Here is a 57,292-nt window from a genome sequence, read left to right as displayed (position 1 = left end):
GAAATGAATTGGATAGCTGAAAATTATGGTGTATTACATAATATATTGGCCGACTTATAAATAAAGAGGAGACTACATACATGAACAGAATCGGCATTATTGGAGCAATGCAAATTGAAATAGATTTACTTTTAGAAAAACTAGTTATACAAGAGGAACAGACAATAGCGGGAATGCCTTTTTATATTGGAGAATTCATGGGAATAGAAGTAATTATTACACGTTCTGGTGTAGGGAAAGTAAATGCAGCTGCATGCGCGCAAACATTAATTCATAAATTTGATGTAGACTCTATCATTAATACGGGCGTTGCTGGCGGATTACATTCAGATGTAAAAGTCGGCGATATAGTTATTTCAACGAATGTTACTCATCATGATGTAAGTAAAACTCAAATGAAAAACTTATTTCCGTTCCAAGAGGAATTTATTGCAAGTAAGGAATTGGTAAAGTTAGCACGTAAAGCTTGTATTAGTAGTAGTTTACAGATTGCAGTTCATGAAGGAAGAATTGTCAGCGGTGAATGTTTTGTTGAAGATTCAAAGTTAAAGGCGAAATTAATAGAAGAATACGCACCTCATTGTACAGAAATGGAAGGGGCAGCAATTGGACATGTTGCCTATATAAATGATATACCGTTTCTCATTATAAGATGTATTTCTGACAGCGCAGATGATGAAGCTCAAATTTCTTATGATGACTTCGCGAAAACTGCCGCGAATTATTGCTCAGAAATTATTATTGAGATGCTTAAAAATATATCTGGTAAAACCATAGTCCAAAAGGAGAGATAGGAATGTTACAAGCATTAATTTTTGATATGGATGGTACGTTATTTCAAACAGATAAAATTTTAGAATTATCATTAGATGATACTTTTGATCACTTAAGATCATTACAATTATGGGATACAGTAACACCAATTGATAAATATAGAGAAATTATGGGTGTGCCGTTACCGAAAGTTTGGGAAGCTTTATTACCAGACCATTCTATTGAAATAAGAGAACAAACAGATGCATATTTTTTAGATAGACTTATTGAAAACATAAAAAGCGGAAAAGGCGCTTTATATCCAAATGTAAAAGAAATATTTACATATATAAAAGAAAATAATTGTTCCATTTACATTGCTAGTAATGGTTTGAAAGAATATTTACGAGCAATCGTAACTTATTATGCTTTAGACAAGTGGGTGACTGAAACGTTTAGTATTGAACAAATACAATCGCTAAATAAAGGTGACTTAGTTAAAAGTATTATGAACAAATATGATATAAAAGAGGCAGCCGTAGTTGGTGACCGGCTATCTGATATAAATGCAGCGAAAGACAACGGTTTACTGGCAATTGGGTGCAGTTTTGATTTTGCGCAAGAAGATGAACTTGCTCAGGCTGATATAGTAATAGATGACTTAATGGGGTTGAAGGGGATATTATCTGAAGTGAAGAATACGCACACTATGAATTAAATAAAGTAACAACCATAAAAATGCTCAGAATAAATGATTCTCGAGCATTTTTATATATTTTCGTACTTAGGGGGAATGGACTTGAAAGATATACATATTCAACAAATAGAAAATTTAATGGAATATGAATTCAGTCATCTCGTTCAAGAGAGTGAAGAAGAAGGTTTTAATTTCCTTATAAGGATAATAAATGAATATAAAAACAAAATAAATGTATTCAATAAAACTGGAGAATGTTTATATGGTGTTTTCCGAGGTGATATGTTAATTGGAGTTGGAGGTTTAAATGAGGATCCGTACACAAAAGACAATAAGATTGGGCGGTTAAGGAGATTTTATATTTCAAAGGATTTTCGGCGTATAGGGTTAGGGAACTTATTATTAAACCAACTATTATGTCATGCGGAAAAGTATTTTGAAGTGATTGTATTACATGCGGACACGAAGCAAGGAGATGCGTTTTATACTGCAAATGGATTTGTAAAAGAGGGATTATATAAGGGATCTAGTCACTACAAAGTATTATCGAGGTGGCTACCAAAAGAATAGACGGACAGGTATTTTAGTTGGTAAATCGATATATCTTAAAAATCGCTGATATATGAAGTTGCGATCCTTATATTAAAAAACAACTTTTATAATTTCATTTACTAAATTGTTATTATAAAAAAGAGCACCTTAGCTTTTAAAATTCAGCTTATAAGGTGACTCCTTTTCAGTCAATTACGTTTTAACGTTCATTTGTTTCAATAATAATCCTGGTTTACCTTTTACATAATAAAAATGCGGATTATTTTCATCATCATAAAGCATAATATAAGGCTTTTCATTTAGTGGGAGCAGTATAAGTACTTCGTCTATTGTAGTGTGTAACCATTGATTAGTAATAGAAACCGGCTTAGATAATGGGATTTTTATCATATAGCCATCTTTTGGAACGACATTTAAGTTTTTAAATGGACCAGTAATTGCTTTAGCGTATTGAACTGCTTCTTTTTGGACTATTGGATCTAAAGATTGTTTTTGAATGACCATTTCTTTTTGACAATCAAACACTTCAATTTGTTGATTTGTATTTGCTAATGCATTTGTTGATAATAGAAATAAAAGAAGAGAAATGACCCCGATTTTTTTTATCATAATACAACACCTCACCATTACTATCCCCTCAAAAGCTTTAAATATTTTTCTGTCACATTCATGTAACAAAGATGTTGTATGATACAATTGGTTTTTGTTTAAAAGCAATGGAGGAAAAAATATGAAAGTTTTAATTGCAGATGACGAACAAGATATGTTAAGAATTTTAAAAGCTTATTTTGAAAAAGAAGGCTTCGAAGTTTTATTAGCAAAAGACGGAGAGGAAGCACTTCAAATATTTTATGATGAAAAAATTGATTTAGCTATTTTGGATTGGATGATGCCAAAACATAGTGGTATTACTGTCTGTCAGGAAATAAAAAAGAATTCAAGCGTAAAAGTATTAATGCTTACGGCGAAAAGTGAAAGCGAAGATGAATTAGCTGCGCTTCAAAGCGGGGCAGATGAGTACGTGAAAAAACCATTTCATCCAGGAGTACTAATTACGCGAGCGAAAAAACTTATTCAGCATGATGATATTATTCAAGTACAAGATGTAAAGATAAATTTCGCCAAAAATAAAGTATATAAAAATGATATAGAGTTAGAAATTACAAAAACAGAGCTCGAATTAATAAAATGCTTTTTAAATCATAAAGGAACGATTTTAACTCGTAAAAAATTGCTAGATATTGTATGGGGATTTGACTATTTTGGAGAAGAGAGAACGGTTGATACACATGTAAGAAGGCTGCGTAAAAAAATTGGAGAAAATATTATTAAGACGCATCGCGGGTTGGGCTATAGTTTGGAGGAACAAAGTGAATAAACTTGGGAAAAAGTTATTTTTAAGTATTTCTGCAACTGTTATTCTCATCTTTATGATTTCATTATTATTCATTAACAATCTCTTACCGAACTATACTATTTATAAAACACGTGAAAACTTAAATAAATTTACAACACAAATACAAAATACAACAGTGGAAAATATAGAGGATGTTATTCATACAATTGAAAGTGAAAATAACGTTACAATTGCGTATACCCCAATTAATCAGTCAGAAGATGCTATGAACGAAGCGTTACGCATGCAACTTACGAAAAAGAAAGTAACTTTAAATAAGCTTTGGATTACGAAAGACGAAGTTATGAAAGTGAAGACGGAAGGGCAATCGAATAAACTGTACGATCAAGGAAAGGTAAAAGCGAGTTTTTTTGCTAAATATATTGCGAAAGATGATACGATAATTTTAATTGGGACTTCCATTGCGAATTCAAATGAAATTATAAATACGTTAAATACATTTTACTTATACATCGTATGTTTCTCGCTCCTTCTTATTATTTTACTTGTGTGGATACTTTCAAAAATAATAACGACGCCACTGAAGGAGCTAAGTGATGTGGCTCAGGATATTTCACATTTGCAGTTTAAAAGAACGAAAGTGAAAACGAATGATGAAATAGGAGAGTTGGCCAATAGTATTAATATCATGAGTGAAAAACTACATGAAGCACATCAAGACTTAACTGATCGTAATGAACATTTAAAACGATTTATGGGTGATGTAACGCATGAATTAAAGACACCGATCGCATTAGTAAAAGCATACTCTATGGGGATTAAAGATGGATTAGATGATGGGACTTATGTAGATACAATTATTAAACAAACAGATCAAATATCAAACTTAATTGAAGAACTATTACGATTTTCTAAACTAGAAAGAGATATTTTACAAAAAGAAGAATTCCCCATTGAACCACTGGTCCAGAGTATATTAGATAAGCATCAGATTGACCTGGATTCGAAAGCAATTGACTTACAAGTAAACTGTAATACGGGTGATACAATCGTTTATGCAGATTTAAATAAAATGAGAATGGTATTTCAAAATTTAATTTCTAATGCAATAAAATATACAGCAAATCAAAGCATAATAATTACTTTAGAAGATAGAAATAAAAGTATATATTTTCAAATAAAAAATGGCATTCATACGGATAAAATTAAAGATATCGAGAAAATTTGGGAGCCTTTTTACGTACTAGAATCTTCTCGTAGTAAAGAAAAATCAGGTACAGGATTAGGACTAGCGATAGTGAAAAGTATTTTAGAAAGACATGGTTTTGAATATGGAGTTTCCTCTATAAATGGAGAAATTCAATTTTATATAAATGTGAAAAAGGACTAATGAAAATTTAGTCCTTTTTGCAGCTTTAGAGGTTAGCGATACAGGATGAATCACCAAAATTTTCGAAATTGATGTATTAAATGGAGAATTAGCAAATGTTCTACTTTCATTAAATTCACGTGAAGTTCACAGGGAAACGTTATATTTACATAGTTACATTTGAATTTAATGAAGTGAGGTATTCGGATTTGAAAAGAAAGAAATTAGTAATTGGTAGCATTTTAATGGGGATGACGTTATCTTTATCTGCATGTGGTTCATCAGATAATATTGTAACTACAAAATCAGGAAGCATTTCAGAAAGTGATTTTAACAAAAAATTAAAAGAAAACTATGGTAAACAGAATTTATCTGAAATGGTAGTAGAGAAAGTATTAAATGATAAATATAAAGTTACGGATGAAGAGGTAACGAAACAACTGAAAGAATTAAAAGACAAGATGGGCGATAATTTTAATACATATATGGAATCTAATGGTGTGAAAAATGAAGATCAGTTGAAAGAGAAATTAAAGCTTACTTTCGCTTTTGAAAAAGCTATTAAAGCAACCGTAACGGAAAAAGATATTAAAGATCACTATAAGCCAAAGCTTCAAGTTAGCCATATTTTAGTGAAAGATGAAAAGACAGCAAAAGAAATTAAAGAAAAATTAAATAGTGGCGAAGATTTCGCGGCATTGGCTAAACAATATTCAGAGGATCCAGGTTCTAAAGAAAAAGGTGGAGAACTATCTGAATTTGGACCAGGTATGATGGTGAAAGAATTTGAGGATGCTGCATATAAGTTAGAAGTTGGTCAATTGAGTGAACCTGTTAAATCTTCTTTCGGATATCATATTATTAAGTTAACGGATAAAAAAGAGCTTAAACCGTATGAGGAAGAGAAAGAGAATATTCGTAAAGAATTAGAACAGCAACGTATACAAGATCCTCAATTCCATCAACAAGTTACTAGAGATCTGCTTAAAAATGCAGATATAAAAGTATCTGATAAAGACTTGAAAGATACCTTTAAAGAGTTAGAAAAATAATAAATGGAATGTAAGACAATCGATAGAAATATCGGTTGTCTTTTTCTCTATTTTTCCGGCTATTTGCCGGGCAGTAAGACCCCAAAACTCAAAATTCAGCGGAAGCAAAGAAATTAGGTGGGGGCCCCGCTGCCCGTAAACGCCCGATTGGTGAGGGCTCACTTTATATAGAAGCTGGGAGTGGGAAAATACTTTCACACCTGCATTAAATTTTATTTAACAAGAAATCTTTGAGTTTCTCAACTATTATAACAAAATAAAACTGAATTTTCAGTTATTTTGTTATATAGTAAAAGAGAACGAATAAGGGGAGGGAACATTTTGAGTAAAAAGAAAATGGCAATTACACTGTCAGCAATGCTATCTGCAACAATTATACCTAGCTTTACTATGGATGTGCATGCAGAGAAGAAAGAAGAGACTAAAAATACGAAAATTGAATTAGAAAACGGGATGACAAAGCCGATTTATTCTCTCGATGAAGCTATTATCGAAAATTTATATGTAGAGACAGAAGTTGATAGTGATCGCGACGGTAAGAAAGACAGAGTATCGATAAAAGTTATGCGTCCAAAGACAGATTCGAATGTGAAGGTTCCTGTTATTTATGAAATGAGTCCATATCGATCTGGATTAAAAGATGTTCCTGTATATAATGTAGATGAAGAATTGTATGCGTATGAAGGAAAACCGTATGGAGCGGTTAATCTTGGTTCGTATGGGAACTATTACGTGCCAAGAGGTTATGCAGTTATTCTAGGCGAAAGTATCGGTACTGGAAAATCAGATGGATGCCCTACAACTGGAGATGAACAAGAAATACTCGGTACAAAGTCTGTTATTGATTGGGTAAACGGTCGCGCGAAAGCATTTACAGAACAGGGTGAGGAAGTTCAGGCAAATTGGTCTACAGGAAATGTAGGTATGACTGGAGTTTCTTATAATGGTACACTACCAAATGCTGTTGCGACTACTGGAGTTGAAGGTTTAAAAACAATTATTCCAATCGCAGCAATTAGTAGTTGGTATGATTATTATCGTGCAAATGGTGCAGTAATTGCGCCAGGCGGATATCAAGGAGAAGATACAGATAATATGGCAGAAGCAGTACTGACAAGGGAAAATCCTGAAGTTTGCGGACAAGTTATAAAAGAGTTAACGGCTGGACAAGACCGAAAAACAGGTAATTATAATGATTTTTGGGATAAACGCAATTATGTAAAAGATGCTAAAAATGTAAAAGCAAGCGTATTTGTTGTTCATGGTTTAAATGATTGGAATGTTAAGACGAAGCAGTTCGCGCAATGGTGGGATGCACTCGGAGAAAATAATGTTCCTCGTAAAATGTGGCTACACCAAGGTGGTCATGGTGGGACATCAAGTAATAACTGGCAGCAAACACAAAATAAATGGTTAGATTATTGGTTGTACGGAATTGAAAATGGAATTATGGATGAACCAATGGTTGATGTGCAAAGAGAAAATAAATCGTGGCAAAAGATAAAAAATTGGCCAGATCCAGCGGCTGTACCTTCAAAAATCCGTATGTATTTAAGTAATAAATCAGTCAATTTCCCACTAAGTATGGGATCGGCTAATAAAGTTTTCTCATTCTTAGATGATGCACAAATGAAATCAAATCAATTAGTAGCAAACCCAGAATTAGAAGTAGCCAATCGATTAGTATATACAATGCCTGTACTTCAAAAAGATACACGCATAAGTGGTACACCAAAGATTTCAATTACAGGAAATATTGATCGATCTGTATCAAATTTAACAGCATTACTTGTTGACTATGGAGGAACGAAGCCGGAAATCGTAACGAGGGGCTGGATGGATCCACAAAACTTGAATAATATAGAAGATTCAACAGCGATTCAACCGGGCAAAGATTATACATTTATATGGGACATGCAGCCAGATGATTATGTCTTTAAAGCTGGACATCAAATAGGGGTCGTTTTAATTGCTAGCGACTATGATTATACAATTAGACCGAAAGCGGGCACGAAACTTACAGTGAAATTAAGTGAAGTGACATTGCCGATTGTGAAATAAATATTTTTTCCAAAGAGCTTACTAAAGTAAGCTTTTTGTTTTATAGTCTGAATTTTTAATTTTATATTTCAAATTGGAAGGTTATGTAATACAATATCATTATATTCTATGGAAAGTGAGTGATATAATATGACAGTAAGCTCTTTCGAAATCTCATTAAAACTAGAGGTACGAGAAGATTAGTTGAATTGGAATCTTCCGTACGTAAAAACGGAGGAGAAAATAAATGTTTAGTTTTTATAGTACACTTTGTACGGAACTGTATGATTACACAAAACCAGTCGGTTATTCTTTAAATGGTGATATTGAGTATTACAAAGAACGTTTAAAAGATTGTAGAGGTAGAATTCTCGAAGCTGCAGTAGGTTCAGGGCGTGTCATCATTCCGCTTCTAGAGGCTGGTTTTAAAGTGGATGGGATAGATTATTCACCTGAAATGCTTGATTCTTGCCGTAAGCGGTGTAAAGAGAGAGGCTTACATCCTAATTTATATGAAGGAAGCTTGCAACAATTTTCACTTCCGCATAAATATGAGGCAATTATCATTCCTACTGGATCTTTTTGTTTAATTGAAAATCGTGTGGATTCTATAAACGCATTGAAATGTTTTTATGAACATCTTAATCCAGGCGGACGATTAATCGTAGATATTATGCTTCCGAATGACTGGAAGACTGGGGAAATTCATACATCGACTTTTTCTTTGCCGAGTGGAGACGGAATCACATTAGAAAATAAATCAATTGAAATAGATTGGCTGAACCAAGTTACTGTATCATATTTGAAATATGAAAAGTGGAGTAAAGGACAGCTAGTACAAACAGAGTTACAACGTTTTGCGCTGCGCTGGTATGGAATAGTAGAGTTTAAACTCCTTTTAGAAAGTATAGGTTTCTCTAACATTACTTGCTCTGCTGAATATGTTTATGAAAAAGAACCGTCAAATGCAAATCAAATGATTACTTTTGAAGCTCTGCGAAACGAAAAATAGAGAACTATCTATGGAAACAAGGCAGTCAATACAAAATCGACTGTCTTGTTTCCATTGTCCAAGCATTCTCCTACTAACTACATATACTATTTATGTTAAAATCAGTCACTATTTTAAACAGGACTGCTATTTTAATATATATAACTATTCAGGGAAGAGGGGAGAATAAATTTGGAAAACGAAGAACAAGGTAGAATTGAAAATCAAGTGTATTCAAATCGTGTAGTAAGATCAGAATTTGATTCGAATTGGGAAACTTGTATATCAAAGAGTGGTTATGTAATTTATATAGCAACAAGTAATAATGCTGAAGTAATAGTACTTCTTGCAGATGGTTCAAGTAAATTATTAATTTTCGAAAAAGGTGGTAAAGTAGTAGTAGGTGGCGGTGGAACAAGTCATTACAGTAAGCCACATATTGCAAGAAATATTTAAGGTAAAACATGTTAATTGAGAAGAAGCTGGAAGACGGTTAGTCATTCATATTTAGAGAATGACTAACGGTTTTTAAATGTAGTTTTTGAAGAATTATATAACTAATATAAAAAGCATTTCCTATTTCGGGAAATGCTTTTTATATGTTATAGTATAATAGTGTTTTAAAACAATGTTATTTTAATATATTTCAAATTTTGTTATGTATTATTTTTATATTAAATTAGCACCTAAAGTATTTTTTTATATAAGGAGTAGTAATTAGAGAAATGAAAAATATAGACTTTATACTAGAAAGTGATGAGGCATTAAAACCGTCTGAACGATTAGTACTATTATTATTAGAGAAGCATAGAATGTTATATACGAACGATCTATTGGCATTATCAAATTTATCATATAAAACATTAACAGATTCATTAACGGCGCTTGTTTTAAAATCGTATGTGTTAAAGGAAACAGGTAAGGGAAGAAGACAGAATTGCTATAGATTAGTATGATAAGGCAGCTGTTTTAGAGATTTTTACATATGTTTTTTAATCGTAAGGCGAAAATGTGTTTTGGGTTTTCAAACGAAAAACTTACTATAAGAGGGGCTAAGATAGTAGTATTTCATTTTTGTAAGTGTAATTATTTCGTCATTGAAAATACTAAAATAAAATAAACCGCATAAAACAGAAATAAAAAAACAATCCATTTTTAAAATGGATTGTTTTTTTATTGGAATAATATTATTTGATATGTTGAAAGTATGAATAGCAGAATAAATATTACCTGTTTTAGTTCATGCAACTGAACAAATATGATGAAAACTATGTGTATAGTTTTTTTAATTGCTTTTTTCAGTAACTCTAATGAAATCATAGTCTTTATTGTTTAAAGGTATTATTTTTAACATTATTGCTATTCAACATTTAGTACAAAAGTAATTTATAATATTATTATGTAAACTTAAGTTTTAAAAGGAAAATGTAATAATTAATAGAACATGTAGAAGGGGATGCTTAAATATTTTGAAGGATAGGAGATCATTATGGAGCATTTACAATCAATAGCACAAGCTGTTTTAAGTGGTCATAAGGAAAAAGTAGTGGAGTTTATAAAGGCGAGTCCAAGTATTGTTAACGAATGTAGTGAAGATGGATGGACACCACTTCATTTAGCAGCTTATTTTGGACAGAAAGAAATAGCGAGTTTTCTTTTAGAAAGCGGTGCAGATATACATAGTAGAGCGAAAAACGAAAATGAAAATACGCCTTTGCAAGCAGCAATTGCGAACAAGCAAAGTGAACTTGTTGCTTTCTTAATTGAAAAAGGATCAGATGTAAATATTATGCAAAGTGGTGGCTGGACAGGACTTCACGAAGCGGCATTATTAGGAAATGAAGAAATAATTATGTTACTCCTTAAAAATGGAGCTAATAAGATGATAAAGAAATATGATGGGAAAACAGCGTATGATATTGCATTAGAAAAAGGATATGATCATCTATTACATCATTTGAAACAGGAAGTGAACTTATGATGAATAAATGGAGTGTTGGTATATTTTTATTTAATGAAGTAGAAGTGTTAGACTTTGCAGGGCCATTTGAAGTTTTTTCTGTAACTGAGGTGAATGAAGAAAAACCATTTACTGTTTATACCGTTAGCGAGAATGGGGAAATGATTACAGCAAGGAACGGATTGAAGGTACAGCCAGATTATAGTATTGAAAATTTACCACCAGTGGATATTTTAATAATTCCGGGTGGGCTAGGTGCTAGAGAATATGAAATAAAAAATGAAATAGTAATAAAATGGATTGGCCAGCAAATGAAAGAAGTAAAGCTGATGACGTCAGTTTGTACAGGAGCGCTATTACTGGCGAAAGCAGGTTTATTGGCAGGTTTAAAAGCAACAACACATTGGGCTAGTATTGAAAAGTTTAAAAATGAGTTTCAAAATGTTGAAGTTATAGAAAATGTAAAGTTTGTAGATGAAGGACATATTATAACATCTGCCGGAATTTCAGCTGGAATTAATATGGCATTTCATATTGTGAAAAACTTGTTAGGTGTGCATGTTGCGGAGGACACAGCGAAGCGAATGGAGTATGATATTAGTTTGCCAAATTAAAAAGCCCGGATTGGGCTTTTTATATTGAATGAATATAGTTAAGCTCTTCATCACTCAAAATAGGGCGAACAGATGCATTTGCATTTTCTTGTGCTTGCGTTCCTGACTTCGCACCAGGAATTACAACACTTACTGCCGGATGAGAGAGTACATAGCGAAGTGCAAGTTGCCCGAGGGTCTGATTTTTATTTGAGAGCAACCTAAGTTTTTCTACGGTTTGTAAGTCTTCTTGAAACCAAGTTTCATTTGGCCATTCTTTGCGTAAATCTCCATCTGGAAAAATTGTTTTATTTGTGAATTTTCCAGTTAAAATGCCCATTTTTAATGGACCACGAATAATAGCTCCTAGATTTTTCTCTTGTAAGAATGGTAATATATCTTTTTCTGGTTTTCGATTTAATATATTGTAATCAAGTTGTACGATATCAATTTCGTTGTTTTTATTGAAATGATGAATGTATTGTAAATCATGAGTCGAAACACCGACTGCTCTTACTTTGCCATCACGTTTTAATATGTCAAATGCACGTAGAAATGCTTCTGTTTCTCTACGATTATGCCACCAAATATGACAAAAATAAAGATCAATATAATCTGTTTGAAGACGTTGTAAACTTGTTTCGAATACGGCGATGATTTTTTCGGGAGTATCATATACAGGAACTCCATTAGGATCGTAGTGGTGTCCGATTAAACCACCTTTCGTTGATAGGATAATATTATTACGATGTCCTTTAATCGCGGTAGCTACCAACTTTTCACTATGTCCTAAACCATACACATCCGCAGTATCAATAAAATTCACACCACACTCAATTGCTTTTTTTATAGCAGTTATAGATTGTTTATCGTTAACAGGTCCCCATTCATCACCACCGATTGCCCATGCCCCAAAACCTATTTCAGAAACAGTTATTCCAGTTTTACCTAATGTGCGGTAATGCATATTTCCCCTCCTTGTAAGCATGTTATAACATGGATATGTGGGGAAGGAATTTTGTGTGTAAAAAAACTCTTCTACAATAGTAGAAAAAGAATTACAGAAACTACTATTTTATAGCAGCATGTATAAAAAAAAACGGTGTAAATGTAGAAATGTCGTCGAATGCTATCTTTAATTGGTTAATTTATGGGATATTTTTGTGAAGGAGTTTATTTTATAAGAATAGAATTTAGTTTAGTAAGAAAACGTGCCGATGGTAGTGAAAAATATGGGTTAGGGGGATTTGAATGAGGAAACTCAAACGAGTAAATGTTCCTAATATACCAGAACAATCATCACAACCTAGTGACAAGCGTAAGATAAATAAAAAGAAGTTAAGGCGTCTTATTTTAATGGTCCTTTTTATTGCGGCAACTACTCTGTACGTTCAATATATTTTAACGAAACAACAAGAAGTAATTGATAAAAAGAAAGATACGATTACGGATCAAAAGAAACAATTAGTATCTTTAAAGAAAGATAAAGGTTCTTTAAAGACTAACATAGAAAATTTAACAGACGATGAAGAAGAAATTTTGAAGTTTGCGAGAAAAGAGTATCAATTTTCTAAGTCAAATGAAACTATATTTGTGATGCCAAAGTAATGAAAAAACAGTTAGCCATAGCTAACTGTTTTTTCATGTTTAAATGTCATGGTACAAGGAACAATCACATATTGTAAAAATGAAGAGTTTGAGATATTTTCACAATTATGGAATATACACCGAAATAAATATTGTTAAAATTCTGTTAATTGTATTATAATACAAGATAAGCGGATACATTTTTTAATCAACGTTGAGTTCATCGCTCATACGACTATTAAGAAACCCGTTATCCTCGTATAAGAAAGGAAGGTAGCTGTGTACGCTTCAAATACAATTTATGTCGTAGGGGATGCGAAAGCACCTCAAAATAATCCCATTACTGAAAAGTTTAAAAGCTATTTCGTAGCATTTGTTCTTGTTAAGGATACAGGGGAAATTGTAGATGCAGATTGCTCAGCGACAATTGCATTAACATCTCAATTTGTTAAATATTTATTTTTACATAAAAATATAAATGACCCAGCGTTAGTAATGGAAGTGAAGAACCGTTATTTCGGTTCTTCTCAAAAAGCGTTACTTGTAGCGCTAAAAGATGCACAGAAAAAATATAATCAGATTGCTGCTTTGTCTACTCAATCATAGACAAAATCCAGCCGTAAGAATCATTCTTATGGCTGGATTTTTTTATTCCACATTAAAGTCCTACATCAAAAGCAAAGTAGAGAGATAGGAGAGTAAATGCTCAATAGGTTTACCTAATAATCTGTGGGTAATAAATTTCCGGTGGATTAAGATTTCACTTCATTGGAGAACGAAAGGATGAACAAAATGAAAATTACAGACGTAAAAGTAAATCGTAGACGTATAAAACTTCATACACCGTTTAAAACCGCGCTTCGTACTGTAACAGAAATTGAAAGTATAGATGTTTATATTCATACAGACGAAGGAGTGATTGGTAAGGGGGCTGCAGCCGCAACGCCAGTTATTACGGGTGATTTCACCAGTGGAATGGAAGAAGCGATTTTAGGACCGATGCGTTCATGTTTAATTGGTCAAGATATCATTCAGTTTCAGCAGTTACTACAGCGCATTCAAATGAGTTGTATTGGAAATTCAAGTGCGAAAGCAGCGGTAGATATCGCTCTATATGATGTATATTGCCAATATCAAAATGTGCCGTTATATGCATTGTTAGGCGGGAAGAAAGAAATTTATACCGATATTACAGTGAGTGTGGATGAGCCTGTATTAATGGCAAAAGAAGCGAAGAAACATATAGAAAAAGGATTTCAAACATTAAAGATTAAAGTGGGTAAAGAGGCGCATTTAGATTTGGAACGTATTGAGGCAATTCGAAATGTGGTACCAAGAAATACGACATTACGTTTAGATGCGAATCAAGGTTGGAGTCCAAAAGAAGCGATCTCTATCATTCAAGAGATGGAAAATCGTAATTTAAATATAGAATTTATTGAACAACCAGTACACGCGAAAGATTGGGATGGGTTAAAGTATGTCAAAGATCGTGTGCAAACGCCAATTATGGCCGATGAAAGTATATTTTCAGCAAGTGATGCATTAAAGCTCGTTCAAGGAAGATACGCAGACTTAATTAATATTAAATTAATGAAATGTGGTGGCATACGTGAAGCATGGCGTATTGCAGATATCGCAGAAACGGCTGGTGTGAAGTGTATGGTGGGAAGCATGATGGAATCTTCACTTTCCGTTAGCGCTGTTGCACATTTAGCGGCAGCGCATCCTAATATACATTATTTTGATCTTGATGCACCGCTTTGGTTAATGGAAGAGCCAGAAGGAATGACTTATTCTGGATCAAAGGTAAACCTTCAATCAACAGTGAATAGTAAGTCTTAGGAGAAGAGACTAATAAACTATTTTTTTAAGGGGGATATATATGAAAAAAGCAGGAACTGCATTTTTAACAACTTTATTTATATTTTCATCGTTTACATCGGCAAATGCTGAAGAAAAGAAGGATAATAAAGCATTTATAGATGTATCTGCTGCAACGTTATGGACAGCACCTGATTCATTAAGGTCAATCGATACACCGAGTGCAACAAATCCAGTGGATCTTTGGAAATGGACGAAATCAATGACACTTGACGAGAAACTATGGTTAACAAATGCAAATAAATTAGAAACACAAGCGTTACTCGGTCAAGAAGTAACTGTTATTGATAAGAAAGGCGAGTGGGTGAAGGTATTAGTGCATGGACAGCCAACACCACGAAATGAAGAAGGTTATCCGGGCTGGATGCCTGAAAAGCAATTAACATATAATCAAGAATTTGCAGATAAAACAAATGAACCTTTTGTATTAATAACAAAGCCAACAGCGATTTTATATATAAATCCTTCTGAAAAACATAAATCACTTGAAGTCAGTTATAATACAAGACTGCCGCTATTAAGTGAAGACACAATTTCATACCGTGTATTGTTGCCAAATGGTCAGAAAGCATGGCTACGAAAAAATGATGGAACAGTTTACCGTTCTCAAACTGATATTCCAAAACCGACAGCTGATGATTTAATTAACACAGGGAAAATGTTTTTAGGTTTACCGTATATATGGGCTGGTACAAGTGGTTTTGGATTTGATTGCTCTGGCTTCACGCATACGATCTATAAATCGCACGGCATTACAATTCCGCGAGATTCTGGACCGCAATCAAGAGCAGGAATTGCAGTTGATAAAGAAAACTTACAAAAGGGAGATTTAATCTTCTTTGCACATGATCAAGGGAAAGGTAGTGTCCATCACGTTGCAATGTATATTGGTGATGGCAATATGATTCACTCACCAAGAGCTGAAAGGTCGGTAGAGATTATACCGCTAAATACACCAGGATATATAGAAGAATACGCTGGTGCACGTCGTTACTTACCTTAAAAATAGAGGGGGTTTTCAAATGAAAAAAATTGTTCGTTACTCATTAGTTAGTACTCTATTAGCTTCTTCATTTTTAGTTGGCTGCGCAAAAGAAAAAACTGCAACAAAGCCGAAAGATGAGAAGAAAGTATTGCAGTTACTAGAAATAGGTGAAATTCCGTCGTTAAATTCAGGAAAAGTAACAGATGCAGTCTCGTTTAACGTTTTAAATAACGTAATGGAAGGACTATTCCGTTTATCGAAAAATGATGAAGTAATTGAGGCAGGCGTACAAAAATATGAAGTGAGTAAAGATGGAAAGACATATACATTCCAATTGCGTGATGCGAAATGGTCTAACGGAGATCCAGTAACCGCTCATGATTACGTATACGCTTGGAAGCAATTGATTAATCCAGATACCGCTTCTCAATATGCATACATTGCGTACGATGTGAAAAACGCTGAGAAGATAAATAAAAAACAACTAGGTCTAGATGAATTAGGAGTAAAAGCGAAGGATGATAAAACATTCGTCGTAGAGCTAGAACATCCTGTACCGTATTTTACGAAATTATTAATTTTACCATCCTTCTATCCAATTAACGAAAAATATGCGAAAGAGCAAGGTGATAAATACGGATTAGAAGCAAATAAAGCGGTATATAATGGACCATTTACATTATCAGAGTGGAAGCATGAAGCTAGCTTTACAATGAAGAAAAACGATAAGTATTGGGATAAAAAAGAAGTGAAGTTAGATGAAGTAAACTATCAAATTGTAAAAGAAATTTCAACTGCGGTAAATTTATATGAAACAGATAAAGTTGATAGAGCTGTTATTTCTACAGAATTCGTAGATAAATATAAAAATAATAAAGAGCTAAAACAATACACAGATCCAGTTATGTACTTCTTCCGATTTAATGAAAATGTACCGATTCTTAAAAATAAAAATGCAAGGCTTGCGCTAAGTACAGTTTTTGATAAGAAAGGACTCGCAGATTCATTTTTAAATGATGGTTCGGTTGCTGCAAATTATTACGTACCAAAAGGATTCTTAAAAGGCCCAGATAAGAAAGATTTTAGAAGTACGGCTGGTGAGTTTAATAAGACGAATGTAAAACAGGCGAAGGAATATTGGGAGAAAGCAAAACAAGAGACAGGTACAAATGAAGTGACGTTAGAACTATTAAATTATGACTTAGAAAACTTTAAAAAAGTCGGAGAGTACATTAAAGAGCAGCTTGAGAAAAATTTACCTGGATTAAAAGTGAATGTGAAATTACAGCCACATACGCAAAAATTAGCACTTGAGAAGAAGAAAGAATATGAAATGTCGTTATCACGCTGGTTACCGGATTATCCAGATCCAATGACTTACTTAGAAGTATTCCTTTCTGGAAGCAGTGTTAATAATACAGAATATGCAAACCCAGAATATGATGCGTTAATTAAGAAGATTAAAACAGAATTAGGTAATGATGAAAAGGCTCGCTGGAAAGCAATGCAAGATGCTGAAAAAATGCTACTTGATGATGCAGTAATTGCGCCGGTATTCCAGCGTGGATTATCTTACTTACAAAAACCATATGTGAAAGATTTATATGTACATCAATTTGGTCCATCTACAAGTTTAAAATGGGCAGATGTACAAAAATAAAAGAATGGGGAAACAGACTTCACGTGTGTGATAGTCTGTTTTTTGTACAGTTCCGAATGAAATATAGACATTTCATATGTTTTTTCACGACTTAAAAATAAAATTATTACTAAAATTCCAGTGTGAAATTTATGTAGAATCTTGTATAATTAACGTGTTTCTATGGAAACATTTTCTGGCGCTATTTATATAGGGCTTAATAGAACAAGGAAGGAAATACATACATGTATATAATAGATAAATAGAATGGAACATGTATAGAGAAAAAGGAGAGAAAAGATGACGTGTCAAAAACAAGGGTTACAAGTTAATAACGATAGAAAGAGGGACAGAAGATGAAAATGAAGCATGCTTTTGGTCCTATAATTTTAGCGTGTGTGCTTTTTTTCATTATCATTCTAATCCCATCGAAAAGTTTGGTATCGCTTATTAGTGATAAGAAGGTAGAAGATGCGGCAACTTCTTTACAAAAAGAGAAATTACAAAGTGCTTTCTTACAGCAAAAAATGTTAGATAATTCACAGTATTTACCGATGTACGGTTCATCAGAATTTTTACGAATGGATGCATATCATCCGTCTAATTATTTCAAAGTAAATCCAGCTGGTTTTACACCGTTTTTAATTGGAACTGGCGGTACACAAAGTTTAGCTCATATTTTAAATATGACATCTACTATGGATGAATTAGAAGGTAAAAAAGTAGTCTTTGTTCTTTCACCACAATGGTTTACAAAGACTGGTGTTTCACAAGGGGATTTCACTAATAATTTCTCCAAACAACAAGCATATCATTTTATTTTTAATGATGAGATAAATCCAGAAATGAAGAAGCAAATCGCGAAACGGCTATTAGATTATAAAGTTGTTCAAGAAGATGATATATTAAAAAATTCATTAGAAGGTATTGTATATAATGATACGAAACATAACATAAAAGCAGGTTTAGTTAAACCACTTGCTTATATGTATCGAAATATTTTAGATCATAGAGATTTATTTAACTCTTTATTTAAAATCGAACCGATGAAAGAGAAAACCAATAGCGGGCTTCGTTCAATTTCTTGGGAAGACGCACGTAAACACGCAGAACAAGAAGGGAAAGCTGAGTCTACTACAAATACATTCGGAATTGAAAATCCGTATTATCATAAGAATAATCTGAAGAAAAAACTAAAAGGTTTAAAAAACTTTAGAGCAAATGAAACATATGATGAATCACCAGAATATGATGATTTACAAATTATTTTAGATTTATTTAAAGAGAAAAATGTCAAACCACTCTTTATTTCTGTACCTGTAAATGGGCCTTGGTATGATTATACTGGCTTCCCGAAAGAACGCCGTGAAGTGTATTATAATAAAGTTCGAGAACAGGTTGAGAAAGCAGGATATCCAGTAGTTGATTTCTCTGGTCATGAATATGATAAGTATTTCTTAAAAGATACGATTCATTTAGGCTGGAAAGGTTGGATTTATTTTGATGAAGCAGTGCAGAAATTTTATTCTGAGAAATAAAGTATAGAAATCGGAATGGCTATGAGCCGTTCCGATTTTTTAGTATAGAGGATTTTGGTGAGGACAATTTGGGAATGCATGTATATCTTGAACCTGTCTATAATCATAATGTTTCATTGCGAACTGGGCTTGATAAAGGTATTCATACACATATAATTGCCCATCATGCGCTGAACATAATACACCTGAAGTTCCTTGCCCATTTATGAAGGAAATACCGATAGGGCGTCCGATTAAGTATGGTATTTTTTGCTGCCAATGCATAGGGGAATCACTCCTTTTTGAGATAATATACGAAAGGAAGGATCGAATGGTTGCTTATCCATGTAAATGTAGATGGAAAGGTGTTATATAATTCCTGGAGATTAATTCATATATAAATAGAAAACCGCTATAATTCCGAATGAATTTATAGCGGTTTTTATTATATTCTTAAGCAAGATTTTTGCGCTTTTTTGTCCATTTTTTTATAACGAAGTATAAAAGTATAAGTACGACGCCACCAATTGCAAATGATTTCACATACGGACCAGCAATATCGTTTATATTCTCCCAGTTTTCGCCTAGTTTTTCACCTAGATAAATGAAAATGATGGACCAAGGGATGATTGCGAGTGCTGTTAATGTAGTGAAACGTAGTAAAGGCATTTTTGTAATACCAGCAGGAATTGAAATCGCATGACGCACTACTGGAATGAAGCGTGCTGTAAAAATGACGCCAGTTCCGTAACGATTAAACCAATCTTCTGCAGCATCTATTTGTTTTTTATGTATGAAAATATATTTTCCATAACGTTCTAATATAGGTCGTCCGCCGTATCGTCCAAGCCAATAAATAAAGATTTGGGCAATAACACCGCCAATTGTACCGAATACAACAGCACCTATAAATGAGATACTTCCATTGAATACTAAGTATCCTGCATAAGCAAGGACAATTTCACTTGGGATAATCTCAATCATAAGTCCAAGCATAATGCCCCAATAACCTAATCCTTCAAAAAACGTTAATACTGAATGAATAAAACTACTTAACATTGTTGCACCTTCTAGTTTATGAATTTTTGAGTATAAGAACCATTTATTTAATGACATAAAAGGTTCACTATATGTAGATTATACCTTATTTACATAGGGGATTGCTATTTCAATTCTTTTATGTCTCTTATAAGTATTATAGTAAAGGATATAAGCCGCGTTTTCATGAAGGGTTAATGAAAAGGTTATTAAAAATTTCTCATAAAAAAATAGAAGCATTTCTGCTCCTATTTTTTTAAGGCTTCACATCTAAGTTCTGTAAAAATAAAGTTGCTGTTACGTAACGTTTTGCTAACATTTGTACATATGCGGTATGTACAGAAAGGGTCGCAATAATAATAGCGTTACGAATTGCTTCGCGTTGTTCGTTATTAATTTGATCGAACTTGCTTGCGATTTTATCAGCTTTTTCTTTTACGATGTTTTCAATTGTATGAACGGTATCTGTTGCATTTAATTGTAAGCAATTCCCTTGATTGAGTTCTTCAAATAGAGAAGAGTATGCTACATATAAATGAACAGGATTGATTAAATCATCACTTCGATCGGCTGGGTCATTTACAATAAGGCGTAATAGCTTACGAATGGATTCAAAATCAAGTGCTGTTTTTAAATCTTCGACAATAAATAGTAAGGCTGCTTGTTCAATTGAATATTTTTTCCCTTTTTGAGGAGAGCCAATCATTTCTTTTATATCTCGTTTCACCCAGTTTTGCATAGCAGTTACAGAGAAACTTGTGTTTTCAATCTGATTGCCAAGCGCAACTATTTCATTTAAAGAAAAACCGACATCAGTATCGTCAATTTTAATCAGCTTTTCAAAAATAGGTGAAAGTGCGGTAGTAATAAAAGCTGTAACGCTTTGTCCGCTTTCAATATCTTTTTTATGTGACTTTGCCCAAGCTTCTTGTAAAATACCGAGAGGCTTTTTCGTATTCCATCCTCTTAGTGATAGAAGAAGGGTAGCCATTTCGTTTCGTGTGAGATGAAATGTTTCCATCTTTTCACCTCCAAAATAATAAAAAGTTCTTATGAACTTATAATATGTTTTGTTTCATTTAAAGTCAATTCTGTTTTGCTTAAATTTTCCTTTGTCACCAAACTGTCGGAAGTAAATAATACTTGCATATTTCGACAAAAGTTCATATAATAAGTTCATAAGAACCTTTAAAATGTTCTTAAAAACAAATCTATCATTCTGAATTTACTAGAAAGATAGATTTCACATATATCTATATAAAAGGAGAATGGATATAATATGTTGAAAAAACTTGTAGCAGTAATGACAGCATTTATGGTTATCTTTGGGGCTAGCAGCTTTATGTTCGTAGATCATGCGGCAGCGAAAAGTTACAAATCTGGTAAAAAATCATTTACACCAAGTTCAGGTCAAAAGTCAAAAGTTGATTTAAACAAAAAAGACTCAAATGTAAATTCTCAAAAAACGACTCCAGATTCAAAAACGAAAGCAACAAACACAGCACCAAAAAGTAATAAAGGAAGCTTTATGAAAGGTTTATTACTAGGTGGTCTTGGTGGTTTACTAATGGGTAGCTTATTTGCAAATATGGGAGCTCTTGGTTCTGTATTAGCGTTTATGGTAAATATGTTAGTAATGGCTGGTATCGTAATGTTAGCAGTTCGTGCATTTAAATACTTCAAAGACCAACGTAAAAAGAAGGCAGATGAAGTAGCATGGAAACAATAAAAATTTCTGAACAAGAATTAATAAATGCGCTTTGCGTATATATAGCTGAAAAAAGACAAGTGGGTCCAGAAGAAGTGTTAGTTGAACTCATGTATGACGATGACTACGGTTTCTCTGCGGAAGTAGAGGTAAATGGTCGCCAGCAAATTTTAATTCAAGCAAACTTAATCGAAGCATTACGCTTATTGCTTGACAGAGAATATAATGTCAATTCATTCGCAGCGAGATTACAACTTGAATTAGATGATGAAGAAGGTATTTACGCATTAGCGAGATTTAATAACTCAGATGAGTAGAGAAAAGAGCTGTTGAGAATAATCTCAGCAGCTCTTTTTAGTATGTGCATATGTAGAAGAATAATCACGCCAAATTTCATTCATCTTTCGTCTACCGATATCTACCATCGGATTAAACTGAATTGCAGCTTTTTGACGAACAGAGTGAACGTTTTGCATGGCGTGATATAATTGTTGGTCGACTATATCATGTTTTTCACCTGCATATTTAGCAATTGATAGACCTGCAACAGTTCCTTGCGCCATCGCAATTTTTCCGCTTTCAATGCCTGTAATATTGCCAGCTACAAATAAACCAGGAAGAGGGGTTTCCATTGTTTCGGAATGGAGAGGAACGTGTCCGCCTAATTCTGAAATGTAATGGAAGGGACAACCAGCTACAGCTGCAAGTTCGGCAAGTGGGTATAATCCCCCAGCAATACAAACAAAATCTGCTTCATATATTTTCTCGGATCCATTAATAACATTTCCTTTAGAGTCAATATTAGCAATACGTACACCTTCAACTTGATCTGTTCCGATAATTTCAAGAGCTGCTTTCCGAAGGTGAAGTGGCGTTCCGTTTATTTTCATTCCGCTGTTTGGATAGAATGTTAATCCAGCTTTTCGAATCCAATCATATTTCATAAAGTGGCTACCTATTCGTAAAATAGCAGAAGGAGCGAGATGTGCTGCATTTAAAAGAGAGTTTAAAACTTCTTCAGGTTCACCAGCTTTTTGACTTAACTCGCTTTTTTCAGGGAGTACAATATGATCTACTTTAATTCCCGCTAATTGCAATTCACTTAAAATGGCGAAAGACAAAATGTTAGCACCAATAATGATTCCTTTTTTTCCAACTTGCACGCGATGAACATTTGTCATAACTTGAGCTGCTCCAATTGACATCACTCCTGGAAGTGTCCAGCCTGGAAGGGGAATAGAATATTCCGCAGCACCAGTAGCAAGTAGTACGAACGGTGCTTCTAACGTACCGATATTAGTATGTACAAACCAATTGTTTTCATCTTTATCTAAATTATAGACCGAAACACCGCACCTGATATGTACTGAAAGTGATTCTGCTTCTTCATGAAGTCGCTTCGATTCTTCTATTCCGTTCCACCATTCCCCAGTAGGCTCTTGATGCAACTGCCCTAACAATCTCCCGCCCGGCTTCATAAATTCATCAATAACGAGCACTTTTAGTCCGAAACGAGCACAAGAGATAGAAGCAGATAATCCCGCTGGCCCTGCACCGATAATAATTACATCACTCATCGTTTTTTCACCATCTCTCTCACGATATTCGGATGCTGTTTCCCGCTTTCAACAACCATGTTTTCTTCTACAACAGTTAAGCATGCGCGTACATTTGTTTGATTATTTACTGTTACGCGGCATTCAGAACAGTGCCCAATATTACAATAAATACCTCGCGGTGTCCCACTATCTTCATGAACTCTTAATGTCCGTATTTCATTTGCTAACAGGGCAGCAGCTATCGTTTCATGTTCATATGCTTCGTATTGATGACCGTTAAATTGAAAAGTAATACGCTCACTACTTTGTAAAGTCCCTAAAATAGGGTGATGTGTAATTCTACTCATTTACTTTCACCTACCGATCCAAAAGTAACTGCACGTATTGGTGGTTGATATTTTAACGGTAGTTCATTAAGAGTTACGTCAGGATTCGCATTTTCAATCATTCGATCTATCATTATTCTGCATGTACGACCACCGCAAAATCCCATGCCAGCACGTGTTCTTAGTTTTAATTCTCTTGCCGAGCAGTTATATTCAGCAATTGTCGATTGAAGTTGTCCGTATGTAACCTCTTCACAACGACAAACGATTAAGTTGTTTTTATTTGTCATGTGTATTCCTCCTCTAGTTCGGTTTGCACAAATTATATATGCAAAAATCATGCCAATATAGAGGAAGGAGAGAGAGCTACCTGTAAACGCCTAATCGGTGCATACTGCTTCTTTATTGAAGTCCAAGTTTTTTTAAACGGTTATATAAAGTAGCCCTTGTTACGCCAAGTTGTTTTGCACATTCTAATTTATTCCCATTTAAAATTCGTAAAGCCCTTTCAATAACTTTTTTCTCATGCTCATCCATCTCTTCTTGTAAAGAAAGGATTGTATTATTGTTGCTGAGTAATAGGGAATGAGCTGTATGGTTGTCTAAAGTTTCAGTCGTATGAAATGGTAAATATTCTTGTTTTATAATTCCGTCTGTCGCAAATACCACAAGTCGTTCAACAACGTTTCGAAGTTCGCGAATATTACCTGGCCAATTGTAATGAAGCAGTTCATGCATAATGCTTGAAGGTAGGTCACGAATTGGTCGGTTATAGTTGATCGAAAAATCGTTTAAGAATGAGTATGTGAGTTCGATAATATCCTCTCGTCTTTCACGCAGCGGTGGAATATGCAGGCTAACTACATTTAAACGATAATATAAATCTTCTCGGAAAGTTCCTTTTCTCATTTCTTCTTGTAAATCCCGATTTGTAGCAGCGATAATGCGGAAATCAATATTAATTTCTTTTTCTCCGCCAACTCGGTAATACTTTCGTTCTTGTAGTACACGTAACAGTTTTACTTGCATATCGAGCGGCATTTCGCCAATCTCATCGAGGAATAAAGTACCGCCTTGTGCGAGTTCAATTTTACCTTTTTTCCCTTTACTATTAGCTCCAGAAAACGCCCCACGCTCGTAACCGAATAATTCACTTTCAAATAATGCTTCTGGAATTGCCCCGCAGTTAATCGAAATAAAAGGCGCCTTCGCTGCTTCACTTGCTTCATGAATTGCTTTCGCAAATACTTCTTTTCCAACTCCGCTTTCCCCAAGTATTAAAACAGTTGATTTCACCGAACAAACTTTTCTAGCTAATTGTATTGTTCTTTGTATAACAGGACTTTTTCCATTCATCGCAAGGAAAGGGTCAGATTCATCTTTATACTTTGCCACTTCTTGTTCTAAACGGTGCATTTCATGTGACATATTAAATAGTTTTTCATTTAAAGCGACTTGATTTGTAACATCTGTTTCTGAAACGACTGCTCCTATAATTTCATCATTACAATAAACTGGATTTGAATTAATTAATACGAATAAATCGGGACGAGGCTGATGGAACTGAGCGACTATGCTTTTTCCATCATGTAAAGATTGTAAAATTTCCAAGTCTTTATAATCAAAAAAACGAGTAATCGGTTGCCCAATAATTTCATTATGGTTGACTGAAAATATTTTTTCAGCACCATCTGTCCAAGTTCGAACGCATTCTTTACTATCAATGACTGTAACAGAAGAGTCAGTTGTTAGTATTACGGTGTCATAAAATGCCTGTAGTTCATTGTAGGACTTATAAAGAAATGGAATCATTTGCTGAGAAGTTATACAGCATATCGGCTCATCGTTTTCGTTAAGGATGATAACAGCTAATTCATAAGAAAAAGCGTCAATTAGTGCAGTGAATGAGTCATCTACATAAATAATGGCGCAATTATATTCTTCTGTAGTAGAAGGGAGATAATAAAACCTTTCGTTTACTTGCTTAATGTGATTAAGGCTACATGTATGATCGATTAAAATACTTTCCAAAAACTCTTGTATAGTCGGAAATGAAAATGCCATAATATCCTCCTGTTATGTATAAAAATTTTGACAGTGATAAAAAAATAATACACCTATTTACTATAAATTTGAATTATTTTTACAAATAAAAATATTGTTTATGGAAATTGTATATGTGCAGAATTGGCACGTCAATTGCATAAAAGAAAGTGAGAGGTTTAGGGAAAGGAGGAGTATATTGTGAGGCACTGCGACGTTTTAATTATAGGTGGTGGAATAATAGGGTGTTCTATCGCTTATTACACTTCAAAATACGGAAGAGACGTAACAATCATTGAAAAAGGAGAATTTGTCAGCGGGACGTCTTCACGGTGTGATGGGAATATTTTGGCCATTGATAAAGACCCAGGGTTTGATAGTCAAATGTCTTTAGTAAGTCAAAAATTAGTAACTGATTTAAGTGAAGAATTAGAGCATTCATTTGAATATAGGGCACCAGGAAGTATTCTCGTATGTGAGTCAGACGAAGAGATGGAGGCTGCACAGCAATGGGTAAATCGGCAAAAAAAAGCTGGATTACCGTTTCGAATGCTTGATAGGCAAGATATAAGAGAAGAGTCGCCTTTTTTTGCTGATGATTTATTAGGCGGTTTAGAATGTGCGACGGATTCAACTGTGAATCCATATCTCCTTGCTTTCTCGCTTCTGTCAGAGGCACAAAAGTTTGGCGCAAAAGCCTTTAAGCAGACCGAAGTAAAGAGTATGAAAATAGAGACGAATGGTTCATTTGTTGTAGAAACTACGAATGGTACTTTTACAGCAAAACAAGTTGTAAATGCAGCCGGTGTGTGGGCTCCTAAGATTGGTCAGATGTTGGATATAAATATACCAATTGAACCGAGAAAAGGGCATATTATAGTAGCATCAAGGCAACAACATGTAGGGTGCCGTAAAGTAATGGAATTCGGTTATTTAATTTCTAAATTTGGCGGAAAAAGAAAAGTAGATGTTTTAACTGAAAAATACGGGGTTGCGCTCGTATTTGAGCCTACTGAAAGTCAAAATTTCTTAATTGGAAGTAGTCGTGAATTTGTAGGGTTTCATACGAGAATAAACAATGAAGTCATTAAATGTATCGCAAATAGAGCGATTCGCTTTTATCCGAAAATGGCAGATATGATGGTAATTCGTTCTTACGCTGGTTTACGTCCGTGGACAGAAGATCATTTGCCGATTATTTCACGAGTGGAACATATTCCGAATTATTTCATTGCCGCTGGACATGAAGGGGATGGGATTAGTCTTGCAGCAGTTACTGGGAAAGTAATGGAAGAGTTATTAAATGAAAAAGAGACAATTATTCCTATTGAACCACTTCGTTTGAGTCGTTTTACAGAAAGGGTGTTAAACGGATGAGGTCACAAAGAGTCTTTACGACTATTGATACACATACGGGCGGGAATCCAACGAGGACATTAATTAGCGGACTTCCAAAGTTGATTGGAGAGACGATGGCAGAGAAGATGTTACATATGAAAAAGGAATATGATTGGATTCGAAAATTGTTAATGAATGAACCGCGTGGTCATGATGTAATGTCAGGGGCATTATTAACAGACCCATGTCATCCTGAGGCTGATATAGGTGTTATATACATAGAGACAGGTGGATACTTACCGATGTGCGGTCACGATACAATCGGTGTATGTACAGCGTTAGTTGAATCAGGTTTAATTCCAGTAGTTGAACCGATTACTTCTTTAAAACTAGATACCCCGGCTGGCTTAGTGGAAGTAGATATTGCTGTTCAAGATGGAAAAGCAAAAGAGGTATCTTTCTGTAACATACCAGCTTTTTTATTGAAAAATATTACTGTACAAGTTAAAGACATTGGAACTGTAGAGGCTGATATTGCGTATGGAGGGAATTTTTATGCCATTATTGATGCGAAGTCAGTAGGCCTAGAATTAGTACCAGAAAATGCATCTACAATCATCGATAAGGCGATTCATATAAGAAACACAATTAATGAGAAGTTTGAAATCATTCATCCAGAGTATTCGTTTATTAGAGGATTAACACATGTTGAATTTTATACAGATGCTACTCATGAATGTGCGCATGTGAAAAATACAGTTGTTGTACCACCAGGCGGAATAGATCGATCCCCATGCGGTACAGGAACATCTGCGAAGCTAGCTGTATTATACGCTCAGAAAGAAATCAAAATTGGTGAAGAGTTCATTCATGAGAGTATCGTTGGTTCTTTATTTAAAGGATATGTCATGAATACGACACATGTTGAAAATATTGAAGCTGTCATAACGAAAATTACGGGATCAGCTTGGCTTATGGGTATGCATAAATTTTTTTACAATGAAATGGATCCACTCAAAGAAGGATTTTTGCTAATTCCGCCGATGGAACATGAAACGGAGGATATAAAATGAACATTCAAAAAATGTATACAGCAGTAGACGTACATGTAAATGGCGAGGCATTTCGTGTAATGAAAGACGTACCATGCAAATACTACTACAGTTTGGAGCAATTAAATGAACAATTTTCAGGTGAATTAGCAGAAGAGATGAAGCTTTTATTAAATGAACCACGTGGTTTTATTGGTTTGAATGGGTGTATTGTTGTTCCATCTATCCATAATGAAGTGGATGCAGCTGTATTATTTTTTAATTATGAAGGTTCGATTCCGCTTCATTATGGGGGCATTGTTGCGGTAATAACGATGTTACTCGAAAGTGGGTATTTAAAAAAGAGAGAGTCCAATCAATACAAAATTGAAACGTTATCTGGAATATTTTTAGTTCATGCGTATGTAGAGAATGATGAAGTTATATCTGTTTCGTTTGAAAGCAAACTTTGCTATTTGATTGAGGAAAATTTACAGGTTGGTAATGTAAGTTATTCTCTCATACAAGCAGATAAAGTATATGCAGTTGTAGAAAAAGGTGCGTATTCGCCAGAAATTCGTGTTGAAAACATTTCAGAATTGAAAAGATGGGGAGAAGCTACACTGCAGGCTATACAAAAACAGTCGCTAATAAAAAGGCTTATTTTAGTAGATCCTTCGCAAAAAGAAAAGAACCATATAAAGTCGATTACATTTCATGAAGATAACTTTATCGTACGTTCGCCAGGTTTTGTTTCTACTATCGTTTCCTATGTTCATGCATTATTTAAAAATGATTATATGGCGGATAAACCTTTTAAAAATGAAAGTATATTTAATAGTTTTATAACTGTGGAAAAAGTGAAGAAGGAGGAACTAGGATACATTTTCCGTTTTGAAAGTAGAGGATTTATTACAGGGATGCAGACGTTTCTATTAGACCCTACGGATCCGTTTCCGGCAGGATTCTTATTAAAATAAAATGTGATAGGGAGAGATAAATATGCAAAAAATTAAAGGGGCATTTCCAGTATTAATAACACCGATGGATGAATTTCAGGAAATTAATTGGGATGGGGTAAAACAAAATGTAAATTACTTTATCGAACAAAAGGTTGCAGGTATTATCATTAATGGAAGTACAGGAGAGTTTGTAAGTTTATCAAAAGAAGAACGATTTAAAATGGTAGAAACTGTGTTGAAAGAAATTGATGGCCGTATTCCAGTCATTGTTGGAACTGCAGCAGAGACCACAAAAGAAACAATTGAATATACGAAACATGCAGAAGCGCACGGAGCGGATTGTGCATTAATTATAAACTCTTACTATTGTAAACCGAAGGAAGAGGAGATTTATTTTCATTTTAAAGAAATCTCAAACTCTGTAAATATACCAATTATGCTATACAATAACCCATTTACTTCTGGTGTCGATATGAGTACAGAGCTAATGCTCCGTATTGGAAAAGAGTGTGAAAATGTTTCACATATTAAAGAATCTAGCGGAGATATTCGAAAAGCGAGAGATTTAGTAAGACAAAGTGAAGGGGCTTTCCAAGTCTTCTGTGGTTCTGAAGATTTAGTTATGGAATCATATTTAGTTGGTGCTTCGGGATGGGTTTCAGTAGCAGGAAATATCGTTCCCGGTCTCGTTACAAAAATGTATGAGCATTTTCAAAATGGTGAATTAGAAAAGGCGTGGGAAATAAACGATGCTATTTTACCACTTTGCGAGTTTCTTGAAGGATCAGGGAAATATGTTCAAATCGTTAAACGTTCCATGGAATTACATGGGCAAGCGGGAGGACCTTCTCGCTATCCAAGACTAGGATTAACTGTTGACGAAGATCAAAAGCTTCAAACGATTTTATCAAATATTGCAGCTCATGCAGCTGTTTAAATAAGGAGGAGAACATAATGTTAAAGACAAATATTGAGCTGAAACCAAAAGTGGAAGCGTTTTTAAATGAAGAAATTAAAATGTTTATTAATGGCGAATTTGTTTCTGCTATTGGCGGAAAGACGTTTGAAACATACAATCCAGCAACAGAAGATGTTCTAGCAGTCGTATGTGAAGCGCAAGAAGAGGATATTGATGCTGCAGTAAAAGCAGCAAGATCTGCATTTAAATCTGGTCCGTGGGCAGAAATGACTACTGCTGAAAGAGCGCATCTTATTTATAAGTTAGCAGATTTAATTGAAGAACATAGAGAAGAATTAGCGCAACTAGAAGCTTTAGATAATGGAAAGCCATATCAAGTAGCACTTGATGATGATATTTCAGCGACTGTAGAAAATTATCGTTATTACGCAGGATGGGCTACAAAAATTATTGGGCAAACAATCCCAATTTCAAAAGATTACTTAAATTACACGAGACATGAACCTGTAGGTGTTGTAGGTCAGATTATTCCGTGGAACTTTCCGCTCGTTATGTCTTCTTGGAAAATGGGAGCTGCACTGGCGACAGGTTGTACGATCGTATTAAAACCAGCAGAGCAAACACCTTTATCCTTACTATATACAGCAAAACTCTTTAAAGAGGCTGGATTTCCAAACGGTGTTGTAAACTTTGTACCAGGCTTTGGTCCTGAAGCAGGAGCAGCAATTGTAAATCATCATGACATTGATAAAGTTGCTTTTACAGGATCTACTGTTACAGGAAAGTATATTATGCGTCAGTCTGCAGAAATGATTAAGCATGTAACGTTAGAGCTTGGCGGCAAATCACCAAATATCATTTTAGAAGATGCGGACTTGGAAGAATCAATTAATGGTGCATTCCAAGGTATTATGTATAATCACGGTCAAAATTGTAGCGCAGGATCACGTGTATTTGTTCATCGTAAACATTATGAAACTGTAGTAGATGCACTTGTGAAAATGGCGAACAACGTAAAACTTGGAGCAGGTATGGAGAAAGGAACGGAAATGGGTCCACTCGTATCTAAGAAACAACAAGAGCGTGTGTTACATTACATTGAGCAAGGGAAGAAAGAAGGTGCTACAGTTGCGGCTGGTGGCGAACGTGCGCTTGAAAAAGGTTATTTCGTTAAACCAACTGTATTCACAGATGTTACAGACGATATGACAATCGTTAAGGAAGAAATATTTGGACCAGTTGTTGTTGTACTTCCATTTGATTCGACAGAAGAAGTAATTGAACGAGCGAACAACTCATCTTATGGCCTTGCTGCGGGTGTATGGACGCAAAATATCAAAACGGGTCATCAAGTGGCAAATAAATTAAAAGCAGGAACAGTGTGGATTAATGATTATAACTTAGAAAATGCAGCTGCACCATTTGGTGGATACAAACAATCTGGTATTGGCCGCGAATTAGGTTCATATGCGCTTGATAATTATACAGAAGTGAAAAGTGTTTGGGTAAATATAAAGTAATAGGGTGTTTTACTGACAAAAATTGAGGGATGAAATAATGAAAGATGCGGACAACTAGAAAGTTTGATAATAGTTGTCCGTTTTCTTATATACAAAATTGCTTTTCCAAAGAATGATAAGGGGGATTTGGATGGAGAATTTAGTAGAATGGTTAGTAGGGCAAGTGTGGAGTATCGGTTTAGTTGTTTTTGCATTAGGGGCAGGCGTATATTTCACGATTGCAACACGTTTTTTGCAAATTCGTTATTTTAAAGAGATGATTAAACTATTATTTGAAGGAAAGAGTTCAGAGACGGGAATATCATCTTTTCAGGCATTTTGTTTAGCCTTATCAGGAAGAGTTGGAATTGGTAATATCGCAGGGGTAGCGACAGCGATCGCTTTCGGCGGGCCTGGAGCTGTATTTTGGATGTGGGTAATGGCTTTGTTAGGGGCAGCGAGTGCGTTTGTTGAATCAACATTATCTCAAGTATACAAAAGTAAAGTAGGGAATGAATATCGCGGCGGTACTCCATATTTCATTGAGAAAGGTTTAAAAATGAAATGGTTTGCAGTCATTGTAGCGGTAGTTGTAACACTTTCATATGGCATGTTATTACCAGGTATTCAATCTAGTAGTATCGCAGTTGGATTCGAAAACTCTAATGGTATTAACAAATATATAACTGGTATATTTTTAGTCGTGTTACTAGCGGCAATTATTTTTGGTGGTGTAAAGAGAATTGCTGGCGTTTCTCAAATGCTTGTTCCATTTATGGCAATTGGTTATGTAATTGTTACATGTATCATATTAATTGCGAATGTAACGGAGATTCCAAGTATGTTTGCTTTAATTTTCTCTAGCGCATTTGGTGTAAATGAAATGTTTGGTGGAATTGTTGGTGCAGCTATTGCATGGGGTGTAAAACGTGCTGTATTTTCAAACGTTGCTGGTGTCGGAGAAGCGACGTATAGTTCGGCTGCTGCTGAAGTATCGCATCCTGCAAAACAAGGATTAGTTCAAGCGTTTTCCGTATATATCGATACAATTGTTGTATGTACAGCGACAGCTCTTATGATATTAATTACAGGTATGTATAATGTTATACCTGAAGGGAAAAGCGCTATTGTAAAAAACATAGGAAATGTGGAAGCAGGTCCAATTTATACGCAACAAGCAGTTGAAACTGTGATGACAGGGTTTGGTCCAATATTTATTTCAATTGCAATTTTCTTTTTTGCATTTACAACGTTACTCGCTTATTACTATATCGCTGAAACTACACTTACTTATTTAGATCGTCAATTGAAGTATGGCTGGTTAAAACCAGTTTTAAAATTTGGATTTTTAATTATGGTTTACATCGGTAGTGTTGAATCAGCGTCGCTTTTATGGAATCTCGGAGATTTAGGAATCGGTAGTATGGCATGGTTAAACTTAATCGCGATTCTATTATTAAGTAAAATCGCATTAAAAGTGTTAAAAGACTATGAAACGCAGAAAAAAGAAGGGAAAGATCCAGTATTTAATCCTAAAAATGTGGGGATTGAAGGATTAACATTTTGGGAAGAAAGAAGTAAAGAGGTTGAAAGAAAAAGTTCTAGAGAAAAAGTTATTGTAGATGATAATTTAAAATTATAACGTAAATTAACTGAAAATTCTTAATTTAAAAGAAGGTATATTGCCTCCATTTCATCGCATACTACAATAGGTATGGATAATATGACTGGAGGGAATAAGATGGAACATGAGCAAGATAGTTCGATAAATGATATTCTACATCATTATAAAGAAGGTATAGGTAGTTTTACAAATCAAATTCCTGAAATCGCTGAGACATATAATGCGTTCACGCAAGCTTGTTTTCAAGAGGGTGCTTTAACAAAAAGAGAAAAACAACTTATTGCATTAGGAATTAGTTTAGCAACGCAAGATGAGTATTGTACAATTTATCATACAAAAGGTTGTCTTGATCAAGGATGTTCGGATAAAGAGATTCTGGAAGCATGTGGTGTTTCAGCAGCATTTGCTGGCGGAGCTGCGATGAGTCAAGCGGTAACTTTAGTGCAAGAGTGTTTAACAGAACTGAAAAATCAAAAGCATTGAATAAAAAACGTTTTAAACTTTATGTTTAAAACGTTTTTTATGTGAAATTAAATTTGAGTATAAAAATTATCTAGGATGGGTTCAATTTTTATCGTTTTCAATTTGTATTCAATTTAATGTTCTATATCTTCATAAATAGATTTTCCTACATCAGGAAGAATTGTGTATATACTCTTACCGATTAAAGCTTCTAATTCTTTCTTAATCGCATAAAACCCTTTCCAATGTAAAGATGTATGAGATGTTGTACCATGACGCAAACCAACGGAAATTAATCTTCTTTCCAGCGTAGTAAAGCCATCTGCGTCAGCAAGAGCGTCACAAAGAGTAATTACTTTATTATATAAGTCGTAGTTACTATGTTCATTCAATATTGCAACTAACCGGCTTTTCATATGGTCAGGAACGAGACTCCATTCCGCTGCGATATCTATATGTTCATTTTTACAGGGAAATGAGTGTGTCACACAAATAATGGCGTTTCCTGTATATCCTAAATCATTCATATACATATAACCATCATAGGAATGAATGACCGATTTGGTAAAACCTTTGTATCTTCCGATATCATGCAAAAGGGCAGCGTTATATGCTATGTCAGAATCTAGCTTGTACCCTTTTTTTATAAGTTCTATAATTATGTTTTCAGTTGCATGAGCAACATGTAGTGAATGTTCAAACCAAGGGCCCGGGTTTTGTTCATATGCCCATTCGAGTAATTCTTTTGCGTACGTTCTATCTAATATATATTTCATATCGTTATCCTTTCAAAAAAAATCATATCTTAATATAAATTCATCTTATTATTTCATTATTCCTTCTTTAAAAATTGTTACAATGAAACAAAAGGGGGAAAAGTAATGCGAAATTTAGTAATTGAAGAAATTAAGAAACTAGAAAATGATATGGAAGAACTTTCGAAACTTTTGAAAATGGTTGTAAATGATGGGGCATCAATTGGTTTTTTGCCTCCACTGGAACAAAAAGACGCAACAAAGTATTGGCAAACAGTATTAGCGCCAGAAGTGATATTGTATGTGGCTAAAATAAACAACGAAGTAGCAGGGAGTATTCAATTACAATTAGTTACAAAGCCTAACGGAATTCATAGAGCCGAGATTTGTAAATTAATGACTCATCCAAACTTTAGACGTAACGGTATTGGACGATCGCTTATGCAAAAAGCAGAGGAACGAGCAAAGCAAGAAAACAGGTCTCTTTTAGTATTAGATACTAGAGAAGGAGATCCTTCCAATAAATTGTATAAATCACTAGACTACCAAGAAGTTGGAACAATACCAGGGTATGCAATTTCTCCGAATGGAAAGTTAGATGCTACGGTTATTTATTATAAAAACATTTAAGGTATAATCAAACGGGGAGAGTGCTTAATTATTAGTAAGTGAATAATAAACGACTATTTTTAACACAGTCTATATTTTTCTGACGGTGTTAAAATAGTTAATTATAATCTAATTAACGCACTAAATGAATTTGAGAAAGTTTTTAGAGGGTTCTTTTAGTAATGATTCTCGTCTTATAATAAATGTAGAGAAGATGACTAGGCGACTATAGTTATTTTCGCTTTATTATTGGAAGGGGATGAAAGAATGAAAAAGAATAGTTTACAAAAGATGAAGAAAGTTATTTTAAGTGGTGGCGTATTACTTACGGGATTATTAACATTTGGATTTTCAGAAAAGGCTTCAGCTCATGGATATGTAGAATCACCAGCGAGCCGATCTTATTTATGTAAGCAAGGGGTAAATGTAAATTGTGGACCGATTCAATATGAACCACAAAGTGTAGAAGGGATAGGTGGATTTCCGCAACTCGGACCTTCTGATGGACAAATTGCAGGGGCTGGTCATTTTCCCGCTTTAGATGTTCAAACTGTAGATAGGTGGAAGAAAGTTACGTTAAATGGCGGAACGAATACATTCAAGTGGAAACTAACGGCTCCTCATAGTACAAAAGAGTGGAAATATTATATTACGAAAAAAGGTTGGAATCCAAATAAACCTTTAACGCGATCAGATTTAGATTTAGTGCCATTCTATGTGAAAAATGACGGTGGAGCTAGACCAGGGACAACAGTAACGCACGAAGCAAATGTACCAACTGACCGTAGTGGATACCATCTTATTTTAGCTGTTTGGGAAATTGCAGACACTGGAAATGCGTTTTATCAAGTTATAGATGTAAACCTTGTGAATAATGGCTTAGCTTCAAATTTCGCTTTTAACAACGTAGTGCAAACTCCTACACTATTTTAATTGAAACATATATTTCGATCATCTAATTCATTTTAGATGATTTTTTTTATGAAAATGATGAAAAATATAGAAGAAAGTGCAATTATTTATAAAAAAATATGTTTTAAATATTGTCATATTTGCTTCTTTAAGATATCCTTTTCATGAAGAGGTGGAAAACATGGAAAAAGTACTAGTTTTCGGGCATAAAAACCCAGATACAGATGCAATTTGTTCTGCAATTGCTTATGCAGAATTGAAAAAAGAATTAGGAATGAATGCTGAGCCTGTACGTTTAGGCGAAATCAGCGGTGAAACTCAATTTGCGTTAGACTATTTTAAAGTAGAAGGACCGCGTTTTGTTGAGACAGTAGCAAGCGAAGTGGACAACGTTATTTTAGTTGACCATAACGAGCGTCAACAAAGTGCTAACGATATCGAATCAGTTCGTGTGTTAGAAGTTATTGACCATCACCGTATTGCTAACTTTGAAACAAGCGATCCTATATACTATCGTTGTGAGCCAGTTGGATGTACAGCTACAATCTTAAACAAAATGTACAAAGAAAATGGCGTTACAATTCGTAAAGAAGTTGCAGGTTTAATGTTATCTGCAATTATTTCAGATTCTTTACTATTCAAATCTCCAACTTGCACAGAACAAGACGTAGCAGCTGCTCGTGAATTAGCGGAAATCGCTGGTGTAGATGCTGATAGCTACGGCTTAGAAATGTTAAAAGCTGGTGCTGACTTAAGCGGAAAAACAATGGAGCAATTAATCTCTCTTGACGCTAAAGAATTCCAAATGGGTAATGCGAAAGTTGAAATCGCACAAGTAAACGCTGTTGATACAAACGACGTTCTTGTACACCAAGCGGAACTTGAAAAAGTAATCTCTGCAGTAGTAGAAGAGAAAGGTTTAGACCTATTCTTATTCGTTGTAACTGATATCTTAACTAACGATTCTGTCGGTCTTGCGATCGGTAAAGCAGCAAACGTTGTTGAGAAAGCATACAACGTATCACTAGAAAACAACACAGCTACTTTAAAAGGTGTTGTATCTCGTAAAAAACAAATCGTACCAGTATTAACAGAAGCATTCCAAGCTTAATTTTATTGAGTACACAAAAACAGCAAGGACAAGTAGTCAGATTGGCTACTTGTCCTTTTTTATCTCTAAAAAACAGAAAATTAAAAACGGGAGGTTTGTGTATGTTGAATGATTTGGAGAGTAAATTACAGTCACTTTTAGAGCGAAATATTACGTCGGTTTCAGAATTAGAGAGCTGGCTTTCGGAGGAGCTGCGTTTAAACGCAGAAATAGAAGAAGAGTTAACGATCAATTTAATCGCTATGTATAGAGATACAAAAGATAGTAATATACGTGATATACATATGTATAACCAAAATGAAATTCAGCCACTTTTAAAAAGATACAATGCAAAATTTGACCAGAAATTTAGAGATTGTCCGTTTTCTGATTTATTAGATGAGCAGAAATATGGATTTATGAAAAAAGCAAGATTTGTGAAGAGTGAAATGTTTAATGAAAAGAACATAGCGCTTTCCGTTAAAGAGCAAGAACTTATTACGAAATATAGAGAAATAATGTCTAACATATCTATTAATTGGGAAGGCGAGCAAAAGACGTATGCATACGTAAAAGCAAGGATAGATAACCCAAATAGAGCTATTCGTGAAAAAGCTTGGTACGCTTTATGCGAAGCAAGAAGTATAGTAAAAATAGAAATAGATTGTATTATGAAGGAACTCGTACAATTGCGGAATCAGATGGCTTTAAATGCAGGGTTTAATAATTATAGTGAGTATGCCTTTAAACAAAAAAATAGAGATTACAGTATTGAAGATTGTTATAAGTTTCATGAGTCGATAGAAAAGTGTGTTGTACCAATTTGGAAACAGTTGGGAAGTCTTTTTAAAAAGAATCTTGATGTAAAAACGTATCGTCCTTGGGATCTTGCTCCTTGTAATTTGCAAAAATCTTCATTTGAAAATTACATTGATTTATTGGATGGGGTTGAAGAAATGTTTCGGAAGACAGATTCATGTTTTCATGAGGAATTTACTCATATAAGGGAAGCGGGATTAATTGACGTACAAGAACGGAAAAATAAAGCCTCAGGAGCTGCTTGCTTTACCTTACCTCATAGTAAAGACGTTTTTATTTATTCTAATTTTAGTCCTTCATTTTATGCAATTCATGCATTAATACATGAATTGGGGCATGCATTACATTTTTATAAACAATTTAACAATGAAAGTAGTATGCAGGAAAGATATCTGCGCGAAGAAGTGGCTGAGCTTTATTCACTCAGTCTTGAGTTATTAGTAATGGATAAGTTGAATGTTTTTTATAAGCAAGAGGATGAATATAAAGAAGTGCAGCGCGTACAATTATATCGTGCTCTGTCTTTATTAATGTCGTCAATTGCAGGAGATATATTCCAGCATTGGCTTTATGCAAATCCAAACCATACACCAGAAGAGCGTGATAAGAAATATGCCGAACTATGCAAAAGGTATCAATATTCATCAGTCGACATTGCAGGATTAGAAGGTGAAATCGGTGCAAGCTGGATAGAGTCATTTCACTATGTTCAGTTTCCTTTTTATAAAATTGAATACGCAATTGCACAAATAGGAGCGATGCAACTGTTTCAAATATATCGAGAGGACCCAGAAAAAGCGATTGCTTTCTTTAAAGAGGGAGCGAGTGCAGATTGGAATTTATCTATACAGGAAATATATAAAAATACAGGTGTTGCGTTTGACTTTTCGGAAGAAAGGATACAAAGTACTGCAAGGGCTATTTTAGATTTGATTAACGAATTAAAATAAGGATAGCGTTAGCTATCCTTATTATTGTTTATTCGTAAGATTTTTTCTTGTTTATATAAAATGTGATTATCGCAGTAATGAAGAAAATAGGTATCGCATACACTTGCCCAACAAATAACTTCCAGCCGACATAATTGTAGCCTTCAGATGCTGGGATGATAACGGAAATAACGCAAACGATAAAATAGACTAATAGTGCAGGGATAATATTTTTCATTTTTACGAACCTCCTTTTTAATTTTTATCCTTACATCATAATATTACAATTTATTTTTATTATTTTGAAGAAAAAAGAAAAATTTTTATGGTATTATAATATTTGCATTGAGAGTGATCCATAGTACTTATATGGTAAAATGTGTAATTGAAACTTTCAGAATTATTATATAGTATTTCGAGAGAAAAATGTACAAAATAATGGATTTTATTTATTGAAGTAAAGGGAGTAGAAATATATATGAAAAGGCTATGTATAATTCCATGTGGAAAAAAGAAAATTTGGGATAAGCATTCAAACTACGGACCGATGGAAGCAAAAGATGTATATATTAGTCCGTTCGGAAAAGCATGTCAGGCGTACGCATCCATGTTTTTTGAAAACTGGGTTATATTATCAGCGAAACATGGATTTTTAAGGCCAAATGATATTGTATTAAAAAACTATGATCTTGCATTTGATTCAAAAAGCGATGAGGTAATAAGTATAGAGAAATTACAAAAACAGATGGTAGATAAAAGTTTACTACAGTTTGACGAAATCGTCTTACTAGCAGGGAAGAAGCATAAAAAAGTAGTGACAAAGTTATATCCAGAAGAAATGATTACATATCCGCTAGAGGGGTGTAAAGGAATTGGGTATATGTTGCAGAGGTTAAAAGAGGCAGTGAAGGAGGAGGCGGAAATATAGGTATAGTTTCGGTCACCATAATCTTAAACTTTATTTAGGGAACTAAAACGTAAAATAGAGTTTTTAAGTATCGCCAAAAAGGTGATGCTTTTTTGTTCGTGTTACCATTCAAGTTAATACAATTTAGAGAATAAAGAATCCGATTTGTGAAGTGACATCTCTTTTTTAATCGAAAACGAATTGCCTTCACTTTTAGAAAATGTATGACGTATTGGTGCAGTTAAGATTGTAAGTGGGAATAGCAATGAGACAAGTTTTGAATAGGATATTAAGAAAGGAGATGTTGATGAATAATGGCCAGATATAGTTTGCACGGAGGACACAATAGTATTGTTCAAGGTGCTAATTTTGGGAATCGGAGAGAACACGTTCTGGATAGGCAAGTTAAAGATGCTGTGGCGGCTAAGTTAAGAGCCTTGGGACACACGGTTTATGATGATACGGACGAGGTAGGGACAACTCAATCACAAAATTTAAATAATATTATTCGTAAAAGCAATTCCCATGCTGTGGATTTAGTTATTTCTTTTCATCTTAATGCGAGCAATGGAAATGGACAGGGTGTTGAGGTTCTGTATTATGATCAGAAAGACTTGGCGGCTAAAATCTCAGCTCAACTAGCAAAAGATATTGGATGGCGTGATCGAGGTGCGAAACAGCGTACAGATTTAGCGGTATTAAATGGGACGAAAGCACCTGCTATTCTTATAGAATTAGGATTTATTGACAATGAATCCGACATGGCAAAATGGAATGTTGATAAAATCGCTAATTCTATTGTATTTGCTCTTACAGGACAAACTGGAGGAGGTGCAGTGGATTTGCTCAAAGTAAAAACTGGCGGTGTAGCATTTAGTAATTTACAAGCTTTGGCTCAAGCGATGGTTGATGCGGGTATTGATGGACAAATTGTCGTTCAGAAAGATGGCATTGGTTATGCTATAACGAATGGTTACCCGGCTGGAAATATCGATAAATTTACAGCTTGGTTAGATTCACGTAAGTGGTACTATGAGTATGTGAGATAAGACTAATTATTATATAATCTTCTAACTCTACTTATGATATGGAGAAAATAGACTAATATACAAGCCTTTGTATACTTTCAAACATAGAATATGATGAATTCTATTTAGGAGGAAGTATATTCATGAGGAATACTTGTCATTGTGGGCATTCCCGAAATTGTAATAAATTTTGGGATGATTTAATGTTTGGTAGATGTAGATGTAGATGTAAATGCAGAGATTTTCACGAATGTTGTTGCAAAGAGAAACCGAAATGTGAGTGTGAAAAATGTCATTGTAAAACAAAACCGAAATGCCATTGTAGGGATGAAGAGGAAGGGGATTAATAATAAAAAAGAGTACGATACGTACTCTTTTTTTGGGGGGAATTATAATCCATCTTGAATAGATTTCTTTACAATTACCCATGTGTCTTTCTTTTTAACCGTTATAGCTACATTAGTTCCATTAGATTCCTTATAAAAGATATATCCATTGTTTGAGTTTACATATGTTACTGGTTCGCCTATGCAATCTCGCGAGCAGGATTTGTTGACCAGTTCAATTAGGGATAGTTCGCTTGGATCGGTTTTACTTGCTTCTATAACAGCATCAAGGCTTGTTTTTCGATAACCTTGCAAGTTTATATGAAAAAGCTGCTCTATTTCTCCTGTAATGCTAGTGTTCATTACTTCTACTGAATTCTTTTTTTCTTGAAGAAATCCTTTTTCATAAAGTAATTTTGTATAGCCAATCCATGCTATTAACACTAGCATGAAAAACATACCCGTCAGTTTAAGTATTCGAAGTCGTTTGCTTATAATTGTTTCTGAGTATTTCATTCAGTCTAATCCTCCAATGTTTTTAATTTAAAATATGCTTGGATACATACTTTTAGAAGAGGATGAAAGTTAATGAGTTTTCAATAAAAAAGAAAACATCTAGAGTTAGATGCTTTCTTTTTTTTGTATTTTTCGCTATCTGTTCGTTACTTGTTTCATAAGTGGTCTTATTTCTTTAACTGGTGGTTTCTTATCATAGGCATCAACGTAAGAAAAGTAGTAGTTTAAGTTTCTTAGAAGACCTTTTCCTATTTTTGCACTTAAGAAAGGAAATACTTGTCCGGTATAATCATCGAGAGATTTACAGTAATATTTTTCATCTAAATATATACTGTATTTACATGTTAGTTCTACTAAAGGATTCCCTTCATCATCAAATACTTCTTTAGAATCAATAATATCTATTAGTGCAAATTTTTCATTTAAGTAAACTTTCTTTTTTTTCTCGTGTTTATTTGTAAGTATAAAAACGAGACCAATCGCGTTAATCAAACTATTTCCTCCTATAAAAAACGGATATTAATAAAATATATCGATATAAGCTAAATGTAAAGAGGAGAGGTGAAATATCATGGAGAGAAAACTAAATAAGCCGATTTATGTTTGGAAATCGACTTATTTTTATTAAGTATTACTTAGTAGTAATACCTACTCTGATTAAAGTTTTACTTTATTGAAATACTTGCGGGAATTGTTTTACGATTGCGTTTGTTATCATGTCGGCCATTTCTAATGCTTCTTTTTCAATTTTATCGTAAAGTTTTACTCCTGCTTCATAATCTTTATTTAGGAATGCCAGTGCTTCTGCCTTAGTTAGTGCTAAATGTTCATAAAACATTTTTCTAAATTCTTCTTTATCTATATATGGGTTGATACTGTTAAGAAATTGAGTAATTTCATCACCATTAGCGTACCATTTTTTCTCTATAGCGGCCGCTGCATTTTGATCACCAGCTTTTGCGGCTTTAACAAGATCCGCTGCAATTACTAAGTGATCTTTAATTAATGCACTATATTTTTTCACTGCATCCTCACCGTAAAATGGTTCAAGTGATAGACCCATATGTGTTGCGTTTTGTAGAAGCCGTCCAACAGTAACGTTAACATCTGGTAAATTAAATACAATACTTATAATAGCCAATCTCGTCCAAGCGACGTGTTGTTCCCATAAAGAACGCATATACCCTTTTAAAAAATTCTCGTTTTTACTAATTCGGTAGTTACGTACGGATAAATCATAGTTTACATAAGGATTATGGTAGGGGGAGTAATACGATTGCCAATAAGAATACATAAATAGTAACACTCCTTTGAACATGTATAACTCAAAGTATGATAAATATTTATTTTTAGTTACGTGTCCTAGATTATTTTTAGGGAATTTGAAATGGAGAAATTCAACGAATGATGTTGTGGTATATATGAATAAAATGAATATAAAGTAAAAGAGAGTCTGCAAGGGAAGTTGCAGACCCTCAAAAGGGTATTGCCGAGATGTCGGACTCGACTACGTAATGTTATCATAAAATTCTTTTGAAAAAACCTGGTAAATGTGTCCAAATGAAATTGGTACCGTCATAAAGTCAAAGGGACCTGCTTCCCGCGGCAGGCCCCATTAACTAGATAATGTCGATGAGCAAAAACTCATCTGGAGTACTTTTATAGTAACAAGTAAAATGTGTTTTGTGTATTGAGAAAGAAGAATTGCATAATTATATGTGAACAATTTAAATCCCAACGATTTATGATTATCATTAATTGTTGGGATTTAAATATAGTTATAAAATGGAGAAAAGCCTTGGAAGTGGGATTGAAGTGCACAGAAGTATGTAATCATGAAAAAGACTTGCTAATATAAGCAGGTCAATTTAAGGGGTTTATCCAACAGATTATTATATATGGTAACAACTGAATTGTAGTAAGTCTATACGTTTAATATTGAGAAAACTTCTGTGAATGATACATTTTTTGCGCATATATTAACGTCTAAAAAGTTGAGAAAGAAAATGTAAAAGCTTTTTATAAGAGAATAATGGCTGGTACTTATAGTATGATTCATATTTCCACGCATCATTATTAGAGAATTGGAGTTGTGTTGTTTTCTTTTTTGTTGTGATGGAACTCATATTACGATGTTTCATATAGAAACCTCCTGAATTTATATGTATACGATTAGTAGTATTCAAGAAAGGGAAATAAAATGAATATTTAAATTGAAACTCTTCCTTCATGTGTACTGGATTTACGTTATAAATGTTGTAAAACATATAAAACACGGATGCTAATTCATATTAAATATAGAATAATGAAAAAACAATAAGCATTTATTCATCCCTTTCAAGTCGTATAAGTGATTGATATAATAGAAGTAGATGAAAGATAAAGAAAAGCAGGTGACTCTTTTTTGTTTACTAAAGCACAAGAACTTTTAGCGTCCTACTTTGGTTATTCTTCGTTTCGAAGAGGACAAGATGAAACAATTAAAAATGTACTAGATGGGAAAGATACAGTTTGTATTATGCCAACAGGTGGCGGTAAGTCGATTTGTTATCAAATTCCGGCATTAGTATTTGAAGGAACGACGTTGGTTATATCCCCTTTAATATCACTTATGAAGGATCAAGTAGATACATTGGTACAGAATGGCATTTCAGCTACATATATTAATAGTTCTATTTCTATTGCTGAAGCAAATCAGCGAATTCAATTAGCGAAACAAGGACATTACAAGTTACTTTATGTGGCGCCTGAGCGTCTTGATTCGATGGAGTTTGTTGACCAACTTATCGATATGAAAATCCCTATGATTGCGATTGATGAAGCACACTGTATTTCACAGTGGGGACATGATTTCCGTCCAAGTTATTTACATATACATCGCATTTTAGATTATCTTCCAGAAAAACCGCTCGTATTAGCATTAACAGCAACAGCAACACCGCAAGTACGTGAAGATATTTGTAACACACTTGAAATTAATCAAGAAAATACAATTATGACAACGTTTGAGCGAGAGAACTTATCGTTTTCTGTTATTAAAGGACAAGATCGAAATACATATTTGGCGGATTATATTCGTCAAAATCAAAAGGAATCTGGGATTATATATGCAGCTACTAGAAAAGTAGTCGATCAGTTATATGAAGATTTAATGAAGGCAGGAGTTTCTGTATCAAAATATCATGCTGGTATGAGTGATAGTGATCGAAATGAGCAACAAGAACTCTTTTTACGAGATGAAGTAAGTGTAATGGTAGCAACATCTGCATTCGGGATGGGTATTGATAAATCGAATATTCGTTACGTAATTCATTATCAGCTTCCAAAAAATATGGAAAGTTACTATCAAGAAGCGGGACGTGCTGGTCGTGATGGATTAGATAGTACATGTATATTGTTATATTCTTCTCAAGATGTACAAGTACAGCGGTTTTTAATTGATCAATCAACTGGAGAATCACGTTTTTCAAATGAACTTGAAAAATTGCAAAATATGACCGATTACTGTCATACTGAACAATGTTTACAATCATTCATTTTGCAATACTTTGGAGAAGAACCGAAAGAAGATTGTGGACGCTGTGGTAATTGTACAGACAATCGCGAGAGCATCGATGTGACAAGGGAATCACAAATGGTTTTATCATGCATGATTAGAACGAACCAACGCTTTGGAAAGCAAATGATAGCGCAAGTATTAACGGGGTCGAAAAATAAGAAAGTTATTGAATTTAATTTTCATACTTTACCAACGTATGGGCTTTTATCGAACCGTAGTGTAAAAGAGGTCAGTGAGTTTATTGAGTTTTTAATTTCAGATGAGTTAATTGCAGTTGAACATGGCACTTATCCGACGTTAAAAGTAACAGAAAAAGGGAAAGAAGTATTACTTGGTAAAGAGAATGTTTTACGAAAAGAACGAGTAGAGACAAGACAAATTGTTCAAGACCATCCTTTATTTGAAGTGCTTCGTGAAGTACGTAAAGAAATTGCACAAGGAGAAGGTGTACCTCCGTTCGTTATTTTCTCTGACCAAACATTGAAAGATATGTGCGTGAAAATGCCGCAAAGTGATTCCGAATTGTTGACGGTAAAAGGTATCGGAGAACACAAACTTGTGAAATATGGCTCGCACTTCTTACAAGCAGTTCAGCATTTTATTGAAGAAAATCCAAATTATGCTGAAACGATTAAGACAGAAGTAGTTTCAGAGCGTAAAAAGTCAGGAAAAGCGTCCGCAAATTCTCATTTAGAAACGTATGAAATGTATAAACAAGGTATTGATTTGAATGAGATTGCAAAAGAACGCAACTTATCAAGACAAACAATCGAAAACCATTTAATTCGCTGCTACGAGGATGGAATGGAAGTAGAGTGGCAAAGTTTTGTTCCATCAGAGTATGAATCTCTTATTGAAACTGCCGTTCAAAATGCAGAGGGTGGTCTGAAATCTATTAAAGAACAGCTTCCGAATGAAGTGAGTTACTTTATGATTCGTGCTTATTTACAAATAAGAAAGTAGAGACATATAAAGGGGATAAGAATTTATGTATCATGTTTTCGTTTATGGCACGTTAAGAAGAGGACAAACGAATGCTCATTATATGCTAGGTGCAACATGCATTGCAGACAGAGCTTGGACATATGGAAAATTATTTGATACGAACGAAGGATATCCGGCCATGACTTATTCGATTGAAGAAAAGGTGTATGGAGAAGTTTATGTAGTAAATGATGAGATATTGTGTAAGTTAGATGAACTAGAAGAATATACAGGTAATGCGGAGACTGATTTATATGATCGAATCACGCAAACAGTATATGTTGCTGATAGGGAAATTGAGGCATATGTGTATATCGCTCAAGATAAAAAGATGATATTGAAAGTTATTGATTCTGGTGACTGGATGGAGTATCAAAAAGAAAAATAAGAGTAGCTAAAGAGTAGATAGTGGAATAATCCATTATCTATTTTTTATACTTTCACTTTCAAAATTCTTATTATTTTGATAAATTGTAAGTGTAGGGAAATCAAAAGGAGGATTTTTCATGGGGATTAGAAATTTAGTTTCTCACCTGTAACAGAAAAATAATTTGCAGGAGGAGAATAATAATGAACGAATTAAATGTAAAAGAATTTTATAAAAAACAATTTGAACTAATGAGCTATGATATAAATAATGAAAATTGGTTACAGGAAGTTGCTAAAGAAGTGCAAGAACAAGTTGGATATCCAATTCAGACGATGTTAGAACTAGGAGCTGGAAATGGCGGATTTGCAAGGGCGATGTCTAATTTGAATGTAAAAATGACTACTGTTGAGCTTGTACCGGAGTTAGCTATGTTTGCAAAAGAACATTCTACTAATGACATTGAGGTTCATTGCGCCGATTTTTATAAAATTAACTTTAAAGAAAAGTTTGATGTTGTTATTTATTTAGACGGATTTGGTGTAGGAACAGATGAGGAACAATTATTTTTATTAAAGCGTATAAATAACTGGTTGAAAGATGATGGATGTGCACTTATTGATATTTATCAACCGTTATATTGGGAAAAAGCCAATGGACAAGAAATGCCGATAGGTTCTGCAATACGAAAGTATGAATATGATAGTGAAAATGCAAGAATGCTAGACCATTGGTGGGAAATAGATTCTTCAAATGATATCGTGACACAATCTTTACGCTGCTATGCTGTAGATGAGATTAGTAATTTATGTGCCGAGGCTCATTTAAGTATAGTTGGGATTTTCCCAGGAGGAGCGTATGATTTTGAAGCTGGGAAATATGAAGAGCAATCATCTTTAAATGAATGTTTATCATATCGAGTAAAAGTGAAAAAGAGTAGGGATTAAATCCTTACTCTTTTTACTTTTATTGTGTGAATAATTGTCGTTCTCTTTTTATTCTTATAGTTCTTAGTACGATTCCAATTCCGAGAAATAAAACAGTAGCAGCGACCCCGCTAATAGGATTTAACCAAAAATCACTACTGTTTGTAAGAGTAATAATCCCTGTTATTGTGACTAAAACAGTAGGAACAGCATCCTCGATCGCATGCATGATAACGCATGGCCAGACGGATTTTGTAAGTCTATATATTTCAACATACATAATTGACCAACAAACCATAAGGATACAGCCAGATAAAAGCATATTTAATCTTGAGATAGATTCAAAATATTCATTTGGCAAAAAGACTATATAATATGCAGCATGCCAAAGTGCCCAAATTAAACCAGAAATAATATAAATGTACCAATCGTTTAGATTTAGTTCAATCAACTTTGGAGTTAAATAACCACGCCAAGAAAACTCTTCAAAAATATTTTTAATAAAGTTACCAATAGTAGACATGACTATGAGTGACAATAACGTGGATATATCAAAACTAGCAATATGAGCTACTCCAAAAATGAGCGATATGCTTATCGTTATTACTGTAACGAATGGATAAATAAGTAGTGCAGTGAAATACCATATAAAGTTTCCTTTCAAATTTGGCTTGATGCCAAAATCATTCCAATCTCGGCTAATAACTCTAAGTAAAATGCTTACGAGGAAAGGTAATATTAGCCATAACCCCATACCTAAAGTATTTCCTTCAGGTTGATTTGTTAGAAGAGAATCTAGAAATACCCCAATCCATCCACTGGCCAAAACAGTTAATACAAAAATAAGTAAATATAACTTTAGTGATTTCTTTTTCGCGAATTTCATTTGAATAGACTCCTTTACTTTTATTTAGCCTACTATTTGTGGGCAGTAAAACCCCCTTATAAAATTTTCACTTTATGTATCTTTGATTTTTACATTGTTTGTCAATATATAAATTAAATAGGTCACAAATAGAAAGAGGTATCTTTTGTATGCATCACTATACTATATGTGTAGTGATGTGATTTAGATGTTGTATATATCTTTAAAATTAGAAAGATAAAAAGTAAGTTTTTTCGGAAAATTTAATTGGAAACTATTGACTTTACGATTGAATTTTTAATACAATGGTATTTCGACTGAAAAATTAGAACGGACAGGAGGGAATCGTCGAAATGAGCAACATATTTGAAGATGAGTTACAAAAAATGAAGGATACTTTACATACGATGGATGAGCAATTGGATAAGCTTGAAAAAATCCCAGTTTATTATGGAGAAGATTTTAAAGAGCAAATTCTTGAAAGTATGAGAGAGTCTAATAGACAAAATTTACGTATTGGTGTGCAAGAGCCGTACTTTGGAAGGTTAGATTTTCAGGAAAATGGTAAAGAAGCAGTTATGCCGATTTATATTGGAAAAGTAGGGGTTTCGGATATGGACACGATGAAACCAATCATTATTGATTGGAGAGCACCTGTCGCAAGTATGTTTTATTCATTTACCGGTGGAGAAGAATTAGCATTTTATCAATCACCAGATGGGTTAGTAGAAGGTGATGTGTATTTAAAACGAAACATTTCCATTCGAAAAAGAGAACTTGAACGTGTTGTTGATACATATGTAAAAGGAAATGAAGATGTATCGCATGCCGATGATTTTCTTCTATATCGATTAGGTGAGAATAAAGATAATAAGCTAAAGGATATTGTTTCAACGATTCAATCGGAACAAAATGATATTATTCGTGCGGAAAGAAACTTGCCATTATTAATTCAAGGGGTTGCAGGGAGCGGAAAGACAACAATCGCTTTACATCGCCTTGCTTTTTTAATTTATGAATATCGTGAACAACTAGAAGCAGAAAGAATGATCGTATTTGCGCCGAATAGTCTGTTTTTAGACTATATTTCGAGTGTACTTCCTGAATTAGGTGTAGGGAATATTAGTCAAACAACGTTTCCAGATTGGGCATTACGTACGTTAGAGGGTTCAGTGAAACTAAAGCAGACAGAAGAAAAATTGAAAGAAGCCTTTTCAATTAATCGCGATGAAAGAAAGCTTATGATCGGTAAATTAAAAGGTACGCTAGAATTTAAGGCGTTTATAGAAGAAAGAATGACTCAATTTGAAAATGATTTAGTGCCAACAAAAGATTTTGAGGCATGGGATAAAGCTGTTATTCCAGTGGAAGACGTTAAAAAATGGATGCAAGTGGAATATAAACATTATCCATTAAAGAAGAGAAGAGAACGTTTAGTCGGCCGTATGAAACGTTGGATTGAAATTGAACTTAAAAAGTATGGAGAAACAAACGAGAAAAAGTTACTAAAAAAAGAAGCAACAAAGAGATTGAACACCTATATGAATTTTTGGCCAAAAATGAGCCCACTTTCACTATACAGTTCAATGTTGAAAAGCAAAGAAATACTCGAAGTATTACCTGAAGAACTTGTTCAAGAAACAGAAAAGAGTTGTCGTAAAAAAGAAGTGTATGTAGAAGATTTACCAGCTTTAATATACATACATCATCGTATAACAGGGATTGAAATCGGACAGAAGTTTCATCACGTTGTTATTGATGAAGCGCAAGATTTTTCGCCTTTCCAAGTTTATGTATTAAAAGAAATTACATTAGGTAATTCTTTCACTATATTAGGTGATTTATCGCAAGCGATTTATGATTACCAAGGAATTGAAGATTGGAATGCTTTTAAGGAAGTATTCCAAGAAACCGGTTATTATGAATTGACAAGAAGTTATCGTTCTACAAAAGAAATTATTGAATTTGCAAATGAAATAATTAAAAATGCAGAAATCCCAGTAGGACTCGCAACACCAGTCTTCCGCAGTGGAGAAGATGTGAAAGTAATTCATGCAGAAAATCAATTTACTGAAATTGTGAAGACGGTAAAACATTTGCAAAATGCAGATGTGAAAACAATTGCGGTAATCGGAAGAACAGAAGATGAATGCCGTGATATATATGTGAAATTAACAAATGCAGGATTAACGGTCAACGTAATTGAAGCAAACCAAAGTAAATATGAAGGTGGTATATCAGTAGTACCTGTCTATTTAGCGAAAGGTTTAGAATTTGATGCGGTGCTTTTAATTGATGTGGATGAAGAACATTACAAAAACACAAAACATGATGCAAAATTACTATATGTCGGATGTACGAGATCACTTCATGACTTATGGATTTTCCATAGTGGGGAAGCGTCACCTTTAATTAAAGGATTAAAATAAAGTGGAACTATAATCAGTGGGGAGTTTTACTGCAAGCTAATGTGGGATAAATATAAAAAGAGGATTTTCTAGTACAGTATGAAGATCCTCTTTTTTATATTAAAATGGTAGACGAATTAATGACTTGAGCTGTTGTTTAAATGATATACGATGCTTTTTCTAATTCCTTAGTTTGTTCTTTTTCCCATGTACGAACAGCATCTACTGGAGTTTGTGTATGTTTTAACCAATCTAGAATAAGGTGTAGTTGTTCTTGTATTTGACCAATGTTTTGCTCCTTTATGTTCTTATTCTGAATTCTATTAATTAATTGAAGCATATAGGAAAGTTTTTCTATACATTCGCTTAAATCTCCGCAATAACCTGAAGGGAATTCATGTGTACCAAATTCTAAAGTATGGATGTAATTAGAAACTAGGTATATCATAGTTTCTTGTTCGGTATCACCACCTAATTCAATCGCTTTTCGAAGGAATTTTTCTAAATCGTCATCTTTATTGCTAGAGTCCATATAAATTCCTATCCATCTAAAAGGTCTTGAATCAAATGGGTTGTTTTCTGTCCATCTATATAGAATGTCTATTAGAAAACTATTTAGTGCGAAAGTTAAGACCTCATCTTTTTCGTTTAATGCATCTAAAATAGTAAACAGTGAAATGGCAAACTCTTCTTGATCTTTTGATTCCCATTTCTTTGCATTTGAAATAAATGTCTCTAAATGTTTATAAGCTAATTTTCGAAGTCCCGCTTCGCGATGCTGACAGTAACAAATAAAATCATGCCAATGCTCATTTGTATTCATATGTATAATAATAGTTTGTAATGTAGTGAGAGGTTTATCCATTATAAGTCCCCAATCTATTAAGAACGTGTTGAAAATTTAGTGTTATTATATCATTACATAAATTAAAAAGGGAGAGTTACTATGATTACAAAAGTAATTACGAAAAGTAATTGGGAAATCGCAAAAATAATTGGAAAAATTAATGAAGATTCCCTTATAGAAGAGGGATTTATTCATTGTTCATTAGTAGATCAAGCTTTAAGAGTTGCAGAAAAATATTTCAAGCATGAAGAAGATGTTTTATTACTTACAATTGATCCAGCCCTATTAAAAGCAGAAGTAAAATATGAACTTGCTTCAAACGGTCAAGAATATCCGCATGTTTACGGAGTAATTAATATTGAGGCGATTGTAGAGGTTGTTCCATTTTCTAAAGAAAACGGGGAATTTATATTACTTAAATCAGTTCGACTTTAGTAATAGGCGATGGAGTTCGCTATAATTGCTATATATAGCTAATGAATCCTATTGATAAACGAGATTTTTTGTTTATCAGTAGGATTTTTAATTTTATTCGAACAGACTTAAAAAGAGCACATTTGAATTGTGCTCTTTAAGAGAAAAGTGAATTAGGGTTTTTACTTCTAGATAATGTATGAGTGATTCATCATAATGTGACGATGAATCACAAAAGAGCAGTTAGAGTGGGAAGAATTTAAGATGGATTTTATTGGTCACGGGATCCAATCGATTGGTAATGAAGCAGTTCTAACAGGACTCATTATAGACTTTGAAGATGAAACGTAAAAAAAATTATTATGTTTATCTGAATGTTGAGGGAATACAAGAGTTTTATTTATCTAATTTTTAGAAAACATAGACTATAATATTAATAAATGGTATAATTTCCTTGTTATTGGAATTAAAATGAAAATATTAGAAGAAAAAGGATTGGGTTGGTTTTAATGGGGGATTCTGATCACAAAGAAACAAAGGCAATATTAAAGTTATGGTTTATTTATATACCACTTGCATTTGGAGAGTTTGTCTTTTCGAATATCATAGGTTATTTAAAAAAATAAAGATTTTGCATTTGAAAAACAATTAACCTAATTTAATTGTTTTTTTATTTTACTTTAATAAACCAAATAAAAATAGAGATTTTGAACAAGATGAAGTTTATGAAGGAAATAACGTTGATTAGGTGCTGAAAACAGTGTGAAATCAACAGTGCCTAAAGAATAAAACAGGAATCATTCAACCATGGTAATTTTCCGTTTTATTAGCTTCCTATAGTGATATGTTATGGTCACATCATATGTGTACGATACTTGTAACTTAATATAGCATTACTGGAATTTCAAAATTAGTAGTTAAGGTTGCTACCTTTTAGAGTGTTATAGATATATATAACTTAGCTAAAAAAGCACAAATCATATAATTTGCGCTTTTCATTATCTGTTTTTGGTAAAAAAAGCACAGTTTTTGTCACACTAATACTGTACGATACATAGTATAAAACACATACTGTATGACATATAGTAATGGAAATGAGGTGAGTGAATGGATACTTTATTAAACTCGTTAATTACTGAGTTAAGAAGAGGGACATTAACGTTAGCTGTTTTAAGTCAATTAAGAACGCCGCAGTACGGATATTCACTTGTCCAGTTATTGGAGCAATCAGGGATTACAATTGATCAAAGTACTTTATATCCGCTACTTCGCCGATTAGAAAAGCAGGAGTTAGTGACGAGTAGTTGGGATAAAACAGAGAGTAGACCTCGTAAGTATTATGTTTTAAGTGAATATGGATTAGAGATATTTTTACAATTGAAAAAGCAGTGGGTAAAGGATTCGAAAGAACTTTATAACTTATTAAAGGAGGAGGACGAAAATGAGTTTGATTGATATGTATGTCCATGAAGTTGCGAAGAGATTGCCTGAACAAAATCGTGAAGATATTACACTTGAACTACGGTCAACAATAGAGGATATGTTACCAGACGATTATAATGAGGAAGATGTGAAGAGTGTACTCGAAAAATTGGGAAGTCCAGTTTCATTGGCTAATGGTTATTTGGATAGACCGATGCATTTAATTGGACCACGTTATTTTGATGTATATACGACCTTGTTAAAAATGATTATACCAATCGCAGCAATCATTGCACTCATATCAATGGTTGCAGAAAATTTTATAGGATATAGTGGTGATCAAGCGGTATTAAATGTTATTTTACAATTGATAGGTAAAGGTATTGGGGAAATTTTTGAAGTGGGTCTTCATGTATTTTTCTGGTTGACACTTGTGTTTGCTATTTTAGAAAGAACTGATAAAGAAAAGGATCCACACCCATTAACAACAAGCTTAAAAAAATGGACACCAGATGACTTGAAAAATGTTTCGTATATCCCGAAGAAAAAGGCGATTTCAAAGTTTGAAGTTTTTGGAGGTTTAATGTGGACAGCAATATGGGCTACACTTTACTTTTATGCGAATCATCTTGTAGGCGTATATCATGGTACAGAAAACGGATTGAAGTTTGTCGCGCCAACGTTTAATCAAGATGTTTTGCTGCAGTACTGGCCAATCGTTGTAATTATGATCGTTTTTGAAATAGGTATATCCCTTTATAAATTAGTACAAGGAAAATGGACGCAAAGATTGGCGATTGGAAATGCTATTCTTCAAGTAGTCGGAACAATCATATTCATTGTAATTGTAGTAAATCCACATTTATTAAACGAAGGATTCATTACGTATTTGGCAAATGTATTTACTACTTCCCCAGAGGAGTTTAAAACGTGGCTCATTGGGGGAGGAATTTTCTTTTATATGTTATCTGCTGCAATAAATATATTTGATGGTTTCCGAAAAGCTAGTATTCGTATGTAGATAAAAAACGGAAATTTCGATAAAATAAAACTATTAAGAAAATAGTGAAATAAGATGAACATGATGAAAGGAAGAAAATAATGATAAGGGAAGCAACGAAAAGAGATTTAGCATACATTTTAGATATTTATAACGATGCGATACTTTATACAACAGCTGTATATGCGTATAAACCTGTAACCCTTGAAAATAGAATAGATTGGTATGAACAAAAAAAGGCTGAAGGGTATCCCATTTTCGTATATGAATTAGATAATAAAGTAGTAGGGTTTGCAACATTCGGCCCATTTAGAGCGTGGCCTGCTTATAAATATTCAGTTGAACATTCTGTGTATGTAGATAAGGCATATAGAAAAAATGGCATTGGGTCTTCATTAATGAAAGAATTAATCAAAATTGCGAAGGAAAGAGAGTATATGACCTTAATTGCTGGAATTGATGCAGAGAATGAAAAAAGTATTGCCTTGCATCAAAACTATGGATTTGCTCATGCAGGGACAATAAAAAAAGCTGGTTATAAGTTTAATAAATGGCTAGATTTAGCTTTTTATCAATTGGAGCTTAACGGGCCTGAAAATCCTATAGAAGAATAAATGTTTTTCGGTAGCAAGAAAAAATTCATGCTACCTTTTTCTTATTTTAATAGCTGATATGATCTGCTGAAAAGGTTTTTTATATTCGATATTGAATTTATTGGTATAATAGGAATGTTTAACGAATTTCCGTTTCTTTATGTTATTGGGGGAAAAGATTTACCTAGTCGACGTGAAAATAAAGAGGTAGATGAAGCTTTTGCAGTAGCTTTGAAATACATATACAAAGAATATAGTGAAAGCATGCTAGGAGTGAGCAATTGAAAAGAAACTTAAAGACTTCAACAATCATTATTTTAATTATAACGATTATTGCTCTTGAAGTTGGAATCGCACTATATGATCACAATTTATCATTAGATACAATTTACTTTGCAGCGATCCTTATTTGTATTGTATTGCTTTTTGGCACACGTGTTTCTGAAGAGAAAGAAAGTACATCGAAACGAGGACGAAGAAAAATAGCTGTAATATTTTGGCCATCTATTTTATTGTCTATCGCTTGTTTTGCAGTTATAAGTTACATAAGGGTAGGCTATGTCTCTGTACCAGGGATAATTGGCTTTTCATGCTTTGTTACATATGGTGGATTCGTATGTATTAGTATTTTAAAGAGAAAAAATAAAATGTAGCTTACTAAGATGAAAGGAAGCAATGTATATGAAACATATAGAGAGCGGTACACGTACTGAAGGAGAATATATTAAAAATAAAGTTATTCAATATAATATGTCCATCTTAACAGATGAGGCAAGACAGCCGATGGAAGAAGTAAGCCTCGTAGTAAAAAATGAAGAAGGAAAAATTTTTGGTGGTGTAACAGGTACGATGTATTTTTATCACCTTCATATCGACTTTTTATGGGTTGATGAATCAGTCCGTCATGACGGTTATGGCAGTCAACTGTTACATAAAATTGAAGGTATTGCGAAGGAAAAAGGGTGTAGATTAATATTGCTAGATTCATTTAGTTTCCAAGCACCAGAATTTTATAAAAAGCATGGTTACAGGGAGTATGGTGTCGTTGAAGATCACCCGAAAGGTCATAGTCAGCACTTTTTTGAAAAGAGATTATAAAGTGAAACTTTAATCAGTGGGGTCTTACTGCCCGTTAATGCGGGATAATAATATTATGTTTACTGGTTGATGGGAGAAAGAATATGTACACGTATAAATTGCAACAAGAACAACCAATCTGTGCAGAAAAAATAAAGAAGCTTTATGATTCTGTCGGTTGGTGGCCAGAAAGAAAAGAAGTCGATATTGAAAAAATGTTAAAGAATAGTATAGCCATTGGAGTATGGGAAGAAAATGAATTAGTTGGATTTGCTAGAGTCGTTTCTGATGGTGTTTTTCGAGCATACATTGAAGATGTTGTCGTACATGAGAGTGTAAGAAATAAAGGTATTGGAGAGAAGATGCTAACAATATTACTTCGAGAAATATCTCATATTGATATTGTTAGTCTATTTTGCGGAGAGAAGCTAATAAAGTTTTATGGTGAGCAACAATTTCAAACAACGAAGCAAATTGTGATGCATCGTAATCAAACAGGGAAAGAATAAGAGGTGCCAATTAAAATGAATGCAACAAGAGCGTACTGTTTATCGAAAAGAAAAGCGACAGAAGATTCTCCAGATGGTTGGAGTGCAACATGTATGAGGCTTAATAATAAAATATTTGCGATAGTAAATCATGAAGAAGGCGAAAAAGCTGCGATTACATTGAAGTGTGATCCAGAAGTCGCATTAAGAATAAGAGAAGATTATCCAGAAACAATTATTCCAGGGTATCATATGAATAAAAAACATTGGAATACCGTTTATATTCATAAGGATATAGAGCAGGAGCAAATAAATAAAATGATTGATTGGTCGTATGATTTAGTACTAGAATCATTTTCAAAGAAAAAGCAGCAGGAGTTAATGAATTAAAATGCATTAGGAGTGTGTGTAATGAAAGATTCGATTAAAGATACGTATGATAAATTAGCGAGTACATATAAAGAAAATCTAGATTTCGCAAATCCATATAACAGTTATTATGAAAGACCGGCGATGATGGAGCTTATTTCAAAGGAACTAGAAGGAAAAAAGATACTAGATGCTGGATGTGCAGCTGGATGGTATACTTCTCAATTCATAGGAAGAGGAGCAAATGTTACAGCAATTGACGTAAGTCCTGAAATGGTAAAAGCAGCAAAAGAATATATAGGAGAAGAAGCAACGTTCCTTTGTCATGATCTGCAAGAAACATTGCCATTTGAAGATAATACGTATGATGTGATTGTAAGTTCGTTAACTCTTCATTACTTAGAAAATTGGAATCAAGTATTTCAAGAATTTCGTCGCGTATTGAAGCCGGGTGGAGAACTTATATATTCTATCCATCATCCTTTTATGGATTTCACAAAGTTTCCATGTGAAAGTTATTTTGAAAAACAGCTATTAATAGATACTTGGGTTAAACCGAACATTACAATTGAAGTCGAATTTTTCAGAAGGTCACTA

63 protein-coding genes, 2 pseudogenes and 1 riboswitch (2 of these 66 only partly in view) are annotated in these 57,292 nt (G+C 33.8%); of the genes and pseudogenes, 49 read left to right on the top strand and 16 right to left on the bottom strand.

What is annotated here, in order from left to right; genetic code table 11:
* The 4 genes in view from IBT51_RS12620 to IBT51_RS12605 are tightly spaced (at most 33 nt apart) and all read left to right on the top strand, a layout consistent with a single transcriptional unit that may run on beyond the window.
* Positions 1-60, top strand: the 3' portion of a protein-coding gene (locus IBT51_RS12620) for a phosphotransferase (RefSeq protein ID WP_200458258.1). The gene continues 939 nt to the left of window position 1, outside the view; 60 of the gene's 999 nt are visible here — the last part of the coding sequence; the start codon falls outside the window, past its left edge; it ends in the stop codon at positions 58-60.
* A 20-nt stretch (positions 61-80) separates the two neighbouring features.
* Positions 81-794, top strand: coding sequence for a 5'-methylthioadenosine/adenosylhomocysteine nucleosidase (locus IBT51_RS12615; protein ID WP_078401875.1), 714 nt, complete (start codon positions 81-83; stop codon positions 792-794).
* A 2-nt stretch (positions 795-796) separates the two neighbouring features.
* On the top strand, positions 797-1,471 hold the full coding sequence (locus IBT51_RS12610; protein ID WP_200458259.1) for an HAD hydrolase-like protein: 675 nt from the start codon (positions 797-799) through the stop codon (positions 1,469-1,471).
* A gap of 33 nt (positions 1,472-1,504) precedes the next feature.
* On the top strand, positions 1,505-2,020 hold the full coding sequence (locus IBT51_RS12605) for a GNAT family N-acetyltransferase (protein ID WP_141548238.1): 516 nt from the start codon (positions 1,505-1,507) through the stop codon (positions 2,018-2,020).
* A gap of 174 nt (positions 2,021-2,194) precedes the next feature.
* On the opposite strand, the gene IBT51_RS12600 is transcribed toward IBT51_RS12605, so the two are convergent.
* Positions 2,195-2,611 (bottom strand): hypothetical protein, encoded by a 417-nt coding sequence (locus IBT51_RS12600; RefSeq protein WP_000591776.1) that lies wholly within the window; start codon positions 2,609-2,611, stop codon positions 2,195-2,197.
* Positions 2,612-2,732: 121 nt separating this feature from the next.
* Between IBT51_RS12600 and IBT51_RS12595 the strand changes: the two genes are divergently transcribed.
* The 9 genes from IBT51_RS12595 (at position 2,733) to IBT51_RS12555 (ending at position 11,385) form a co-directional block, all read left to right on the top strand.
* Positions 2,733-3,380: a response regulator transcription factor gene (locus tag IBT51_RS12595; RefSeq protein ID WP_000865979.1), complete on the top strand. Its 648-nt coding sequence runs from the start codon at positions 2,733-2,735 to the stop codon at positions 3,378-3,380.
* Complete coding sequence (locus IBT51_RS12590; RefSeq protein WP_088023855.1) at positions 3,373-4,749, top strand: sensor histidine kinase; 1,377 nt, start codon at positions 3,373-3,375, stop codon at positions 4,747-4,749. The genes IBT51_RS12595 and IBT51_RS12590 overlap by 8 nt, the downstream gene beginning before the upstream one ends.
* Before the next feature lie 188 nt (positions 4,750-4,937).
* Positions 4,938-5,780 carry a peptidylprolyl isomerase PrsA gene (locus tag IBT51_RS12585; protein ID WP_001987511.1) on the top strand — a complete coding sequence of 281 codons (843 nt, stop codon included), beginning with the start codon at positions 4,938-4,940 and terminating at the stop codon, positions 5,778-5,780.
* 321 nt (positions 5,781-6,101) lie between these two features.
* Positions 6,102-7,841, top strand: coding sequence for a Xaa-Pro dipeptidyl-peptidase (locus IBT51_RS12580; RefSeq protein WP_078401829.1), 1,740 nt, complete (start codon positions 6,102-6,104; stop codon positions 7,839-7,841).
* A 226-nt stretch (positions 7,842-8,067) separates the two neighbouring features.
* Positions 8,068-8,832: a class I SAM-dependent methyltransferase gene (locus IBT51_RS12575; protein WP_200458260.1), complete on the top strand. Its 765-nt coding sequence runs from the start codon at positions 8,068-8,070 to the stop codon at positions 8,830-8,832.
* Positions 8,833-9,003: 171 nt separating this feature from the next.
* A complete protein-coding gene (locus IBT51_RS12570; RefSeq protein WP_075720378.1) occupies positions 9,004-9,267 on the top strand; it encodes a hypothetical protein in 264 nt (87 codons plus the stop codon).
* A 269-nt stretch (positions 9,268-9,536) separates the two neighbouring features.
* Positions 9,537-9,767, top strand: a complete 231-nt coding sequence (locus tag IBT51_RS12565) for a hypothetical protein (protein ID WP_000789031.1) — start codon at positions 9,537-9,539, stop codon at positions 9,765-9,767.
* A gap of 533 nt (positions 9,768-10,300) precedes the next feature.
* Positions 10,301-10,792: an ankyrin repeat domain-containing protein gene (locus IBT51_RS12560; RefSeq protein ID WP_000400688.1), complete on the top strand. Its 492-nt coding sequence runs from the start codon at positions 10,301-10,303 to the stop codon at positions 10,790-10,792.
* On the top strand, positions 10,789-11,385 hold the full coding sequence (locus IBT51_RS12555) for a DJ-1/PfpI family protein (RefSeq protein ID WP_000981420.1): 597 nt from the start codon (positions 10,789-10,791) through the stop codon (positions 11,383-11,385). Before IBT51_RS12560 ends, IBT51_RS12555 begins: the two co-directional genes overlap by 4 nt.
* A gap of 19 nt (positions 11,386-11,404) precedes the next feature.
* Here IBT51_RS12555 and IBT51_RS12550 read toward each other — a convergent pair whose 3' ends face one another.
* Positions 11,405-12,331, bottom strand: coding sequence for an aldo/keto reductase (locus IBT51_RS12550; protein WP_016081254.1), 927 nt, complete (start codon positions 12,329-12,331; stop codon positions 11,405-11,407).
* Between the two features lie 284 nt (positions 12,332-12,615).
* Between IBT51_RS12550 and IBT51_RS12545 the strand changes: the two genes are divergently transcribed.
* The 6 genes from IBT51_RS12545 (at position 12,616) to dltD (ending at position 18,997) form a co-directional block, all read left to right on the top strand.
* The gene (locus tag IBT51_RS12545; protein WP_001228739.1) at positions 12,616-12,972 is read left to right on the top strand and encodes an FtsB family cell division protein; all 357 of its coding nucleotides are present in this window, start codon (positions 12,616-12,618) and stop codon (positions 12,970-12,972) included.
* A 258-nt stretch (positions 12,973-13,230) separates the two neighbouring features.
* Positions 13,231-13,557 (top strand): DUF3870 domain-containing protein, encoded by a 327-nt coding sequence (locus IBT51_RS12540; RefSeq protein ID WP_000271322.1) that lies wholly within the window; start codon positions 13,231-13,233, stop codon positions 13,555-13,557.
* 177 nt (positions 13,558-13,734) lie between these two features.
* The gene (locus IBT51_RS12535; RefSeq protein WP_001038451.1) at positions 13,735-14,796 is read left to right on the top strand and encodes a dipeptide epimerase; all 1,062 of its coding nucleotides are present in this window, start codon (positions 13,735-13,737) and stop codon (positions 14,794-14,796) included.
* Between the two features lie 40 nt (positions 14,797-14,836).
* Positions 14,837-15,838 (top strand): C40 family peptidase, encoded by a 1,002-nt coding sequence (locus IBT51_RS12530; protein ID WP_098853076.1) that lies wholly within the window; start codon positions 14,837-14,839, stop codon positions 15,836-15,838.
* Between the two features lie 19 nt (positions 15,839-15,857).
* On the top strand, positions 15,858-17,480 hold the full coding sequence (locus IBT51_RS12525) for a peptide ABC transporter substrate-binding protein (RefSeq protein WP_000725187.1): 1,623 nt from the start codon (positions 15,858-15,860) through the stop codon (positions 17,478-17,480).
* 335 nt (positions 17,481-17,815) lie between these two features.
* A complete protein-coding gene (gene dltD, locus IBT51_RS12520; protein ID WP_098127586.1) occupies positions 17,816-18,997 on the top strand; it encodes a D-alanyl-lipoteichoic acid biosynthesis protein DltD in 1,182 nt (393 codons plus the stop codon).
* Between the two features lie 39 nt (positions 18,998-19,036).
* On the opposite strand, the gene IBT51_RS12515 is transcribed toward dltD, so the two are convergent.
* The 3 genes from IBT51_RS12515 to IBT51_RS12505 all read right to left on the bottom strand — a co-directional run bounded on the left by IBT51_RS12515 (position 19,037) and on the right by IBT51_RS12505 (position 21,035).
* On the bottom strand, positions 19,037-19,261 hold the full coding sequence (locus IBT51_RS12515; protein WP_000558692.1) for a hypothetical protein: 225 nt from the start codon (positions 19,259-19,261) through the stop codon (positions 19,037-19,039).
* A gap of 168 nt (positions 19,262-19,429) precedes the next feature.
* A complete protein-coding gene (gene uptA, locus IBT51_RS12510) occupies positions 19,430-20,035 on the bottom strand; it encodes an undecaprenyl phosphate transporter UptA (protein ID WP_000952913.1) in 606 nt (201 codons plus the stop codon).
* 235 nt (positions 20,036-20,270) lie between these two features.
* Entirely contained in the window at positions 20,271-21,035 is a 765-nt protein-coding gene (locus IBT51_RS12505; protein ID WP_000447231.1) for a DUF1836 domain-containing protein, read from the bottom strand.
* 258 nt (positions 21,036-21,293) lie between these two features.
* On the opposite strand from IBT51_RS12505, the gene IBT51_RS12500 reads away from it, so the two are divergent.
* Positions 21,294-21,743, top strand: coding sequence for a hypothetical protein (locus tag IBT51_RS12500; RefSeq protein ID WP_000914478.1), 450 nt, complete (start codon positions 21,294-21,296; stop codon positions 21,741-21,743).
* Positions 21,731-22,039 carry a YxcD family protein gene (locus tag IBT51_RS12495; RefSeq protein WP_000447762.1) on the top strand — a complete coding sequence of 103 codons (309 nt, stop codon included), beginning with the start codon at positions 21,731-21,733 and terminating at the stop codon, positions 22,037-22,039. The genes IBT51_RS12500 and IBT51_RS12495 overlap by 13 nt, the downstream gene beginning before the upstream one ends.
* A gap of 24 nt (positions 22,040-22,063) precedes the next feature.
* Here IBT51_RS12495 and IBT51_RS12490 read toward each other — a convergent pair whose 3' ends face one another.
* The 4 genes from IBT51_RS12490 to IBT51_RS12475 form a co-directional block, all read right to left on the bottom strand.
* The gene (locus IBT51_RS12490; protein WP_001286083.1) at positions 22,064-23,299 is read right to left on the bottom strand and encodes an NAD(P)/FAD-dependent oxidoreductase; all 1,236 of its coding nucleotides are present in this window, start codon (positions 23,297-23,299) and stop codon (positions 22,064-22,066) included.
* Positions 23,296-23,628, bottom strand: coding sequence for a (2Fe-2S)-binding protein (locus IBT51_RS12485; protein WP_000087063.1), 333 nt, complete (start codon positions 23,626-23,628; stop codon positions 23,296-23,298). Before IBT51_RS12485 ends, IBT51_RS12490 begins: the two co-directional genes overlap by 4 nt.
* Positions 23,625-23,897, bottom strand: a complete 273-nt coding sequence (locus IBT51_RS12480; RefSeq protein ID WP_000182619.1) for a (2Fe-2S)-binding protein — start codon at positions 23,895-23,897, stop codon at positions 23,625-23,627. Before IBT51_RS12480 ends, IBT51_RS12485 begins: the two co-directional genes overlap by 4 nt.
* Positions 23,898-24,009: 112 nt before the next feature.
* Entirely contained in the window at positions 24,010-25,671 is a 1,662-nt protein-coding gene (locus tag IBT51_RS12475; protein ID WP_088023696.1) for a sigma-54 interaction domain-containing protein, read from the bottom strand.
* A 180-nt stretch (positions 25,672-25,851) separates the two neighbouring features.
* On the opposite strand from IBT51_RS12475, the gene IBT51_RS12470 reads away from it, so the two are divergent.
* The 7 genes from IBT51_RS12470 (at position 25,852) to IBT51_RS12440 (ending at position 33,506) form a co-directional block, all read left to right on the top strand.
* Complete coding sequence (locus IBT51_RS12470) at positions 25,852-27,027, top strand: FAD-dependent oxidoreductase (protein ID WP_200458261.1); 1,176 nt, start codon at positions 25,852-25,854, stop codon at positions 27,025-27,027.
* Positions 27,024-28,061 (top strand): proline racemase family protein, encoded by a 1,038-nt coding sequence (locus IBT51_RS12465; RefSeq protein WP_200458262.1) that lies wholly within the window; start codon positions 27,024-27,026, stop codon positions 28,059-28,061. The genes IBT51_RS12470 and IBT51_RS12465 overlap by 4 nt, the downstream gene beginning before the upstream one ends.
* Complete coding sequence (locus tag IBT51_RS12460) at positions 28,058-28,999, top strand: proline racemase family protein (RefSeq protein WP_098853081.1); 942 nt, start codon at positions 28,058-28,060, stop codon at positions 28,997-28,999. The genes IBT51_RS12465 and IBT51_RS12460 overlap by 4 nt, the downstream gene beginning before the upstream one ends.
* A 22-nt stretch (positions 29,000-29,021) precedes the next feature.
* Positions 29,022-29,918, top strand: a complete 897-nt coding sequence (gene dapA / locus IBT51_RS12455; protein ID WP_200458263.1) for a 4-hydroxy-tetrahydrodipicolinate synthase — start codon at positions 29,022-29,024, stop codon at positions 29,916-29,918.
* 17 nt (positions 29,919-29,935) lie between these two features.
* Positions 29,936-31,420 (top strand): aldehyde dehydrogenase family protein, encoded by a 1,485-nt coding sequence (locus IBT51_RS12450; RefSeq protein ID WP_200458264.1) that lies wholly within the window; start codon positions 29,936-29,938, stop codon positions 31,418-31,420.
* A gap of 130 nt (positions 31,421-31,550) precedes the next feature.
* Positions 31,551-33,041 (top strand): alanine/glycine:cation symporter family protein, encoded by a 1,491-nt coding sequence (locus tag IBT51_RS12445; protein ID WP_006920613.1) that lies wholly within the window; start codon positions 31,551-31,553, stop codon positions 33,039-33,041.
* 72 nt (positions 33,042-33,113) lie between these two features.
* A complete protein-coding gene (locus IBT51_RS12440) occupies positions 33,114-33,506 on the top strand; it encodes a carboxymuconolactone decarboxylase family protein (RefSeq protein WP_171840949.1) in 393 nt (130 codons plus the stop codon).
* 113 nt (positions 33,507-33,619) lie between these two features.
* Here IBT51_RS12440 and IBT51_RS12435 read toward each other — a convergent pair whose 3' ends face one another.
* Positions 33,620-34,261 carry an HD domain-containing protein gene (locus IBT51_RS12435; protein ID WP_200458265.1) on the bottom strand — a complete coding sequence of 214 codons (642 nt, stop codon included), beginning with the start codon at positions 34,259-34,261 and terminating at the stop codon, positions 33,620-33,622.
* A 105-nt stretch (positions 34,262-34,366) separates the two neighbouring features.
* Between IBT51_RS12435 and IBT51_RS12430 the strand changes: the two genes are divergently transcribed.
* The 4 genes from IBT51_RS12430 to IBT51_RS12415 all read left to right on the top strand — a co-directional run bounded on the left by IBT51_RS12430 (position 34,367) and on the right by IBT51_RS12415 (position 38,620).
* On the top strand, positions 34,367-34,870 hold the full coding sequence (locus IBT51_RS12430; RefSeq protein ID WP_001245255.1) for a GNAT family N-acetyltransferase: 504 nt from the start codon (positions 34,367-34,369) through the stop codon (positions 34,868-34,870).
* 246 nt (positions 34,871-35,116) lie between these two features.
* A complete protein-coding gene (locus IBT51_RS12425; RefSeq protein WP_016081274.1) occupies positions 35,117-35,782 on the top strand; it encodes a lytic polysaccharide monooxygenase in 666 nt (221 codons plus the stop codon).
* 160 nt (positions 35,783-35,942) lie between these two features.
* Entirely contained in the window at positions 35,943-36,872 is a 930-nt protein-coding gene (gene ppaC, locus IBT51_RS12420; RefSeq protein WP_000416871.1) for a manganese-dependent inorganic pyrophosphatase, read from the top strand.
* 101 nt (positions 36,873-36,973) lie between these two features.
* Entirely contained in the window at positions 36,974-38,620 is a 1,647-nt protein-coding gene (locus IBT51_RS12415) for a M3 family oligoendopeptidase (RefSeq protein ID WP_200458266.1), read from the top strand.
* Positions 38,621-38,648: 28 nt separating this feature from the next.
* Here the strand turns inward: IBT51_RS12415 and IBT51_RS12410 are convergent, their stop codons facing one another.
* Positions 38,649-38,837, bottom strand: a complete 189-nt coding sequence (locus IBT51_RS12410) for a DUF4017 family protein (protein ID WP_000789485.1) — start codon at positions 38,835-38,837, stop codon at positions 38,649-38,651.
* 240 nt (positions 38,838-39,077) lie between these two features.
* Between IBT51_RS12410 and IBT51_RS12405 the strand changes: the two genes are divergently transcribed.
* The 3 genes from IBT51_RS12405 (at position 39,078) to IBT51_RS12395 (ending at position 40,939) form a co-directional block, all read left to right on the top strand.
* Positions 39,078-39,527, top strand: a complete 450-nt coding sequence (locus tag IBT51_RS12405) for a DUF6884 domain-containing protein (RefSeq protein ID WP_000824876.1) — start codon at positions 39,078-39,080, stop codon at positions 39,525-39,527.
* Between the two features lie 293 nt (positions 39,528-39,820).
* The gene (locus IBT51_RS12400) at positions 39,821-40,555 is read left to right on the top strand and encodes an N-acetylmuramoyl-L-alanine amidase (RefSeq protein WP_000135300.1); all 735 of its coding nucleotides are present in this window, start codon (positions 39,821-39,823) and stop codon (positions 40,553-40,555) included.
* A 186-nt stretch (positions 40,556-40,741) separates the two neighbouring features.
* Positions 40,742-40,939: a hypothetical protein gene (locus tag IBT51_RS12395; RefSeq protein ID WP_200458267.1), complete on the top strand. Its 198-nt coding sequence runs from the start codon at positions 40,742-40,744 to the stop codon at positions 40,937-40,939.
* Here the strand turns inward: IBT51_RS12395 and IBT51_RS12390 are convergent.
* The 3 genes from IBT51_RS12390 to IBT51_RS12380 all read right to left on the bottom strand — a co-directional run bounded on the left by IBT51_RS12390 (position 40,924) and on the right by IBT51_RS12380 (position 42,670).
* Positions 40,924-41,376 carry a hypothetical protein gene (locus IBT51_RS12390; RefSeq protein ID WP_069355751.1) on the bottom strand — a complete coding sequence of 151 codons (453 nt, stop codon included), beginning with the start codon at positions 41,374-41,376 and terminating at the stop codon, positions 40,924-40,926. The genes IBT51_RS12395 and IBT51_RS12390 overlap by 16 nt on opposite strands.
* 135 nt (positions 41,377-41,511) lie before the next feature.
* Positions 41,512-41,868 carry a hypothetical protein gene (locus IBT51_RS12385; RefSeq protein ID WP_000606231.1) on the bottom strand — a complete coding sequence of 119 codons (357 nt, stop codon included), beginning with the start codon at positions 41,866-41,868 and terminating at the stop codon, positions 41,512-41,514.
* 178 nt (positions 41,869-42,046) lie between these two features.
* Entirely contained in the window at positions 42,047-42,670 is a 624-nt protein-coding gene (locus IBT51_RS12380) for a hypothetical protein (protein WP_000287723.1), read from the bottom strand.
* A gap of 1,110 nt (positions 42,671-43,780) precedes the next feature.
* On the opposite strand from IBT51_RS12380, the gene recQ reads away from it, so the two are divergent.
* The 3 genes from recQ to IBT51_RS12365 all read left to right on the top strand — a co-directional run bounded on the left by recQ (position 43,781) and on the right by IBT51_RS12365 (position 47,233).
* Complete coding sequence (gene recQ / locus IBT51_RS12375; RefSeq protein WP_161114671.1) at positions 43,781-45,898, top strand: DNA helicase RecQ; 2,118 nt, start codon at positions 43,781-43,783, stop codon at positions 45,896-45,898.
* 25 nt (positions 45,899-45,923) lie between these two features.
* Complete coding sequence (locus tag IBT51_RS12370) at positions 45,924-46,307, top strand: gamma-glutamylcyclotransferase family protein (protein ID WP_000274900.1); 384 nt, start codon at positions 45,924-45,926, stop codon at positions 46,305-46,307.
* Between the two features lie 182 nt (positions 46,308-46,489).
* Complete coding sequence (locus IBT51_RS12365; protein ID WP_088023663.1) at positions 46,490-47,233, top strand: class I SAM-dependent methyltransferase; 744 nt, start codon at positions 46,490-46,492, stop codon at positions 47,231-47,233.
* Positions 47,234-47,252: 19 nt separating this feature from the next.
* On the opposite strand, the gene IBT51_RS12360 is transcribed toward IBT51_RS12365, so the two are convergent.
* Positions 47,253-48,098, bottom strand: coding sequence for a CPBP family glutamic-type intramembrane protease (locus tag IBT51_RS12360; protein ID WP_197242570.1), 846 nt, complete (start codon positions 48,096-48,098; stop codon positions 47,253-47,255).
* Between the two features lie 332 nt (positions 48,099-48,430).
* Between IBT51_RS12360 and IBT51_RS12355 the strand changes: the two genes are divergently transcribed.
* Positions 48,431-50,506, top strand: coding sequence for a HelD family protein (locus tag IBT51_RS12355; RefSeq protein WP_161114672.1), 2,076 nt, complete (start codon positions 48,431-48,433; stop codon positions 50,504-50,506).
* A gap of 116 nt (positions 50,507-50,622) precedes the next feature.
* Here IBT51_RS12355 and IBT51_RS12350 read toward each other — a convergent pair.
* A pseudogene (locus tag IBT51_RS12350) lies at positions 50,623-51,350 on the bottom strand (hypothetical protein).
* Positions 51,351-51,431: 81 nt separating this feature from the next.
* Between IBT51_RS12350 and IBT51_RS12345 the strand changes: the two are divergent.
* The 10 genes and pseudogenes from IBT51_RS12345 to IBT51_RS12305 form a co-directional block, all read left to right on the top strand.
* Positions 51,432-51,767, top strand: a complete 336-nt coding sequence (locus tag IBT51_RS12345; protein WP_069355744.1) for a DUF952 domain-containing protein — start codon at positions 51,432-51,434, stop codon at positions 51,765-51,767.
* A riboswitch (Fluoride riboswitch) is annotated at positions 51,764-51,825 on the top strand. Its footprint overlaps the gene before it by 4 nt.
* A gap of 1,028 nt (positions 51,826-52,853) precedes the next feature.
* Entirely contained in the window at positions 52,854-53,201 is a 348-nt protein-coding gene (locus tag IBT51_RS12340; RefSeq protein ID WP_000380296.1) for a PadR family transcriptional regulator, read from the top strand.
* Positions 53,188-54,189 (top strand): HAAS signaling domain-containing protein, encoded by a 1,002-nt coding sequence (locus IBT51_RS12335; protein WP_200458268.1) that lies wholly within the window; start codon positions 53,188-53,190, stop codon positions 54,187-54,189. The genes IBT51_RS12340 and IBT51_RS12335 overlap by 14 nt, the downstream gene beginning before the upstream one ends.
* A gap of 80 nt (positions 54,190-54,269) precedes the next feature.
* Entirely contained in the window at positions 54,270-54,782 is a 513-nt protein-coding gene (locus IBT51_RS12330) for a GNAT family N-acetyltransferase (RefSeq protein WP_097966357.1), read from the top strand.
* A 99-nt stretch (positions 54,783-54,881) separates the two neighbouring features.
* Positions 54,882-55,046, top strand: a pseudogene (locus tag IBT51_RS27390) (serine hydrolase); the annotation flags it as partial.
* Positions 55,043-55,414 (top strand): hypothetical protein, encoded by a 372-nt coding sequence (locus IBT51_RS12325; RefSeq protein WP_023522174.1) that lies wholly within the window; start codon positions 55,043-55,045, stop codon positions 55,412-55,414. The pseudogene IBT51_RS27390 and the gene IBT51_RS12325, both read left to right, overlap by 4 nt.
* A gap of 28 nt (positions 55,415-55,442) precedes the next feature.
* Entirely contained in the window at positions 55,443-55,859 is a 417-nt protein-coding gene (locus IBT51_RS12320; protein ID WP_023522173.1) for a GNAT family N-acetyltransferase, read from the top strand.
* Between the two features lie 83 nt (positions 55,860-55,942).
* Positions 55,943-56,347, top strand: a complete 405-nt coding sequence (locus IBT51_RS12315) for a GNAT family N-acetyltransferase (protein ID WP_023522172.1) — start codon at positions 55,943-55,945, stop codon at positions 56,345-56,347.
* 15 nt (positions 56,348-56,362) lie between these two features.
* Positions 56,363-56,716 (top strand): MmcQ/YjbR family DNA-binding protein, encoded by a 354-nt coding sequence (locus tag IBT51_RS12310; RefSeq protein WP_069355741.1) that lies wholly within the window; start codon positions 56,363-56,365, stop codon positions 56,714-56,716.
* A gap of 21 nt (positions 56,717-56,737) precedes the next feature.
* On the top strand, positions 56,738-57,292 hold the 5' portion of the coding sequence (locus tag IBT51_RS12305; protein WP_000655266.1) for a class I SAM-dependent methyltransferase. 153 nt of this gene lie beyond the right edge of the window; 555 of the gene's 708 nt are visible here — the first part of the coding sequence; it begins with the start codon at positions 56,738-56,740; the stop codon falls past the right edge of the window.

It is taken from the genome of Bacillus sp. S71, from assembly GCF_016625265.1.
In the GTDB taxonomy this organism is placed as follows: Bacteria; Bacillota; Bacilli; order Bacillales; family Bacillaceae_G; genus Bacillus_A; species Bacillus_A cereus.
Note: the sequence above shows the minus strand (reverse complement) of the source record. Positions and strands in the feature narration are given on the sequence as shown.

What these genes read in the sequence shown, in the direction of transcription:
- IBT51_RS12535 (WP_001038451.1), top strand. Translation starts at nt 13,735, where the DNA reads ATGAACAAAATGAAAATTACAGACGTAAAAGTAAATCGTAGACGTATA.
- IBT51_RS12430 (WP_001245255.1), top strand. Translation starts at nt 34,367, where the DNA reads ATGCGAAATTTAGTAATTGAAGAAATTAAGAAACTAGAAAATGATATG.
- IBT51_RS12505 (WP_000447231.1), bottom strand. Translation starts at nt 21,035, where the DNA reads ATGGAAACATTTCATCTCACACGAAACGAAATGGCTACCCTTCTTCTA.
- IBT51_RS12340 (WP_000380296.1), top strand. Translation starts at nt 52,854, where the DNA reads ATGGATACTTTATTAAACTCGTTAATTACTGAGTTAAGAAGAGGGACA.
- IBT51_RS12400 (WP_000135300.1), top strand. Translation starts at nt 39,821, where the DNA reads ATGGCCAGATATAGTTTGCACGGAGGACACAATAGTATTGTTCAAGGT.
- uptA (WP_000952913.1), bottom strand. Translation starts at nt 20,035, where the DNA reads ATGTTAAGTAGTTTTATTCATTCAGTATTAACGTTTTTTGAAGGATTA.
- IBT51_RS12480 (WP_000182619.1), bottom strand. Translation starts at nt 23,897, where the DNA reads ATGACAAATAAAAACAACTTAATCGTTTGTCGTTGTGAAGAGGTTACA.
- IBT51_RS12615 (WP_078401875.1), top strand. Translation starts at nt 81, where the DNA reads ATGAACAGAATCGGCATTATTGGAGCAATGCAAATTGAAATAGATTTA.
- IBT51_RS12330 (WP_097966357.1), top strand. Translation starts at nt 54,270, where the DNA reads ATGATAAGGGAAGCAACGAAAAGAGATTTAGCATACATTTTAGATATT.
- IBT51_RS12320 (WP_023522173.1), top strand. Translation starts at nt 55,443, where the DNA reads ATGAAACATATAGAGAGCGGTACACGTACTGAAGGAGAATATATTAAA.
- IBT51_RS12465 (WP_200458262.1), top strand. Translation starts at nt 27,024, where the DNA reads ATGAGGTCACAAAGAGTCTTTACGACTATTGATACACATACGGGCGGG.
- IBT51_RS12445 (WP_006920613.1), top strand. Translation starts at nt 31,551, where the DNA reads ATGGAGAATTTAGTAGAATGGTTAGTAGGGCAAGTGTGGAGTATCGGT.
- IBT51_RS12415 (WP_200458266.1), top strand. Translation starts at nt 36,974, where the DNA reads ATGTTGAATGATTTGGAGAGTAAATTACAGTCACTTTTAGAGCGAAAT.
- ppaC (WP_000416871.1), top strand. Translation starts at nt 35,943, where the DNA reads ATGGAAAAAGTACTAGTTTTCGGGCATAAAAACCCAGATACAGATGCA.
- IBT51_RS12440 (WP_171840949.1), top strand. Translation starts at nt 33,114, where the DNA reads ATGGATAATATGACTGGAGGGAATAAGATGGAACATGAGCAAGATAGT.
- IBT51_RS12600 (WP_000591776.1), bottom strand. Translation starts at nt 2,611, where the DNA reads ATGATAAAAAAAATCGGGGTCATTTCTCTTCTTTTATTTCTATTATCA.
- IBT51_RS12315 (WP_023522172.1), top strand. Translation starts at nt 55,943, where the DNA reads ATGTACACGTATAAATTGCAACAAGAACAACCAATCTGTGCAGAAAAA.
- IBT51_RS12380 (WP_000287723.1), bottom strand. Translation starts at nt 42,670, where the DNA reads ATGTATTCTTATTGGCAATCGTATTACTCCCCCTACCATAATCCTTAT.
- IBT51_RS12515 (WP_000558692.1), bottom strand. Translation starts at nt 19,261, where the DNA reads ATGCATTGGCAGCAAAAAATACCATACTTAATCGGACGCCCTATCGGT.
- IBT51_RS12605 (WP_141548238.1), top strand. Translation starts at nt 1,505, where the DNA reads ATGATTCTCGAGCATTTTTATATATTTTCGTACTTAGGGGGAATGGAC.
- IBT51_RS12485 (WP_000087063.1), bottom strand. Translation starts at nt 23,628, where the DNA reads ATGAGTAGAATTACACATCACCCTATTTTAGGGACTTTACAAAGTAGT.
- IBT51_RS12475 (WP_088023696.1), bottom strand. Translation starts at nt 25,671, where the DNA reads ATGGCATTTTCATTTCCGACTATACAAGAGTTTTTGGAAAGTATTTTA.
- IBT51_RS12575 (WP_200458260.1), top strand. Translation starts at nt 8,068, where the DNA reads ATGTTTAGTTTTTATAGTACACTTTGTACGGAACTGTATGATTACACA.
- IBT51_RS12390 (WP_069355751.1), bottom strand. Translation starts at nt 41,376, where the DNA reads ATGAAATACTCAGAAACAATTATAAGCAAACGACTTCGAATACTTAAA.
- IBT51_RS12450 (WP_200458264.1), top strand. Translation starts at nt 29,936, where the DNA reads ATGTTAAAGACAAATATTGAGCTGAAACCAAAAGTGGAAGCGTTTTTA.
- IBT51_RS12365 (WP_088023663.1), top strand. Translation starts at nt 46,490, where the DNA reads ATGAACGAATTAAATGTAAAAGAATTTTATAAAAAACAATTTGAACTA.
- IBT51_RS12500 (WP_000914478.1), top strand. Translation starts at nt 21,294, where the DNA reads ATGTTGAAAAAACTTGTAGCAGTAATGACAGCATTTATGGTTATCTTT.
- IBT51_RS12310 (WP_069355741.1), top strand. Translation starts at nt 56,363, where the DNA reads ATGAATGCAACAAGAGCGTACTGTTTATCGAAAAGAAAAGCGACAGAA.
- IBT51_RS12335 (WP_200458268.1), top strand. Translation starts at nt 53,188, where the DNA reads ATGAGTTTGATTGATATGTATGTCCATGAAGTTGCGAAGAGATTGCCT.
- IBT51_RS12405 (WP_000824876.1), top strand. Translation starts at nt 39,078, where the DNA reads ATGAAAAGGCTATGTATAATTCCATGTGGAAAAAAGAAAATTTGGGAT.
- IBT51_RS12460 (WP_098853081.1), top strand. Translation starts at nt 28,058, where the DNA reads ATGAACATTCAAAAAATGTATACAGCAGTAGACGTACATGTAAATGGC.
- IBT51_RS12595 (WP_000865979.1), top strand. Translation starts at nt 2,733, where the DNA reads ATGAAAGTTTTAATTGCAGATGACGAACAAGATATGTTAAGAATTTTA.
- IBT51_RS12550 (WP_016081254.1), bottom strand. Translation starts at nt 12,331, where the DNA reads ATGCATTACCGCACATTAGGTAAAACTGGAATAACTGTTTCTGAAATA.
- IBT51_RS12410 (WP_000789485.1), bottom strand. Translation starts at nt 38,837, where the DNA reads ATGAAAAATATTATCCCTGCACTATTAGTCTATTTTATCGTTTGCGTT.
- dltD (WP_098127586.1), top strand. Translation starts at nt 17,816, where the DNA reads ATGAAAATGAAGCATGCTTTTGGTCCTATAATTTTAGCGTGTGTGCTT.
- dapA (WP_200458263.1), top strand. Translation starts at nt 29,022, where the DNA reads ATGCAAAAAATTAAAGGGGCATTTCCAGTATTAATAACACCGATGGAT.
- IBT51_RS12495 (WP_000447762.1), top strand. Translation starts at nt 21,731, where the DNA reads ATGGAAACAATAAAAATTTCTGAACAAGAATTAATAAATGCGCTTTGC.
- IBT51_RS12555 (WP_000981420.1), top strand. Translation starts at nt 10,789, where the DNA reads ATGATGAATAAATGGAGTGTTGGTATATTTTTATTTAATGAAGTAGAA.
- IBT51_RS12490 (WP_001286083.1), bottom strand. Translation starts at nt 23,299, where the DNA reads ATGAGTGATGTAATTATTATCGGTGCAGGGCCAGCGGGATTATCTGCT.
- IBT51_RS12565 (WP_000789031.1), top strand. Translation starts at nt 9,537, where the DNA reads ATGAAAAATATAGACTTTATACTAGAAAGTGATGAGGCATTAAAACCG.
- IBT51_RS12545 (WP_001228739.1), top strand. Translation starts at nt 12,616, where the DNA reads ATGAGGAAACTCAAACGAGTAAATGTTCCTAATATACCAGAACAATCA.
- IBT51_RS12610 (WP_200458259.1), top strand. Translation starts at nt 797, where the DNA reads ATGTTACAAGCATTAATTTTTGATATGGATGGTACGTTATTTCAAACA.
- IBT51_RS12345 (WP_069355744.1), top strand. Translation starts at nt 51,432, where the DNA reads ATGATTACAAAAGTAATTACGAAAAGTAATTGGGAAATCGCAAAAATA.
- IBT51_RS12525 (WP_000725187.1), top strand. Translation starts at nt 15,858, where the DNA reads ATGAAAAAAATTGTTCGTTACTCATTAGTTAGTACTCTATTAGCTTCT.
- IBT51_RS12370 (WP_000274900.1), top strand. Translation starts at nt 45,924, where the DNA reads ATGTATCATGTTTTCGTTTATGGCACGTTAAGAAGAGGACAAACGAAT.
- IBT51_RS12355 (WP_161114672.1), top strand. Translation starts at nt 48,431, where the DNA reads ATGAGCAACATATTTGAAGATGAGTTACAAAAAATGAAGGATACTTTA.
- IBT51_RS12435 (WP_200458265.1), bottom strand. Translation starts at nt 34,261, where the DNA reads ATGAAATATATATTAGATAGAACGTACGCAAAAGAATTACTCGAATGG.
- IBT51_RS12360 (WP_197242570.1), bottom strand. Translation starts at nt 48,098, where the DNA reads ATGAAATTCGCGAAAAAGAAATCACTAAAGTTATATTTACTTATTTTT.
- IBT51_RS12425 (WP_016081274.1), top strand. Translation starts at nt 35,117, where the DNA reads ATGAAAAAGAATAGTTTACAAAAGATGAAGAAAGTTATTTTAAGTGGT.
- IBT51_RS12530 (WP_098853076.1), top strand. Translation starts at nt 14,837, where the DNA reads ATGAAAAAAGCAGGAACTGCATTTTTAACAACTTTATTTATATTTTCA.
- IBT51_RS12560 (WP_000400688.1), top strand. Translation starts at nt 10,301, where the DNA reads ATGGAGCATTTACAATCAATAGCACAAGCTGTTTTAAGTGGTCATAAG.